At 67.2% G+C, this 56,973-nt stretch carries 52 protein-coding genes, 1 tRNA gene and 1 pseudogene; 29 read left to right on the top strand and 25 right to left on the bottom strand.

The features are described 5' to 3' along the window. Positions 1-276 precede the first annotated feature (276 nt). Positions 277-480: a hypothetical protein gene (locus JZ792_RS18170; RefSeq protein WP_216911646.1), complete on the top strand. Its 204-nt coding sequence runs from the start codon at positions 277-279 to the stop codon at positions 478-480. A gap of 145 nt (positions 481-625) precedes the next feature. On the opposite strand, the gene JZ792_RS18165 is transcribed toward JZ792_RS18170, so the two are convergent. Further along, positions 626-1,711 (bottom strand): glycoside hydrolase family 183 protein, encoded by a 1,086-nt coding sequence (locus tag JZ792_RS18165; protein WP_216911645.1) that lies wholly within the window; start codon positions 1,709-1,711, stop codon positions 626-628. A gap of 288 nt (positions 1,712-1,999) precedes the next feature. Here JZ792_RS18165 and JZ792_RS18160 point away from each other — a divergent pair, with 288 nt between their 5' ends. Next, positions 2,000-3,118 carry a GGDEF domain-containing protein gene (locus tag JZ792_RS18160; RefSeq protein WP_216911644.1) on the top strand — a complete coding sequence of 373 codons (1,119 nt, stop codon included), beginning with the start codon at positions 2,000-2,002 and terminating at the stop codon, positions 3,116-3,118. 128 nt (positions 3,119-3,246) lie between these two features. Here the strand turns inward: JZ792_RS18160 and JZ792_RS18155 are convergent, their stop codons facing one another. Then, positions 3,247-5,082, bottom strand: a complete 1,836-nt coding sequence (locus JZ792_RS18155) for an acyl-CoA dehydrogenase (protein ID WP_216911662.1) — start codon at positions 5,080-5,082, stop codon at positions 3,247-3,249. A gap of 296 nt (positions 5,083-5,378) precedes the next feature. On the opposite strand from JZ792_RS18155, the gene JZ792_RS18150 reads away from it, so the two are divergent. Beyond that, positions 5,379-5,972, top strand: coding sequence for an alpha/beta hydrolase family protein (locus JZ792_RS18150; protein ID WP_216911643.1), 594 nt, complete (start codon positions 5,379-5,381; stop codon positions 5,970-5,972). A 184-nt stretch (positions 5,973-6,156) separates the two neighbouring features. On the opposite strand, the gene JZ792_RS18145 is transcribed toward JZ792_RS18150, so the two are convergent. Beyond that, complete coding sequence (locus JZ792_RS18145; protein ID WP_216911642.1) at positions 6,157-6,837, bottom strand: class I SAM-dependent methyltransferase; 681 nt, start codon at positions 6,835-6,837, stop codon at positions 6,157-6,159. A 68-nt stretch (positions 6,838-6,905) separates the two neighbouring features. On the opposite strand from JZ792_RS18145, the gene JZ792_RS18140 reads away from it, so the two are divergent. Continuing rightward, positions 6,906-7,097, top strand: coding sequence for a hypothetical protein (locus JZ792_RS18140; RefSeq protein WP_216911641.1), 192 nt, complete (start codon positions 6,906-6,908; stop codon positions 7,095-7,097). Here the strand turns inward: JZ792_RS18140 and JZ792_RS18135 are convergent. The 3 genes from JZ792_RS18135 to JZ792_RS18125 all read right to left on the bottom strand — a co-directional run bounded on the left by JZ792_RS18135 (position 7,071) and on the right by JZ792_RS18125 (position 10,456). After that, positions 7,071-8,291: an erythromycin esterase family protein gene (locus tag JZ792_RS18135; protein WP_308165343.1), complete on the bottom strand. Its 1,221-nt coding sequence runs from the start codon at positions 8,289-8,291 to the stop codon at positions 7,071-7,073. The genes JZ792_RS18140 and JZ792_RS18135 overlap by 27 nt on opposite strands. A 135-nt stretch (positions 8,292-8,426) precedes the next feature. Then, positions 8,427-9,536 carry a glycoside hydrolase family 183 protein gene (locus tag JZ792_RS18130; RefSeq protein ID WP_216911660.1) on the bottom strand — a complete coding sequence of 370 codons (1,110 nt, stop codon included), beginning with the start codon at positions 9,534-9,536 and terminating at the stop codon, positions 8,427-8,429. Between the two features lie 167 nt (positions 9,537-9,703). After that, positions 9,704-10,456 (bottom strand): crotonase/enoyl-CoA hydratase family protein, encoded by a 753-nt coding sequence (locus JZ792_RS18125; protein WP_216911640.1) that lies wholly within the window; start codon positions 10,454-10,456, stop codon positions 9,704-9,706. A 124-nt stretch (positions 10,457-10,580) separates the two neighbouring features. Between JZ792_RS18125 and JZ792_RS18120 the strand changes: the two genes are divergently transcribed. Genes JZ792_RS18120 through JZ792_RS18110 form a run of 3 tightly spaced genes read left to right on the top strand, consistent with a single transcriptional unit; the run spans position 10,581 to position 13,507 of the window. Beyond that, positions 10,581-12,089: an acetyl-CoA acetyltransferase gene (locus tag JZ792_RS18120; RefSeq protein WP_216911639.1), complete on the top strand. Its 1,509-nt coding sequence runs from the start codon at positions 10,581-10,583 to the stop codon at positions 12,087-12,089. 13 nt (positions 12,090-12,102) lie between these two features. Continuing rightward, positions 12,103-12,867 carry a crotonase/enoyl-CoA hydratase family protein gene (locus tag JZ792_RS18115; RefSeq protein ID WP_216911638.1) on the top strand — a complete coding sequence of 255 codons (765 nt, stop codon included), beginning with the start codon at positions 12,103-12,105 and terminating at the stop codon, positions 12,865-12,867. Positions 12,868-12,871: 4 nt separating this feature from the next. Continuing rightward, complete coding sequence (locus JZ792_RS18110) at positions 12,872-13,507, top strand: TetR/AcrR family transcriptional regulator (RefSeq protein ID WP_216911637.1); 636 nt, start codon at positions 12,872-12,874, stop codon at positions 13,505-13,507. A gap of 50 nt (positions 13,508-13,557) precedes the next feature. On the opposite strand, the gene JZ792_RS18105 is transcribed toward JZ792_RS18110, so the two are convergent. Continuing rightward, the gene (locus JZ792_RS18105) at positions 13,558-14,343 is read right to left on the bottom strand and encodes an alpha/beta fold hydrolase (protein WP_216911636.1); all 786 of its coding nucleotides are present in this window, start codon (positions 14,341-14,343) and stop codon (positions 13,558-13,560) included. Positions 14,344-14,474: 131 nt separating this feature from the next. On the opposite strand from JZ792_RS18105, the gene JZ792_RS18100 reads away from it, so the two are divergent. The 4 genes from JZ792_RS18100 (at position 14,475) to JZ792_RS18085 (ending at position 17,731) form a co-directional block, all read left to right on the top strand. Next, positions 14,475-15,371, top strand: coding sequence for an oxygenase MpaB family protein (locus JZ792_RS18100; protein WP_216911635.1), 897 nt, complete (start codon positions 14,475-14,477; stop codon positions 15,369-15,371). Between the two features lie 41 nt (positions 15,372-15,412). Then, positions 15,413-16,036 (top strand): TetR/AcrR family transcriptional regulator, encoded by a 624-nt coding sequence (locus tag JZ792_RS18095; RefSeq protein ID WP_216911634.1) that lies wholly within the window; start codon positions 15,413-15,415, stop codon positions 16,034-16,036. Between the two features lie 76 nt (positions 16,037-16,112). Continuing rightward, a complete protein-coding gene (locus JZ792_RS18090) occupies positions 16,113-16,442 on the top strand; it encodes a hypothetical protein (protein ID WP_109523145.1) in 330 nt (109 codons plus the stop codon). A gap of 71 nt (positions 16,443-16,513) precedes the next feature. After that, positions 16,514-17,731, top strand: coding sequence for an acyl-CoA dehydrogenase family protein (locus JZ792_RS18085; RefSeq protein WP_216911633.1), 1,218 nt, complete (start codon positions 16,514-16,516; stop codon positions 17,729-17,731). 75 nt (positions 17,732-17,806) lie between these two features. On the opposite strand, the gene JZ792_RS18080 is transcribed toward JZ792_RS18085, so the two are convergent. Continuing rightward, the gene (locus JZ792_RS18080) at positions 17,807-18,289 is read right to left on the bottom strand and encodes a free L-methionine (R)-S-oxide reductase MsrC (RefSeq protein WP_216911632.1); all 483 of its coding nucleotides are present in this window, start codon (positions 18,287-18,289) and stop codon (positions 17,807-17,809) included. Positions 18,290-18,385: 96 nt separating this feature from the next. On the opposite strand from JZ792_RS18080, the gene JZ792_RS18075 reads away from it, so the two are divergent. The 6 genes from JZ792_RS18075 to JZ792_RS18050 all read left to right on the top strand — a co-directional run bounded on the left by JZ792_RS18075 (position 18,386) and on the right by JZ792_RS18050 (position 23,688). After that, positions 18,386-19,771, top strand: a complete 1,386-nt coding sequence (locus JZ792_RS18075; RefSeq protein ID WP_216911631.1) for a styrene monooxygenase/indole monooxygenase family protein — start codon at positions 18,386-18,388, stop codon at positions 19,769-19,771. A gap of 108 nt (positions 19,772-19,879) precedes the next feature. Next, entirely contained in the window at positions 19,880-20,995 is a 1,116-nt protein-coding gene (gene sfnG / locus JZ792_RS18070; RefSeq protein ID WP_216911630.1) for a dimethylsulfone monooxygenase SfnG, read from the top strand. Next, positions 20,995-22,164, top strand: a complete 1,170-nt coding sequence (locus JZ792_RS18065) for an SfnB family sulfur acquisition oxidoreductase (RefSeq protein ID WP_216911629.1) — start codon at positions 20,995-20,997, stop codon at positions 22,162-22,164. Before sfnG ends, JZ792_RS18065 begins: the two co-directional genes overlap by 1 nt. Positions 22,165-22,190: 26 nt before the next feature. Beyond that, entirely contained in the window at positions 22,191-22,724 is a 534-nt protein-coding gene (locus JZ792_RS18060; protein ID WP_216911628.1) for an NADPH-dependent FMN reductase, read from the top strand. After that, positions 22,717-23,214 (top strand): flavin reductase family protein, encoded by a 498-nt coding sequence (locus JZ792_RS18055; protein ID WP_109523151.1) that lies wholly within the window; start codon positions 22,717-22,719, stop codon positions 23,212-23,214. Before JZ792_RS18060 ends, JZ792_RS18055 begins: the two co-directional genes overlap by 8 nt. Before the next feature lie 216 nt (positions 23,215-23,430). After that, positions 23,431-23,688, top strand: coding sequence for a hypothetical protein (locus tag JZ792_RS18050; RefSeq protein WP_216911627.1), 258 nt, complete (start codon positions 23,431-23,433; stop codon positions 23,686-23,688). A 224-nt stretch (positions 23,689-23,912) separates the two neighbouring features. Here JZ792_RS18050 and JZ792_RS18045 read toward each other — a convergent pair. The 3 genes from JZ792_RS18045 to JZ792_RS43210 form a co-directional block, all read right to left on the bottom strand. After that, positions 23,913-23,983 (bottom strand) — tRNA-Gly (locus tag JZ792_RS18045). Between the two features lie 119 nt (positions 23,984-24,102). Then, positions 24,103-24,534 carry a hypothetical protein gene (locus JZ792_RS18040; protein ID WP_216911626.1) on the bottom strand — a complete coding sequence of 144 codons (432 nt, stop codon included), beginning with the start codon at positions 24,532-24,534 and terminating at the stop codon, positions 24,103-24,105. A 260-nt stretch (positions 24,535-24,794) separates the two neighbouring features. Continuing rightward, complete coding sequence (locus tag JZ792_RS43210) at positions 24,795-24,878, bottom strand: hypothetical protein (RefSeq protein ID WP_368858158.1); 84 nt, start codon at positions 24,876-24,878, stop codon at positions 24,795-24,797. A 1,096-nt stretch (positions 24,879-25,974) separates the two neighbouring features. Between JZ792_RS43210 and JZ792_RS18035 the strand changes: the two genes are divergently transcribed. The 3 genes from JZ792_RS18035 to JZ792_RS18025 all read left to right on the top strand — a co-directional run bounded on the left by JZ792_RS18035 (position 25,975) and on the right by JZ792_RS18025 (position 27,910). After that, complete coding sequence (locus tag JZ792_RS18035; protein ID WP_438804344.1) at positions 25,975-26,328, top strand: helix-turn-helix domain-containing protein; 354 nt, start codon at positions 25,975-25,977, stop codon at positions 26,326-26,328. Positions 26,329-27,085: 757 nt separating this feature from the next. Beyond that, positions 27,086-27,502, top strand: a complete 417-nt coding sequence (locus tag JZ792_RS18030; protein ID WP_308165342.1) for an alpha/beta hydrolase — start codon at positions 27,086-27,088, stop codon at positions 27,500-27,502. A gap of 252 nt (positions 27,503-27,754) precedes the next feature. Next, complete coding sequence (locus tag JZ792_RS18025; protein WP_157978255.1) at positions 27,755-27,910, top strand: hypothetical protein; 156 nt, start codon at positions 27,755-27,757, stop codon at positions 27,908-27,910. A 61-nt stretch (positions 27,911-27,971) separates the two neighbouring features. On the opposite strand, the gene JZ792_RS18020 is transcribed toward JZ792_RS18025, so the two are convergent. Next, positions 27,972-28,724, bottom strand: coding sequence for a phosphatase PAP2 family protein (locus JZ792_RS18020; protein ID WP_216911624.1), 753 nt, complete (start codon positions 28,722-28,724; stop codon positions 27,972-27,974). A gap of 96 nt (positions 28,725-28,820) precedes the next feature. Between JZ792_RS18020 and dcd the strand changes: the two genes are divergently transcribed. Further along, positions 28,821-29,420, top strand: coding sequence for a dCTP deaminase (gene dcd, locus JZ792_RS18015; protein WP_109523158.1), 600 nt, complete (start codon positions 28,821-28,823; stop codon positions 29,418-29,420). Positions 29,421-29,654: 234 nt separating this feature from the next. Here the strand turns inward: dcd and JZ792_RS18010 are convergent, their stop codons facing one another. Continuing rightward, entirely contained in the window at positions 29,655-30,086 is a 432-nt protein-coding gene (locus JZ792_RS18010; RefSeq protein WP_254189984.1) for a hypothetical protein, read from the bottom strand. A 296-nt stretch (positions 30,087-30,382) separates the two neighbouring features. On the opposite strand from JZ792_RS18010, the gene JZ792_RS18005 reads away from it, so the two are divergent. The 3 genes from JZ792_RS18005 to JZ792_RS17995 all read left to right on the top strand — a co-directional run bounded on the left by JZ792_RS18005 (position 30,383) and on the right by JZ792_RS17995 (position 34,713). Beyond that, positions 30,383-31,723 (top strand): helix-turn-helix domain-containing protein, encoded by a 1,341-nt coding sequence (locus tag JZ792_RS18005; RefSeq protein ID WP_216911623.1) that lies wholly within the window; start codon positions 30,383-30,385, stop codon positions 31,721-31,723. Positions 31,724-31,775: 52 nt separating this feature from the next. Further along, positions 31,776-33,029 carry a pyridoxal phosphate-dependent aminotransferase gene (locus JZ792_RS18000; protein WP_216911622.1) on the top strand — a complete coding sequence of 418 codons (1,254 nt, stop codon included), beginning with the start codon at positions 31,776-31,778 and terminating at the stop codon, positions 33,027-33,029. Positions 33,030-33,411: 382 nt separating this feature from the next. Beyond that, a complete protein-coding gene (locus tag JZ792_RS17995; RefSeq protein WP_216911621.1) occupies positions 33,412-34,713 on the top strand; it encodes a YibE/F family protein in 1,302 nt (433 codons plus the stop codon). 33 nt (positions 34,714-34,746) lie between these two features. Here JZ792_RS17995 and JZ792_RS17990 read toward each other — a convergent pair whose 3' ends face one another. Then, positions 34,747-36,177 carry a DUF7159 family protein gene (locus JZ792_RS17990; RefSeq protein ID WP_254189983.1) on the bottom strand — a complete coding sequence of 477 codons (1,431 nt, stop codon included), beginning with the start codon at positions 36,175-36,177 and terminating at the stop codon, positions 34,747-34,749. Between the two features lie 188 nt (positions 36,178-36,365). Next, complete coding sequence (locus tag JZ792_RS17985) at positions 36,366-37,688, bottom strand: UDP-glucose dehydrogenase family protein (protein WP_216911620.1); 1,323 nt, start codon at positions 37,686-37,688, stop codon at positions 36,366-36,368. Between the two features lie 138 nt (positions 37,689-37,826). On the opposite strand from JZ792_RS17985, the gene JZ792_RS17980 reads away from it, so the two are divergent. The 4 genes from JZ792_RS17980 (at position 37,827) to JZ792_RS17965 (ending at position 41,730) form a co-directional block, all read left to right on the top strand. After that, positions 37,827-38,360: a YdcF family protein gene (locus JZ792_RS17980; RefSeq protein ID WP_216911619.1), complete on the top strand. Its 534-nt coding sequence runs from the start codon at positions 37,827-37,829 to the stop codon at positions 38,358-38,360. A gap of 164 nt (positions 38,361-38,524) precedes the next feature. Beyond that, positions 38,525-39,196 (top strand): PASTA domain-containing protein, encoded by a 672-nt coding sequence (locus tag JZ792_RS42070; protein WP_254189982.1) that lies wholly within the window; start codon positions 38,525-38,527, stop codon positions 39,194-39,196. A gap of 156 nt (positions 39,197-39,352) precedes the next feature. Continuing rightward, complete coding sequence (locus tag JZ792_RS17970; RefSeq protein WP_216911618.1) at positions 39,353-40,582, top strand: acyl-CoA dehydrogenase family protein; 1,230 nt, start codon at positions 39,353-39,355, stop codon at positions 40,580-40,582. Next, the gene (locus tag JZ792_RS17965; protein WP_216911617.1) at positions 40,582-41,730 is read left to right on the top strand and encodes an acyl-CoA dehydrogenase family protein; all 1,149 of its coding nucleotides are present in this window, start codon (positions 40,582-40,584) and stop codon (positions 41,728-41,730) included. Before JZ792_RS17970 ends, JZ792_RS17965 begins: the two co-directional genes overlap by 1 nt. Before the next feature lie 313 nt (positions 41,731-42,043). On the opposite strand, the gene JZ792_RS17960 is transcribed toward JZ792_RS17965, so the two are convergent. The 4 genes from JZ792_RS17960 to JZ792_RS17945 form a co-directional block, all read right to left on the bottom strand. Then, a complete protein-coding gene (locus JZ792_RS17960; protein ID WP_216911616.1) occupies positions 42,044-42,244 on the bottom strand; it encodes a hypothetical protein in 201 nt (66 codons plus the stop codon). A 94-nt stretch (positions 42,245-42,338) separates the two neighbouring features. Beyond that, positions 42,339-43,193, bottom strand: a complete 855-nt coding sequence (locus JZ792_RS17955; protein ID WP_216911615.1) for a class I SAM-dependent methyltransferase — start codon at positions 43,191-43,193, stop codon at positions 42,339-42,341. 293 nt (positions 43,194-43,486) lie between these two features. Further along, positions 43,487-44,161, bottom strand: a complete 675-nt coding sequence (locus JZ792_RS17950; RefSeq protein ID WP_216911614.1) for an alpha/beta hydrolase — start codon at positions 44,159-44,161, stop codon at positions 43,487-43,489. Positions 44,162-44,487: 326 nt separating this feature from the next. Next, positions 44,488-47,706: a (Fe-S)-binding protein gene (locus JZ792_RS17945; protein ID WP_216911613.1), complete on the bottom strand. Its 3,219-nt coding sequence runs from the start codon at positions 47,704-47,706 to the stop codon at positions 44,488-44,490. A gap of 398 nt (positions 47,707-48,104) precedes the next feature. Between JZ792_RS17945 and JZ792_RS17940 the strand changes: the two genes are divergently transcribed. Next, the gene (locus tag JZ792_RS17940; protein ID WP_254189981.1) at positions 48,105-48,926 is read left to right on the top strand and encodes a DUF8020 domain-containing protein; all 822 of its coding nucleotides are present in this window, start codon (positions 48,105-48,107) and stop codon (positions 48,924-48,926) included. A 64-nt stretch (positions 48,927-48,990) separates the two neighbouring features. Here JZ792_RS17940 and JZ792_RS17935 read toward each other — a convergent pair whose 3' ends face one another. The 6 genes and pseudogenes from JZ792_RS17935 to JZ792_RS17910 all read right to left on the bottom strand — a co-directional run. Then, the gene (locus JZ792_RS17935) at positions 48,991-49,881 is read right to left on the bottom strand and encodes an NRDE family protein (RefSeq protein ID WP_216911612.1); all 891 of its coding nucleotides are present in this window, start codon (positions 49,879-49,881) and stop codon (positions 48,991-48,993) included. 142 nt (positions 49,882-50,023) lie between these two features. Continuing rightward, positions 50,024-51,355, bottom strand: coding sequence for a S1 family peptidase (locus JZ792_RS17930; RefSeq protein ID WP_216911611.1), 1,332 nt, complete (start codon positions 51,353-51,355; stop codon positions 50,024-50,026). Between the two features lie 108 nt (positions 51,356-51,463). Continuing rightward, positions 51,464-52,822, bottom strand: coding sequence for a S1 family peptidase (locus tag JZ792_RS17925; protein ID WP_216911610.1), 1,359 nt, complete (start codon positions 52,820-52,822; stop codon positions 51,464-51,466). A 176-nt stretch (positions 52,823-52,998) separates the two neighbouring features. Beyond that, positions 52,999-54,147 (bottom strand): hypothetical protein, encoded by a 1,149-nt coding sequence (locus JZ792_RS17920; RefSeq protein WP_216911609.1) that lies wholly within the window; start codon positions 54,145-54,147, stop codon positions 52,999-53,001. 40 nt (positions 54,148-54,187) lie between these two features. Beyond that, entirely contained in the window at positions 54,188-56,776 is a 2,589-nt protein-coding gene (locus tag JZ792_RS17915) for a LuxR C-terminal-related transcriptional regulator (RefSeq protein ID WP_216911608.1), read from the bottom strand. Next, positions 56,769-56,973 (bottom strand): annotated as a pseudogene (locus JZ792_RS17910) (hypothetical protein); the annotation flags it as partial. The pseudogene JZ792_RS17910 and the gene JZ792_RS17915, both read right to left, overlap by 8 nt.

Here is a 56,973-nt window from a genome sequence, read left to right as displayed (position 1 = left end):
ATGCACGACCCGTGTCGGATCGATCGAATTCCATAAAATACCTGGTAGTCCGGGTGTCTGTCGTCGTTACGTCGGAACCGTGGTGCGCGGTCGCGTTCGTGAATCCTCGGCCCCGCCGACTGCATATCGAAATATTCGTTAATCATCGGCAATGCGGGCCCGTGGGCGGCCGGTGGAGAAACTCTCTGAGGTCGCCGACATCGTGATAGGACTTGATCCGGCCATTAGCCGGTCCGCTGATGGCGTCAGAATTACTCGACAGGAATGAATCAAGCAATGAAGAAGCTTTCGATGTTCGTGCTCACCGGTGCCGCGGCTGCGGGAATCGTGCTGTCCGGCGCGGGTATGGCCGCCGCCGACGAGGGAACGACCCCGCCGCCCGCCGCGGGCACCGGCTCCTCGGAGCAGCTGGCCAAGGTTCTGCAGGGCCTCTCGTCGGGTTCGTCGAAGCCGGGTCAGACCCCCGCCCCGACCGAGTAACAACGGTGCACCCCACCGCGGCAGGCGCCGTCGCGGTGGGGTCATTCGACCGGCCCCGGATCCGCGACCCACGTGGCCGTTGCCGACATCGTGACGAAAATGGAAACGGCCCGGATCGCTCCGGGCCGTTTCGTCGTATCCGGTACTACCCCAACGGTGTTCGCATGAGGATGACGTTGTACTGGGTGTGCACGGTGAGCAGGAAGTACAGGTCGCGCCCGGTCTGATACGGGAAGATCATCGGGGCGTAGGCGGTGGGCAGTGACGGCGCGTCGATGAGAACGCGCGGCGGGCCCCACGGACCTTCGGGTGCTGGGGCGGTGCGCATGACCACCGAATTCGCGGGATCGGTTGTCAGCATGACGTATTGGCCGAGGTATTCGTTCCACATCACCGACAGTTCGGCGACATCACCGACGATGGGCGCGGCGACCTTGACGTCCGGTTTCCACTCCTTGCCGTCCCAATACTCGTAGGTGTCGAGATTGGCGATATCGGCTTCCTTCGTGCGGGAGACGAATCCGGGGTTCGCGCGCCCGGCGGGGGTGCCGTACCGGTAGATGTAGCCACCGGTCTTCAGGAACGCGCTCTGCTGGAAACTCTGCCAGCCGTCGACATTCGCGCGGCGGGTGTTGGGCAACTGCGCCCAGGTCTGACCGCCGTCGCCGGAGACGGCCAGGGTGGAGAAGTTGGTGATCCATTTGCCGTGATCACCCCAGCCCTGCACCGACATCATGCTCATGTACTGCACGCCGCCGACCGAGATGCCCGCGGTGGGAATGAAACTGATCTCGATGCCGGGAATCTTGGGGCTCGGCAGCGGATTCGTCACGGCGCTGTCGAAGTAGATGCCGTTCGACGGATCCTTGGTGCTGCTGCGGAACAGCACATTCGACGACCAGGCCCAGACACTGCCCGCAAGCAGATTCGGGACGCCGAGTCCGGCGCTGTCGCCGAAGGCGGTGATCATGGTGCCGCGGCCGTCGTCCCACATGATGCCGAGGTCGGTGCCGAGCATATTGACGTTCTGGGTCCGGTTCGGACTGTCCATCCCGGTGACCTGGAAGACCGCCTGGGTCGGCCCCGGCAGCTGCGGTAGTCCGCGCCAGCCGTTCAGGCCGGGAATCGGATTCACGTTGTTCGGGTCGGCTGCGGCGGGGCCCGCGACCCCGACCACGAGTACCACGCCGATGGCACAGGCCCTGGCGAGTGCCGACAGCGATCGTTTCATTCGGACGAATCCCTCCTGTGGCGCGGTTGCCCGCAATATTGTGCCCGTTGATCGTCGATCGGTGTGGTGTACGGCACTGTGGGGCGGGACACGTTCACCGGATCGAGTCCTTCGGGGAATCAGCAAGATCGTTCCTGGGTACTGCCTATAGTGGGCTGGAGCACATATGCGCGTGTCGGGCGCGGGTCCGCCGGTCCTGGACTGCTCCGATGACCAGGTGAGATCCGGCACCCGTGATCTCGTGCTCGGCGACGATCGGCGCGCACGGTCACGATCACGGGTGAGCGGATGGATGACGACAAGACACTACGTGCCTGGTGGCACGATCCGGTCGACTACTACTGGCTGATCCGCACCCTCGCGGCGCGGTCGGCGCTGCTTCCGCTGAAGTGGGCGATCGGTTTGCCGGGGATCAGCCTGGTCGTCTTGTCCGTGGTGATCGCCGGTACCCCTTTCGGCCCCACCGGCGATCCGAGTCCGGCGACCATCGTCGGCGTGGTCACCGGGGGGTTGTGGACCGTGCGATGGCTGTTGTTCCCCTGGCCGGGCAAAACCGAGTCGCTGCTGCTGATGGCGTTCGTCGATGTGCTGTTCACGGTCGAGTTCTTGCAGGTGACGGACCGTTTGTTCGGGGCGATGGGCGCGATTCTGTTCGTGGTTTCCGGCAGTTATCTGGCCTTCTTCCACAGCGCCAAGGTGTTGGCGGTGCACGCGGTGTGGGCGTTGTTCTCGGTGATCCTGCTGTCGACGCTGGTCGCGACCGACGGCGGCGATGTCCGATTGGCCGTGGCGACGGCTCTGCTCATGGTGGGCGCGGTCGCGGGCGCGCTACCCGCGCTCCAGTTCATGTACTGGATTCTGCGCACCGAATCGCTGTCGGATCCGCTGACCGAACTGCTCAACAGGCGCGGTCTGGAGAATCGGCTGCCGAGGTTGATCGACGGCCACAGTTCGGTCTGCGTCATGACCTTCGATCTCGACCGGTTCAAGAGCGTCAACGACAACTTCGGGCACCGGGTGGGCGATACCGTGCTGATCCGGACGGCCAAGCGGTTGTACGCCGCCGCGGAAGCGGGTTCGGTGGTGGCGCGCACCGGCGGCGAGGAATTCGTCGTCGCCGCGCCGATCGCGACGGCCGACGTCAGGGCGGAGGCGGAGCGACTACGTCGCGCCGTCGCCGCGACCGCCGAATCGGAGGTCGAGGTGACGGCGAGCGTCGGCGTCGCGGTATTCGACGCGGGCGCCTACGCGGACAGTCCACGGCCCGCGCCGGAGATGCTGCTGCACCGCGCGGACGCCGCGATGTACCGGGCCAAGGAATCCGGGGGGAATCTGGTCGTGATCGATGAATTGACGCCGCCGCTCGGCGACGAGTACCTGCCGCCGTTGTTCCCGGACGCGCGCTAGAAGTCGGTCGACCCCGCGCAGGCACAGCCCCGCGCACGCCGGTCACGCATTGCGGGCGGCCGCACCCGCAGGTGAAAAGACCCGGAGGCAGCTGCCTCCGGGCCGTTTCGTTCGAACTCAGCGTTTCATCAGAACGCGGCTTCGTCGAGCTCCATGATGTCGTTGTCCAGGTTCGACAGGATGGCGCGGGTCGCGGTCAGCTCCGGCAGGATATTGCGGGCGAAGAACTGCGCCACGCCGACCTTGCCGGTGTAGAACGCCACGTCCGAACCGGTCGCGCCGTTGTCGAGCGCCTTGATCGCGACGTCGGCCTGACGCAGCAGCTGCCAGCCGATGAACAGGTCACCGACCGCCATCAGGAAGCGCACCGAACCGAGTCCGACCTTGTACAGCTCGGACTGATCCTGCTGGGCGCCCATCAGGTGCCCGGTCAGGGTCGCGGTCATGGCCTGGACATCCTCGAGCGCGGTCGCGAGCAGTTTGCGCTCGGCCTTGAGGCGGCCGTTGCCCGCTTCGGACTCGATGAACTTCTGGATCTGCCCGGCCACGTGGGCCAGGGCGACACCGCGGTCGCGGCCGATCTTGCGGAAGAAGAAGTCCTGCGCCTGGATCGCGGTGGTGCCCTCGTAGAGGGAGTCGATCTTGGCGTCGCGGATGTACTGCTCGATCGGGTAGTCCTGGAGGAAGCCCGAGCCGCCGAAGGTCTGCAACGATTCGGTCAGGTACTGGTAGGCCCGCTCGGAACCGACACCCTTGACGATCGGCAGCAGCAGATCGTTGACACGGAAGGCGACATCCTCGTCGGCGCCGGATACCAGCTGCGCCACGTCGGCGTTCTGGTGGGCGGCGGTGTAGAGATAGATGGCGCGCAGGCCCTCGGCGTAGGCCTTCTGGGTGGCCAGCGAACGACGCACGTCCGGGTGGTGGGTGATGGTGACGCGCGGCGCGGTCTTGTCGGTCATCTGGGTGAGGTCGGCGCCCTGCACGCGGATCTTGGCGTACTCCAGCGCGTTCAGGTAACCGGTCGACAGGGTCGCGATGGCCTTGGTGCCGACCATCATGCGCGCGTTCTCGATGACGTCGAACATCTGCGCGATGCCGTTGTGCACCTCGCCGACCAACCAGCCCTTGGCTGGCACGCCGTGGCCGCCGAAGGTGACCTCACAGGTGGCCGAGACCTTGATGCCCATCTTGTGCTCGACATTGGTGACGAAGACGCCGTTGCGATCGCCCTTGGTGTTGGTGTCGAAGTCGTAGTGCCACTTCGGTACGTAGAACAGCGACAGGCCCTTGGTGCCCGGTCCCGCGCCCTCGGGGCGAGCCAGCACCAGGTGCATGATGTTCTCGAACAGGTCGTCGGAATCGCCCGAGGTGATGAAGCGCTTGACGCCCTCGATATGCCAGGAGCCGTCTTCCTGCTTGACCGCCTTGGTGCGGCCGGCACCGACGTCGGAGCCGGCGTCCGGCTCGGTCAGCACCATGGTGGCGCCCCAGTTGCGGTCGGCGATGACCTCGGCCCACTTCTTCTGCTCGTCGGTGCCGTTGTTGTAGAAGACCTGGGCGAAGCCCGCGCCCGCCGCGTACATCTGGGCGGGCGGGTTGGCGCCGAGGACCATCTCGCCGAGCGCCCAGCCGATGACGCTGGGGGCGCCGAGGCCGCCGAGCTCCTCGCGGACGGGAACCTTGGACCAGCCGCCGTCCTCGAGGGCGCGGTAGGACTTCTTGAAGGATTCCGGCAGAGTGACCGTGTGGGTCTCGGGGTCGAAGGTCGGCGGGTTGCGGTCGCCGTCGACGAACGAGTCGGCCAGCGGGCCCTCGGCCAGACGCCGGACCTCGCTGAGCATCTCCTTCACCGTTTCGGTGTCCAGGTCGCCGTAGGCGCCCGCGTCCAGCAGCGATCCCAGGCCCAGAACCTCGAAGAGGTTGAACTCGAGGTCGCGGACGTTGCTCTTGTAGTGACCCATTTCGGTACTCACTCTCCGTTGAGTTGGTGCGGTCGGTTGTCTGCCGTTCCCGCCCGTTCTTCGCTCCACCGGGTAGCCGGTTTTCCGCATGCTACTCGCGGGTAACTTACCGATCATATTACCGGCCGGTAATCGACTCGGCAAAGGCTGGAGCGGGGAATGTGACGTGGAAAACACCGCCACGCCGTTGCCGCGCCGAGTCTCACCTAGTAGGCCGAAGCCGTGTGAGCGCCCCGCGAGCCCCCGACACCGGGATTGTGGCCGGTCACAAGACCCCGTTGGCGATACGGTGACCTATGCAGATCGAGACGAGTGCCGGGCCCGCCGAGATCGAACTCGTCAAGCCCCGTGGCGCGCGCTTCCTGTTACTGCTGACCCACGGATCCGGCGGCGGGGTCGACGCCGCGGACCTGCTCGCGGTCCGCGATACCGCGCTGGAACTGGGCGGCGCCGTGGCGCTGATCATGCAGCCCTACCGGGTAGCCGGCCGTCGCGCGCCCGGTTCAGCGGTCGTGCAGGACGCGGCCTGGCTGGAGATCGTCGCGGCCCTGCGGAAGAAGGTGCGCAAACCGCTGATCCAGGGCGGTCGCAGCAACGGCGCGCGGGTCGCCTGCCGCACCGCCGTCGCCGCGAAGGCGCGCGGTGTGCTCGCCCTGTCGTTCCCGCTGCATCCGCCGGGTAAGCCGGAGAAGACCCGGCGCGAGGAATTGCTCGCGGTCGGCGGTATCGAAGTCGTCGTGGTGAACGGGGCCAACGATCCCTTCGGCGTACCCGATCCCGCTGATGCCGCCGAAGTTCGCGTCGTACCCGGTCAGCCGCATTCGTTCCGAAGCGGATTCGATGTCATCACCGCGACGGTGCGCCCGTGGTTGGAGCGCTGGTCGCAGTAGCCTGCGCTCGATCCCGGAGCGGTCGCCGACTCGAAAACCCGAGGTCGGCGACGGGCGTGCTCGTCTCCGCGTGAATGTCGGGCCGGTGCGATCGCCGCGGCGCGAGCATCGCCCGGTGGAACCGCCGCGCGGTGTTCCGGCCCGGCTGTGGTGCTCGGCCATCCCGCCTGGTGCGGGTCGCCGCCTATTCGATCGATGCGGCGGGCGTGTGGGGACGTGTGGCGATCACAAGGGCGTCGATCGCGTCGCGATGTTCGGTGGGTCGGTAGATCCGATCGGCGACCCGGATTTCGAGGTGGACGGGGGCGAGGTCGGCGGTGACGTCGTCGGGGGTGAAGTGGATCGCCGGATCCTGCGGGCCGCCATAGCCTTCGGTGAGGTTGAGGGTGTCGTGGCCGAGTACGAACAGGGTGCCACCGGGGGACAGTCGGTCGGCCGCCGCGCGCAGAACCGTGCCGCGCTGGTCGGCGGGCAGGTGCAGGAACACCATCAGGATCAGTTCGAAGGGACCGGTGATCTCGGCCGCGTCCAGGTCGGTGACGTCGGCGCACTGCCAGGTGATACGGCTGCGCACCGAACGGGACAGCCGGGTCGCCACGGTCCTGCCCTTGTCGACCCCGACCTGGGAGTAGTCGACCGCGTGTACCTGCCAGCCGTGGGTCGCCAGCCAGAGGGAGTTGCGCCCTTCGCCGCACGCGAGGTCCAAGGCGCGCGGCAACTCGGGGGGCGTACCGCTCGGGGTGTCGGGCAGCAGCGGGGTCGAGCGTTCCAGCCCGTACACGTGCTCGACCACGGTGGCGTTCGCGGGCGCACCCCACACCAAATCGCCCTGCGCGTACCTGGCGTCCCAATCAGCGGCCTCCATGCTCGGAAGTCTATTGAGCGCCGGGTACGAACCAAGCGCGCGGTGCGCCGCTGCGCGAACCTCGCGTGGTGCCGCTGCGCGAACCTCGCGTGGTGCCGCTGCGCGAACCTCGCGTGGTGCCGCTGCGCGAACCTCGCGTGGTGCCGCCGCGCGAACCCCGCGCGGTGCGCCGCCGCGCGGGCGCCTCGCACGCACCGAACCGGGCGGGCCGGTTCACCTCCGAGGAGACGAACTCATTCGGGCAACCACGCGACCGGTGAGGTCTCCCGTATGTGAACGAGCACGTCGAAGGCGTCGAGCAGCGCGTCCACGGTCATATTGGCCTCGGAATCCTTCGACTCGTCGTAGATCCCGCTGATGACACGCATGGTGGCCGGTTCACGCCATCGCCGCGCCACCGAGTCCGGCGCTTCTGCATGCGGGTCGACGAAATACGCGTCCAGGTCGACCTGTCCGAGTTCGGCGTCGAGCAGGTCGGGCGCGGGGTCGGGAGCGCGCCCGGTCCCCAGATCGCCGTGATGGAATCCCAGTGCGACCGCGACGTATTCGGCGCCGAGCCGAGTGCGCAGATGGCTGCCGGTGCTGACGAAGGCGTCCGGATCGGTGCGGCCGACGCCGACCGGGATCGCCGAGATATGCGCGATGCCGTCCCAGTAGACGATCCGGGACGCGGCGGCCCGCTCCAGAATCCTTCGTGCCGAACGGAGTTCGTCTCCGGCGAATCCGCCACGGCCCGCCACGCTGTTCTCGTGGAATTCCACGATCACCCGCGCGTGGTCGAGCGCCGCGTCCCGCGCTGGTGACGCGGTCAATCCGTCGACCAGCGCGTACATGTCACGGGCGTGTTCGGCGAACGGCCGTCCCGGATGGACGCCCCGGTGCCGCTGGACGTGTTCGTCCATCCGGTGGGCGGTGCGGATCGGCGTGAGATGGGCTTCGACGGCGGGTACGAGTTCGGGCGCCGCGACGCGCAGCTGGTCGAGAACCGCGTCGTAGTCGGCGGATTCCGCGTCCGGTGGTCGCACGCCGAAGATCGTGACCGGATCGTGCGGGTGCTCGATGTTGTAGGCGCGCAGCCATGCCATCGTCGCGATCGTCTCCGCGGTGCGCAGCGGACGCCAGGCCTGGGCGAGCACCTCCTCCGGCGTTCCGGTCCCGCCGCGCACGTAGGCGTCGAACCGGTCGCCCGAACGCGCGCTGTCCTGGATCGCGAGCGCGCGGAATCCGTGCCGGAGCACCAGTGCTCGCAGGATCCGCTCGCGCACCCCGTAGGTCTGACGGGAGAAACGGGTGGATTCGCCGAGGCCGACGACGGTGGCGGCGGCGAGTCGGTCGATCAGCGGGTCGAGATCGGGGCCGGTGTGATCAGCCTCGGTCGCGGTGATCGCGGATGCGTTGGCGCGCAACCAGTGACGAACGGCCGCGGTGGTCTCGGGGGCGGACAGGGCGGTCACGGATACCTCCGGGGGTCGACGAATGGGTCTGCGAACCCAGTCGAATACATCAACCAACCTCGAGGTCAAGCCGTGCCGGAAAACAAAAGGACCGGCGCTCGCCCATGGCGAACACCGGTCCGGTCTCTCGTCGTCTCAGAGCGTGCTGCGCATGAGCACCACGTTGTACTGGCTGTGCACGGTGGTCAGGAAGTACAGGTCGCGTCCGGTCTGGTACGGGAAGATCGACGGCGCGTACGCGGTCGGGAGCTCGCGGGTGTCGATGAGCACCTCGGGCGGGCCCCACGGGCCGACCGGGGAGGAAGCGCGGCGCATCACGACCGAATTGAACACGTCGGTGGTGAGCGAGATGAACTGTCCGAGATAGGCGTTGTACATCACCGAGAGTTCGCCGACGCCGCCCATGATCGGCGCCGCGGCATTCACGTCACCCTTGCGCGACCATTTCTCGCCGTCCCAGTACTCGTATTCGCCCAGGTTCTGGATATCGTTCTCCGCGACCCTCCCGACGAACGCCGCGTTGTTCCGGCCGGAAGGGGTTCCGTATTCGTAGACGTATCCGCCGTCCTTCAGGAAAGCGTTCATCTGGAAGTTGGCGTTGCCGCCTTCGTTCGGGCGTCGGGTGTTGCCGAGATCGGCCCAGGTCTCACCGTTGTCCGCCGACGCGGCGAGTCCGGAGAAGTTGGTGGTCCACTCGCCGACGTTGTCCCAGGTCTTCACCGACATCAGGCTCATGTACTGGACGCCGTTCACGGCGATGCCCGCGGTCGGGATCCGGCTGATCTCGATGAACGGGATCTTGGGGCTGGGGACGAGATCGCGTGCCTGACCGACGATGTCGCGGACGACGCTGTCGAAGTAGATGCCGCCGGAGGGGTCCTGGGTATGGCTGCGGACCAGGATATTGCTGCGCCACGCCCAGGTACTGCCCGCGAGCAGGTTCGGAACGCCGACGCCCGCGGTATCGCCGAAGGCGGTCAGCATCTCGCCCTGGCCGTTGTCCCACATGATGCCGAGATCGGTGCCGAGGACGTTGTAGGACTGGGTGTTGTTCGGGCTCGCCATGCCGGTCACCTGGAACACGGCCTTCGTCCGTCCGCCGAGGTTCGGCAGGCCGGTCGTGCCGTTCAGCACCGGGATGGGGTTGATCGCGTTGGGGTTTGCCGCGGCAGGGGTAGTCGCCGTGAGGAGCAAAACCGTGGCACCCGCCAGAGTCGATAGCAGGATGGATGCGGTCTTGTTCAAGGTGTGCGGCCCTCCGGGGGTCTCGCCGAAGTTGGCACGATCCACAACCCCCGTTATGTGTCTCGAGCCACATTTCAGCTGGCTGGCAAATCGAGCAAATGCTAGCAGTAGAACCGACGGAATTGGTGACATGTATCCCGAATCAAACCAAAATGGCGGCTAATTCATCATCGATCGTCGCGTCTACCGGCAAGCCTCACAATCAACGGCAGTTGCGTGGCGCGCTCTATCGCGAGTGTCCGGCGCGTCGATGCCTGCCAGGACCGCTCGAACAGTCGCTTGGCGCCCGCGACGGCGTGCGGTGAGCGGGTCGCGATGCGGTCGGCGAGTTCTTCCGCCGCCGCGATCGGATCGTCGCTCACCTCGGTGACGAGCCCGATGCGCGCGGCGTAGGCGGCGTCGACCGTATCGGCGGTCATCGTCAGCAGCAGCGCCTTGTCCATGCCGACGAGCCGGGAAAGCGTGGCGGCGCCGGTCATATCGGGCACGAGTCCGTGCCTGGCCTCCATCACCGAGAATTCGGCGTCGGGGGTGGCGAAACGGATATCGGCGGCCAGGGCGATCTGGAGACCGCCGCCGAAGCAGCGGCCGTGCACCGCCGCGATCACCGGTATCGGAAGTCTGCGCCAAGCCCAGCAGGCTTCCTGGAAGGTGTTGGTGCCGCGCCAGGGCAGCGGGATGAAATTCCGCGCCATCGCGAACGGATCGCCGGTGGCCTTCGCGACGTCGAGACCACTGCTGAAACTCGGCCCGTTGCCGGAGAGGATGACCGCGCGCACACCGTCGCGGCGTCCGACGGTCCGTGCCGCGTCGACGAGACCTTCGAGCATGCCGATCGTCAGGCCGTTGTGTTTATCCGGCCGATCGAGGGTGACGTAGGCGCGGTCGTCGTCGAATCGCACGGCGATATGGGAACCCATTCCCGGATATTACCCGTGGGTCAGTTTTATCGACCGTGGCTATTGCCTGTTCCCGACCCGCTCTGCTGTACTCGAACCCGAGTTACCGTCAATATTGACGGTAACTGAGCGAAGCGGAGGAATGATGCTGCCAGCCGGAATGGATCCGCGGACGCCGGTGATCGTCGGCGTCGGCCAGGTGGTGCACCGAAGCGGCGAACCCGGTCTGCCGGGACCGGTCGAACTCGCGGCCGAATCACTGCGCCGCGCGGGCGCGGACAGCGGCGCGGGTGCGCGCCTGCTGCGCGACGCGGATCTGATCGCCGCCGTCGCCCCGGTCAGCAGGCCCTACTCCGATCTGGGCGCGCTGGTCGCGGCCGAACTCGGCGCGACTCCGAAACGCACGCTGCAATCGGTGCGTTTCGGCGGTGACGCGCCCCAGCAGCTGCTGAACCTCGTCGCGCGATCCATCGCCGAAGGGCGATCGGAGATCGCGCTGATCACCGGCGCGGAGGCCGTCGCGTCCGGGAATGCGGCGAACCGGGGCGGTATCGCGGTCGATTGGCCGGAGCAGCCGGAGACGGTGCTGCCGACCGAGATCATCGGCTCGGACCGCGCCCCCAATTCGGAGATGGAGACCGCGGCCGGGCTGTGGGGGCCGGTGTACTTCTACGCGCTGATGGAAACCGCGCTGCGCGCTCGGCTCGGACTGAGCGAGGCCGAGCACCTGGACCGTATCGGCGGGTTGTGGTCGCGTCTGTCGAAGCTGGCGGTCGGCAATCCCTATGCCTGGATGCCGACGGAGCGCTCGGCCGCGGATCTGGTGACGCCGACGCCCGCCAACCGCGCGGTGTCGAGCCCCTACACCAAACTGCTCGTCGCCAATCTCACGGTGGATCAGGGCGCGGGGCTGATCGTGTGCGGCGCCGCCGCCGCCGACGCGGCCGGGGTGCCGAAGGACCGCTGGATCTTCCCGCACGGCGGGGCCACCGCCACCGACGAATGGTTCGTCACCGAACGGGCCGACATGGGCGCCTCGCCCGCCATCGCCGCCGCCGGAAGTGCCGCGCTCGCCGAAGCCGGTATCGGCATCGACGACGTCGCGCATCTCGATCTCTATTCCTGCTTCCCGATCGCGGTGCAGGTGGCGGCGGAGGCCTTCGGTCTGCCGATCGACGATCCCGGCAGGCCGCTGTCGGTCACGGGCGGACTCACCTTCGCCGGTGGACCGGGCAACAACTACGCCCTGCATTCGATCGCGACAATGGCGCGGCTGTTGCGCGCCGAACCCGAGACCTACGGTCTCACCACGGCTCTCGGCTGGTACATCACCAAACACGGTGTCGGGGTCTTCGGGGCCCGCCCGCCGCGCTCGCTGTTCCGCGCGGTCGAGGCCGAACCCGTCGCCGCTCGCCGCGAGATCGCCCCCGGTTACACCGGTCCGGCGACCGTCGAGGCGTACACCGTCCCCTACCGCAAGGCCCGCGACGGTGGCGACGAACCGGAAGCGGTGGTGATCAGCGCACTGAACGCCGACGGCGCCCGCATACTGGTCAGGGCCTCGGACGCCGACACGATCGCGGCGTTCACCGGCGGTGACCCACTCGGCGCGGCCGTCGAGATCGCCGCTGCCGATAAACTCACTCTGCTCTGAGGAGAGGACACCGATGACCGACCTGATTCTGGTCGAACGGCGCGATGCCATCACCGTGCTGACCGTGAACCGTCCCGAGGCGCGTAACGCCATCAATCTGGCGACCGCCCAGGCCATCGAGGCCGCGGTGGACGATTTCGAGGCCGACGATTCCGCGCGCGTGCTCGTACTCACCGGCGCAGGCGGAACCTTCAGCGCTGGAATGGATCTCGTCGCCGCGTCGAAGGGCGAAATGCCCATCACGCAGCGTCGCGGGCCGCTCGGCATCAGCGCGCGTCCGCCGGTCAAGCCGATGATCTCGGCGGTGGAGGGTTTCGCGCTGGCGGGCGGTTTCGAACTCGCGCTGTCCGGCGACCTGATCGTCGCGGCGGACAACGCGCAGTTCGGCATACCGGAGGCGAAACGCGGACTCGTCGCCGCGGGCGGTGGTGTGCTGCGACTGACCCAGCGACTGCCGCGTCCGATCGTCGCGGAATTGGCGTTGACCGGCGGACGTATCAGCGCCGCGCGACTCTACGATCTCGGTCTGGTCAACCGGGTCACCGAACCGGGTGGCGCGCTCGCCGTCGCGCTGGAACTCGCGGCGGAAATCGTCTCGGCGGCACCACTTTCGGTCGCGGCCAGTAAGCGGATCATCGACGAGTCCCCGGATTGGTCGGTGGAGGAGGGTTTCGCGAAACAGGGCGAGATCGCGCTGCCGGTGCTGTTCTCCAAGGACGCCACCGAGGGCGCGCTCGCCTTCGCTCAGAAACGTGAACCCCGTTGGCAGGGGCAGTGATTCGATGACCGAACGCGTCCGGGAGACGCAGGAGCTGCGCCGGGCGCGCATGCGGACGCGGCTCCTGGACGCGGCGGTGCGATCGCTGGTGGAGGATGGTTACGCGGGCACCACCACTTTGGCCGTGCAGAAGCGGGCCGGGGTGGCGCGCGGCACGCTGCAACATCATTTCCCGACCAGGGCCGCGCTGCTCGCCGGTGCGGTCGAATATGTCGCCGCGCAGCGATTCGACCAGCTCGGCAGGGAATTCGAGGCGATTCCCGACGGCACGGACCGCTTGGAATATGCCGTCGAGCTGACCATGCGGATGCTCGACGGTCCGTCGTTCCTGGCGGCGCTGGAGATGTGGGTGGGCGCGCGGACCGATCCCGAACTGCTCGCGGCCTTCGTGCCGCTGGAGCATCGGCTGTTCGACCTGATGCACACCAGCATTCGCGATCTCTTCCGCGCGGGGTTCCCGGATGATCCACGGGTGCCGACCATTACGGAATTCACCCTGGAGATCATGACCGGCCGTGCCCTGCGCGTGCTGCTGACCGGCGACACGGTCAGCAACCGGATCATCCAGCAGCGCTGGGGCAATGCCGTGCGCATCCTGCTCGGCGCCGCGGATCCGGCGACGCTGACCGATCGCGGCTGAATCGCCGTGTTCGCCTTTCCGGCCGGTCGACGCGTCCGCAGCGTGATCGCTCAGGCGGTGCCCGCGGTGTCGAGGAGAACCTTCGCGCACGCGTCCGGATCGTCGTAGAACGGCGTGTGCCCACTGCCGCGCAGGGTGACGTGCCCGGCATCGGGTAGCGCCGCCTTGGCACGCCGACTCTGGGTGGCGTAGGTGAGCAGGACGTCGCGGCTGCCCCAGGCGACAGTGACCGGAATGTCGGCCAGCGCGCCGATATCGCGCAGGCGCGCGGTGTCGAACGAGGCGAGGGCCTCGGTGAACCCGGGGGCGTCACCGGCTCCGTTGGCGGTGTCGACGGCGACCGCCGTATCCACCGACCACGGCTTGCCGAAGACGAGGTAGAGGAACGCCGTGCGGCCCACGGCCGTGCCGAGAAGTTTCGGCAGTACCGGCCGCAACGGCCGGACCAAACCCCTTGCCCCGCCCAGTGATCGCTGGCACCAGACGCGACCCGCCCGGTCCCAGAATCCGATCGGGGAGTAGGCGGTGACCGAACGGGTGAGTCCGCGCGCGCCGAGTTCGAGACAGATGAGCCCGCCCATCGAATTGCCCGCGAGGTGCGGGCGTTCGATGCCCTGGGCGGCGAGGAATTCCGCGAGTGCGTCGGTGAGGGTGGCGACGGTGGTGTGTTCCAGCGGCGCGGACCCGCCGAATCCCGGGAGGTCGACCGCGATCACGTCGAAATGCTCGGCGAGGGTGTCGATGATCGGTTCCCAGACCTGCCAGCGACTGCCGATGCCGTGTACCAGGACCAGCGGTTCACCGCTGCCCACCCGGTGATGGTTCAACGTCGTCATCTTCATCCGATCGTTCTTTCATTGGCGCTGCGCCAACAGTAGCAGCGCGCCCGACCTCGAAGGGCTGGACCATTGCATAGCGACAAAGAGTGATTTATTGTCGCTTTATTCACCGAGTGAACGAGAGTGCGATGACGACGATGTCGATCGACGATGACGCCGCTTATGAAGACATCGCGGCCGAGGATGTGACGACGCTCGGCCCGGATTCCCTGCTGTGGAAATACTTCGGCGACTGGCGGGTCATGCTGATGGCGCCCGCCGCGGGGATCATGCAACTCATGCTGCCCGCGCTCGGCGCGGGCGTCACCCAGCATTCGGATTTCTTCAACGAGCCGTGGGAGCGCATCTTCCGGTCGATTCCGCAGATCGCCGGAACCGTCTACGACGGACCGGAAGCCGTGGCCACAGCCGCGGCGGTCCGCGACTACCACCGCGGAATCAAGGGTTTCGACGCCGACGGACAGCGCTATCACGCGCTCGATCCGGAAACCTATTTCTGGGCGCACGCCACCTTCGTCTGGTCGGCGATCATGATGGCCGACATCTTCGATCACCGGCTCACCGACGCCGAGAAACAGCGCCTCTACCGCGAGAGCGCACAGTGGTACCGGCTCTACGGCATCAGTGAACGGCCGATGCCGCAGGACTGGTACGCCTTCCGCGCCTACTACGAGCGCATGTGCGCCGAGCGACTGGTCGTCACCGAATCGGCCGCCTGGGTGGTTCGCCAACTGGATCGCCCCGACGAGATGCGCCTGCCGTACGTGCCGGACGCGGTGTGGCGGCTGTTCGGCACCGCGTTCATGCATCAATACCGCCTGGTCGCGGCGGGCACCATGCCCGCGGTGCTGCGTGACCGTCTCGGACTGGCGTGGGGGCCGTGGCAGCGCAGGCAATTCCGGCTCCGCGTCGCGCTGATCCGCCGGATCTGGCCGCTGCTGCCCGAACAGTTGCGTTACCAGCCGCGAGCGCTCGCGGGTATCGCGCGCGAACGTGCAGCGCGCGAACATGTCACTGCCGCATGAAGTCCCGGCCCGGATCGGCCGCGGCATGGCAGCATGAACCCATGGCCGATGCCGAATTCCCTTCGCTCGCCACGTTGCTCGATATGCCCGGCGGCGAACCGGATCCGATCACCGAGCGAATCCTGGACGCGGCACTGGCCGAATTCACCGAATTCGGGTTGCGGCGCGCCTCCGTCGACGACATCCGGCGTCGGGCAGGCGTCAACCGAGCGACCGTATACCGCCGGTTCGCCACCAAGAACGACCTGGTAGCGGCCACTTTCCAGCGATGGATCCTCGGTCTGCTCGCCGAGACGGCCGCCGCGGTCTCCGATCGGGCGACCGTGCGCGAACGGCTGGTCGAGGGTTTCGTGCGCTCGGTGCTCATCGTGCGCACCGACGCCCTGGTCGCGCGATTGCTGACCAGCGAACCGGAGATGTTCGTGCCGTACCTGACCACCGACGGCGGTCCGGTCCTGCTGGCCTGCCGGGAATTCCTTGCCGCGCAATGCCGGGAGCTGCTCGCCGACGGTCAGACGATGACGGTCGACGCCGACGCGGCGGCGGAGATCGCGCTGCGCCTCGCCCAATCCGTGGTGCTCACCCCGGAAGGATATTTCGACCTGCACGACGAGACCGCCCTGCGCGCGTTCGCCGACCGGTTCGTCGGACCGCTGGCCGGATGATTCGACCGCACTCGCTCGCCCCCTGACTGCCCGGTGCGGCATTATCGGGGTCACCGAAGCGAGAAAGAGGACTCAGGTGCGGATCTTCCTGGTCACCGCGGCCGTCGTCGCGCTGCCGATCCTGTCGGCGTGCGGCTCGGACAGCGCGACCGAACCCCCGGCGTTGACAGCGGCCGACCTGTCACGGTCATTGCAGGACAAAGGCCTGCGCGACAAGGATCTCGCCGACTGCGCCGCCGCCCTCTACGTGTCCGAGGGCATTTCCCAGCAGGGGTTGCGCACCATGATCGGCGACGAATACGACAACAAGACGGCCGATCCGGCCACGCTCGGTATGAGCAAGGAGGACGGGGATCGTGCCCGCGCCGCCAACGCGAAGATCGCCACCGAATGCCTCGGTAAGTAGGGTCCGCCCGCATTCCGATCCCGCTGCGCGCAACCCGTGAACGCGCGCCGACGCGGGTCCATCGTGGGGTGATGACATCGATCGAGGCGACAACCACCGCGGACTCCGATCTGGATGAGATCTTCCGGCCGATCTTCGACCGGATCGCCGCAGGCGCGGTCGAGCGCGAGGTGGACAGACGGCTGGCCCACGAGGAAATCGGCTGGCTGCGCGCCGCCCGCTTCGGCGCCCTTCGGGTCCCCGTCGAATTCGGCGGATACGGCGCGACGGTCCGTCAACTGTTCCGCCTGCTCATCGACCTGGCCGCCGCCGAATCCAACCTGCCGCAGGCATTGCGCGTGCACTACTCCTTCGTGGAAGACCAGCTGCTCGCCGAGCCCGGCCCCGCACGCGAACACTGGCTGCGGGCGGTGAGCGAGGGCACGCTCGTCGGCAACGCCATCACCGAACCCGGCGTCGGCGCGGTCGACCGCTACCGCACCCGGCTGACCCGCGACGGCGCGACCTGGCTGCTGAACGGCACCAAGTACTACAGCACCGGATCGCTGTACGCCGACCACATCCTGGCCGCCGCCGACCTGGACGGCGAGCGGGTAGGCGTGCTGGTCGCCGCCGAGGCCGACGGGGTGCGTCAGCACGACGACTGGGACGGCTTCGGGCAGCGGATCACCGCGAGCGGCACCACCGAATTCAGCGACGTCGCCGTCACTTCGGAACAGATCCTCGGACCGGGATACGGCGTGCCAGGTCCCACCTACGCCACCGCTTACCTGCAACTGGTGCAACTCGCGGTGCTCGCCGGTATCGCCGCGCGCGCCGAACTCGACGCGAGGACCTGGGTCGGCGCGCGCACCCGCGGCTACACCCATTCCGCCGCCGACCTCCCGCGTGAGGATCCGCTGGTGCAGCAGGTGATCGGACGGCTGTCCGCCGCCGCGTTCACCGCCCGTGCCGCGGTGCTCGCCGTCGCGGATCTGCTCGACGAGGTACTCGCGAACGGCGCGAAGGACGAAAGCGCGCTGGTCGCGGTCGAACTCGCGGCGGCCCAGGCACAACTCGGGGTGATCGACACCGTGCTCCCCGCGACCAGCCTGCTGTTCGAAGTGGGCGGCGCGTCCATCGTCGCGGAGAAGTTGCGGTTGGACCGGCACTGGCGCAATGCCAGAACCATCTCGGTGCACAACCCGGCGATCCAGAAGGCCAGGGCCATCGGCGATCACCTGCTCAACGGCGCCGATCTGCCCTTCGGTTGGAGTGCGGGCGAAAGGGTGAGCGCGGCGCGATCGTGACGAAGCGACGATCGTCGCGATAGGCGGATCGACTCTCCCGCAACGGAATCGCCGGGGGAGTCGATCGACCGCGTTCTACAGCGTTTCGAGGAATACCCGCGCGACTGCCTCCAGCCCGAGCCGATCGGTGTCGTCGAATCGGCCGGGATCGGGGCTGTCGAGATCGAGCACGCCGATCAGTTCGTCCCCCAGTACCAGCGGCACCACGATTTCCGATCGGGAATCCGCGTCGCAGGCGATATGGCCCGGAAACGCGTGCACATCCGGGATGACCTGGGTCTGTCGCGTCCGCGCCGCGGTACCGCAGACACCGCGTCCGATGGCGATCCGCACACACGCCGGTTTGCCCTGGAAAGGCCCGACGACGAGTTCCTGCCCGTCGAAGAAATAGAAACCCGCCCAATTCAGCCGGGGCAGGGCGTGGAAGATCAGCGCGGACAGATTCGCGGCATTCGCGATACGGTCGGATTCCCCGGCGATCAGCGCCGTGGCCTGAGCATTCAACTCACGATACTGCTCGGTCCGATCCCCGGACAATGCGGCAACGGTGAACGACATGCGTGCATCGTAGGCCCGCGAGCCATTGCGGATGGCTATCTGTTCCCACTGATCGCAACCCTCCACGAGAAGTGCTCGCGGACGCACCATGCAAATATGACATCGCAGAATTCCGCTTCACGTTCCACGCGTTCGGCCGCGATCGTCGGCGCCGGACAGACCGGCGTCACCGCGGCCATCGGACTGCTCGACGCCGGGTTCACCGTCACCCTCTACAGCGATCGCGATCAACGCGCGTTACGCGACGAGGTGCCCGCCACCGGCACCGCGCTCGAATTCGGTGTGACCCAGCAGGCCGAACTCGCCCTCGGACTCGATACCTATACCGCGAGAGCGCCCAGGCATACCGGACTCAGTGTCCGCATCGCGGGCCCGGACAACGCCGAATTGATCGCCTTCGACGGTGATTTCGACGGATACGTCGGCGTCGCCGTCGATACCAGGCTCAAAGCCGACGAACGGCTGACCGCGTTCCAGGAACGCGGCGGACGGTTCGTCGTCGAACCGGTGAGCCTCGACCGGCTCGACACCATCGCCGCCGAGAACGACCTCACGCTGGTCGCGACCGGCCGCGGCGGGCTGTCGGAACTGTTCCCCGTCGACGACACCCGCACCGTCTACGACGCGCCCCAGCGGTCCCTGCTCACCGTCACGGTCACCGGACTCGGCCACGACCGCGACGTCTTCGCCCATCGCAGCCCCGCGGGCGGCGGGCACAGCGGATTCTCCATCCTCGCCGAACAGGGCGAGGCCTGGTGGGGTCCCTACCTGCACAAGGACGCCGGTCCGAGCTGGGCCTTCCTCGGTTGGGCGCGCCCCGGCAGCGAATGGGAGAAGCGTTTCGCCGCCGCCGATTCGGCGGAATCCGCGCACCGGATCGTCACCGAGTTGTACCGCGACTACATCGACTGGGATCTGCCCGAGGTGCTGGCAACGAAGGTGATCTCCGACGACCCGCATTCCTGGCTGAAGGGCGCGGTGCGTCCCGTCGTGCGCGCCGGGGTCGGCCGCACCGCGAGCGGTCACGTCGTCGGCTCGCTCGGCGACACCTCCGTCGCCTACGACCCGATCGCGGGGCAGGGCGCGCAGAGCGGATTGATCCAGGCCCAGCGCCTGGTCGTCGCGGCCGCCGTGCACGAGGGCGCGTTCGACGAACAGTGGTTGGCCGCCCGCTACGCCGAATTCCTCGCCGCCCGCAGCGACGCCGCCGCCAAGGTCACCCGGCTGTTCCTCAGCGATCCCGAACTGGGCGATATCGCCAACCAGTTCTTCGCCGCCGCCGCGGTCGAACCGCGATTCGCCGGCGCGCTGGTCGGATTGCTGCACCACCCCCAGCCCTTCCTCGGCATCGAAACCCCCGAGGACGCGAGCGCCTATATCGAGCAGGTCACCGGGCAGCCCGCCGCCGATATCCTCGCCCGATTCCAGCCCGCCGGGCGCTTCGCCCGATCCGAATACGCGGGCGGATTCGCTCGCACCTGATCGGGACACGCCGGTGATCGGATCGCGGGGATTCAAACCCTCCTGTCGATCCGGTCCCGGTGTTGAAGTGGACAGACCGGCAGATATTTCCGGACCTTTGGAGTAATTATGACCACCGAGCAGATCGCGGATCAGATCCGGTTCGCCTACTGGGTGCCCAATGTCAGCGGTGGACTGGTCACCAGCGAAATCGAACAGCGCACCGGCTGGGATTTCGAATACAACAAGAAACTCGCGCAGACCGCCGAGCGCAACGGCTTCGACTACGCGCTGTCGCAGGTGCGCTACACCGCCTCCTACGGCGCCGAATTCCAACACGAGTCGACCTCGTTCAGCCTCGCGCTGCTCGGCGCCACCGAGCGGATCAAAGTCATCGCCGCGGTACATCCCGGCCTGTGGCATCCGGCCGTGCTCGCCAAATTCGGCGCGACCGCCGATCACCTGTCCAACGGCCGTTTCGCCATCAACGTCGTCTCCGGATGGTTCGCGGGCGAATTCCAGGCGCTGGGCGAACCGTGGCTCGAACACGACGAGCGCTACCGGCGCAGCGCCGAGTTCCTCGAGGTGATCCGCAAGATCTGGACCGAGGACAATGTGAACTACGGCGGCGATTTCTATCGCATCCGCGATTTCACCCTCAAACCCAAACCGCTCAACACCCCCGAACGGCCGAATCCAGAACTGTTCCAGGGGGGCAACTCGACCGCCGCCCGGCGCAACGGGGGCCGCCACGCCGACTGGTACTTCTCCAACGGCAAGGATTTCGACGGCGTCACCGAACAGTTGGACGACCTGCGCGCCATCGCCCGCGCCAACGATCGCGAGGTGAAATTCGGTCTCAACGGCTTCATCATCGCCCGCGACACCGAGCGCGAGGCCCGCGATACGCTGCGCGAGATCATCGAGAAGGCGAATAAACCCGCCGTCGAAGGGTTCAGGGACGCGGTGCAGCAGGCCGGTGCTTCGACCGGCGATCGCAAGGGGATGTGGGCGGATTCGACCTTCGAGGATCTCGTCCAATACAACGACGGTTTCCGCACGCAGCTGATCGGCACCCCCGAACAGGTGGCCGAACGTATCGTCGCCTACAAGAAATTGGGCGTCGATCTGATTCTCGGCGGCTTCCTGCACTTCCAGGAGGAAATCGAGTACTTCGGCGAGAAGGTACTCCCGCTGGTGCGTGAACTGGAGGCTGCCGAGCAGCCCGTCGCGGCGGTCCGCTGATGACCGCGGTCATCGCCGACCGCATCGAATCGGCAGCTCGGGCGATCGATGTCGCGCGAAATCTCGCGGCGGAATTCGCGGTGGGAGCCGCCGCGCGGGACCGCGACAGGGAGCTGCCGTACGCGCAGGTGGACCGCTTGGCCGCGAGCGGTCTGCTGGCGATCACCGTCCCCGCCGCGTTCGGAGGGGCGGACCTCCCGCCCACCGTGGTCGCGGAGGTCGTCCGAATCATCGCGACCGCCGATCCGAATATCGCCCAGATTCCGCACAGCCATTTCGTGTACTTGAATCTGCTGCGACTGGCCGGTACCCCGGCCCAGCAGACCCGATATTTCGGCGCGGTTCTCGACGGTGCCCGCATCGCCAACGCGCAATCCGAGCGCGGCGGGGCGACAGTCGCCGACATCGCCACCACCGTGCGGCCCGAAGGTGAGCGTCTACGTATCGACGGCGCCAAATACTACTGCACCGGTTCGCTTTTCGCGGATCTGCTCGCCGTACTCACCCGGCTCGACGACCCGAATTCCGAAAGCGGTCTCGCGTCCGGCGAATACGTCGTCTACCTGCCCGCCGACACCCCCGGGGTGCGGATCGTCGACGACTGGAACGGCATCGGCCAACGCACCACCGGCAGCGGGACCATCGTGTTCGACGGCGTGCTCGTCGACCGGGATCAGCTGCTCGCCCGCGCCTCGGCGGTGCACGCGCCGACCGGATACGGCGCGTTCGCGCAACTCCTGCACGCCGCTATCGACGCGGGCATCGCCCGTGGCGCGCTCACCGCGGCAACGGATTTCGTTCGAGAGTTCAGTCGTCCGTGGTTCGAGGCCGGTGTGGAACGCGCGGTCGACGACCCATTGCTGATCCAGCGTTTCGGTGAGTTGGCCGTCGGTGTGACCGCTGTGACCGCCGATCGGAGCGACGCCGTCGCCCACGCGTCACTGGCGGTCGCCACCGCGAAGATCCTGGCCGACCGCGCCGCCAACGAGGTTTCGGCCGCACTGTTCGAGGTGGCCGGAACCCGCAGCGCGGCAGCGGATCTGAACCTGCACCATTTCTGGCGCAACGCCCGCACCCACACCCTGCACGACCCGGTCCGCTGGAAGTACCAGCACATCGGCCGCGCCCTGTTGCACGACACCCCGCCGCCGCAGCATGGTGTCTTCTGAGCCGTGAGCGAGAGAAGGATACGAATATGTCAGTGACGGTCGTCGTCGGAAACCCCAAACCCGCCTCGCGCACCCTGGCCGCGGCGACGCTGGTCGCGCAAGCGCTCCGCCCCGATTCAGCGCCCGCTGTCATCGATCTGGTCACGCTCGGCCCCGGCCTGCTGTCTTGGGGCGATCCGGCCGTGGGCGAGGCCGCTCGCACGGTCGCCGAATCCGAACTCGTCGTCTTCGCCAGCCCCACCTTCAAGGCCACCTACACCGGCCTGCTGAAACTGTTCCTCGAACAGTTCGACGGCGGTACCGGACTCGCCGGAGTCGTCGCCGTCCCGCTCATGCTCGGCGCGGGCCCCGCCCATGCCCTCGCACCGGATCTGCTGCTCAAGCCGGTCCTCGTCGAGATCGGCGCGACCGCCGCACTGCCCGGCCTCTACCTCACCGACCGCACCTTCCACGAGGACGGCGCGATCGCCGCCTACGCCGAGCGCTGGCGGCCGGTAGTCGACGCACTGACCACGAAATCCCTACAGTCGAACACCGAGAAGGCGACGAATCATGCATGACCTCTTCGAATTCCCCGCCGACGGCGACGGCCTGCGCCGTGCCTTCTCCAACTTCCCCAGCGGTGTCGTCGCCGTCTGCGCCGAAGTGGACGGCGTCCCCCACGGACTCGCCGTCAGCACCTTCGTCCCCGTCTCCCTCGACCCACCCCTCGTCTCGTTCTGCGTCCAGAACTCCTCCGCCACCTGGCCCCTCCTCGAACGCGCCGACCACCTCGGCCTGAGCCTGCTCGGCACCGACCAGCAGGCCGCAGCCAAAGCCCTCGGCGCCCGCAACGGCGACCGCTTCCGCGACTCCGAACTGCACCGTGGCACCGGCGACGCGGTCTTCATCGACGGCGCATCGGCCTGGATCGAAGGCGTCCCCGAAGCCCAGGTCCCCGCGGGCGACCACACCGTCGTCATCCTCCGCATCCACCGCCTGGCCACCCGCTCGGATATCGAACCCCTGGTCTTCCACGGCAGCAAGTTCCGCCGCCTGCTCGCCAGCTGAGGGGATCGTCTCGGCTGCCCTATCGAGCACGCAATGCGCGCCGAACCCGATCCGGTTCAGGTGGCTGCGCAGCCACCTGAACCGGTGACACGGGATCATGTTCTGCTCGAGGCGGTTTCGGTCTGGAACCATTCGCGAAACGTCGCTCGGTGCACGCGAACGGCACATTGGTCCCCGCATCGTCCGGCGGCGGACAGGTTCCCCGTAAGGATCATGATGCGTCTCGCAATTCGCAGCCCTGTCGCGGCTGCCGCGCTGAGCGCCACTCTTACTACCGTCACACCGGCATTCGCGGAGGTATTCGCCCCACTCCCCGTCGCCCAGCACACCGACGTCACCGATGCCCGGCCCGTCGCGGAAGGCGGCACCGGCAGCGGTCAGTTCGACATCGTCTCCACGCTGATCGGCCTGCTCGTGGCAGGAACACCGGGGTACTGCCCGATCGTGGCCGGGTCATCGTTCTGCCCCCGCTGATCGGCGTGGGCGGGAAACGTGAACGGTAGCTATGGGGCTATGGCAGGTGCTGTGCGATCTGCGCTCGGACCCGAGCGTCGGCCAGAAGGTTGACATGCCTGCCCCGGCTGTCGACGCTGGTGATGTTCGCTGTGTTCGTGGATCGGCGACACTTCCGGCACTATCAACAAGAAGTCCGGAGCTTCAGTTGCAGACGAAAAGCCCTGAAGAAGAGGAAGTTCGAGAGCCGATGACGGGAATCGAACCCGCGCTGTCTGCTTGGGAAGCAGAAGTTCTACCATTGAACTACATCGGCATGCGTCGTGACGCGATCGACAGCCTAGCAGACCAGGCACTATACGGGTCAACTGTGCTGGTCCGAGTAGAGACCTGAGCCACAGACTGGCCCAAGTCCCAACTTACTCCCAACTTTCATCAGATCTCGGCGAAGTCCTCCAGATACTCAACGTGCGTCGGGGCCTTCGTGGGCGGGTTCGATGCAGTGCCGACGGGTCGTGGCGCTGCTGGCGTTGCCCAGTTGTGCTGCGGGCCTTCTCGATGTCCTTGCGGCCGATCTTGGTGCCGACTGTCCTGCGGTAGGTGTGCGGGTTCGGCGTAGACAGGTCTTCCGTCGCCCCACGCGGCGGTGGCTTCGATCAGCAGGGTGGCGGTGTGATGCTCGGTAATATCAATGCGCCACAGCCGATTCCATGATTTCGCGGTGACGTCCCGGGCTGCCAGATCGTCATGAAACGGCGGACCGACCTTGCCGTTCTTCGCGCGTCGAGGTTTATCGAACGCACTCCACCACCGATTCGCGCGGCAGATCCGCCACGCGGTTCGTTCCGCCATCGATTCACCCGCCACAGCGGCCTCATCGGTGAGGAATCGGTACCCGAACTCGGGGTCGTCGCGGTGGGCGTCGAACAACGCGTGCAGCAGTCCCGTCCACCACCTGACGGTATGGGGACACCGCCGTTAATTGTTGCGAGTCACACCGATTCGGGTGACCTGGCGATACGTCGGAGATCTGCCGTCCGAACGCTGGTGTCGGAGAATCGAACGATTCTTTGACACCGCGAGGCTCCGTGTCCGAAGTCCGGCCGGTGCGGGTCGTGTCTGGCGGCTCAGTCGCCGTAGGACAGGTCGTCGGCGTCTTGGATCAGCTTGCCCGCGATGTGCAGGTCCCTGTTGGAGTCGAGGATGGCGATGATCTTCTGCTACGACGGCGAGGTCGTTCGGCGGCAACAGTGTCGGTGATGCCGATGCAGGAAGTCGGCGAGCCGCACTCTACGAGCAGTACCTGGTGTGCGCACAGGGCGTCGACCAAGCAGGAACGCATCCTCGGGCACGGAGCGAGGATGCTTCCCCGCCTATTCCGTCCTCAATGCCTCCGGGCCTCGGCGCACTGTGCGCCGAGGCCCGGAAAAAAGGGGGAATTCGATTTCAGTTCTGTTCGCCGACCGCTGAGGTCGGCATCGAGCGCGGTGCCCGATACTTCCCGGGCACCGAAGAGTTCAGTGACTGGTGCAGTGGCCACCTCCCGGTCGGACGAATCTCGTGTCTGCGGTATTTCTCGTCGCCCGCGGCGGTCCGGCCTGGAGCACCGGATCTTCTTCTCCGCTGCGGGCAACGGTCGAGCTTTTCTGCTTCCGGGCAGTTCACCTGCCCGGCCACTCGGCCTTCTCACTAGCAACGGAAGCGACTTTAACTCCCGATCGACACAATGTCTACCCCCATCCCTACAGATTTTCTTCGCCCATCAACTCGGTTTACCTGCGGGCGCCGAGGGCCGGGCCGGGCAGGCGGCGGCGACACGGGTCGACCCGGACGAACCAAGGCCGTGCGCGCGGGCCGGTCGGAGCAGACCCGCGCGTCCACAGGTGCGGCTACTCCAAGAGTCCGGAAAATCTGTAGCGGCTGTTGTAGACATCTGCTTTCAAGTGTTGTACCTTCACCTGCATCACCGAGTAAGAAAGTCCAGAGGCCGGGTAGAGAACGAACTTCCCGGAGCAGAGCAAGCAGTACAGAACATTCCCTTCCGGCAGCAGTTCCATCGCCGGAGAGGTGCAAGAAGTAGGAAGCGGTGCCCGACATCTGTCCTGGTTCAGGGCGGGGGCGCCGCATCGTTCGGAAAGAATTCACAGGAGGTGATCGACAGTCACGCATACGCAGTCCTCGCGCCTTTTCTTCCTGAGGCGTGAAAGCACGAAGTCGGTCATCAGGTACGACTTGTGAAGTGAATCCCCTCGGGCCCCCGGCGCACCACGCGCCGGGGGCCGCGCCCCGTTTACCGGACAGGTGTACATGGAACAAGCCGCGCCCGAACCCACCGACAAGCCCCCGGGCAACCTCGATGACGAGGACTACCCCGCCTACAGCATGGGCGCCGCCGCCGCGGCGCTCGGTGTCACCCAAGCCTTCCTGCGTGCCCTCGACGCCGCGAAGCTGTTGACCCCGCAACGCTCCGAGGGCGGGCACCGCCGCTACACCCGCTACCAACTCCGCATCGCCACCCGCGTCCGCGAGCTCGTCGACGCCGGAAACCCGCTCGACTCGGCGTGCCGCATCGTCATCCTCGAAGACCAACTCGCCGAAGCCCAGCGCATCAACACCGCACTGCAACAACAACTCCCCAACCCCGACAACGGCCCGCACTGATCCTCCCCTTGCCTGCCTCGCATTCCGCAGCGGGCCGCTGCGTTCGGAACCTGCGGCCGGGGCAGGCACGTCGGTAGGCGTAGGCGGTTTCACGGACTCATCGGTCGATGAAATCGCCTGTGAGGTGCCGGCGGCCGAGCCGTGTCAGCGGTTGACCTACAGCCGGGTGTATACCCGAACGGAGTACCCGGTGCGGTGGACCGGGGACTGGACAATCCGACCGTAGGGCTGCGGCACACGACTTCTGCCGACGCAAACCGGTTTCGATATCGGCAACCGTCGACAAGAAATGGTCCGCAATGCTGTGGAACGAAGCTGGAAGCGCCGCGTTCTGCCACGGCTCGGCGAGGTGTTCCACCACTGACCCGCGACGCTTGACGGATCGCCTCTGAACGCGGGACTTCGATGTGCACATCGCGAGGCGATCTCGTGAGACGGCTCTCGGGCGATGGGTCGCTGGGGGATGTGATGCCGTACGGGCAGGTCTATATTTACTCTATATTTTCAGCTGAATCTGCCCGAATATGCCGCCGTACAGCACTATTCGATAGTCAATAGCTTGGAGCTATTCATGCTGATAGAAGCATCGATGTGGCGCGGCGCGCGACGGTGATGAGAGATATCGCGCGCCAGTGCGGCACGTCAGCGACGGCGTCGATGCTGCCGTATGTCACCACGGCGAACACCGCGCGCGACATGGACCGGATCCGGACGGCGCTGGGGGAGGAGACGGTGTCCTCTGTCGAGTCAGTTGCACGTGATCTGCAACGATTCCGCGTGGCCGAGATCGGAAGCGGTCTATCAGGGCAACGTGGTGGTCGATCGGATCCGCTTTCCGATGTTCGGCGCGGCCGGAGCCGATATCTGGCCGTGTGCGTTCTGGCCTTCCGAACCGATCGAGCCCGCGGTGCGGATCGATGGCGGGGGTCCGTCGAACGTGCTGATAGCGCAGAATCTCCGCGATCCGGCGACACCCCTGTCCGGCGCCCGACAACTGCGGCAGGCGTTCGGTGACCGCGCTCGCATGGTGACGGCGGATCAGGGCGGGCACCTGGCCTATCTGTTCAAGGCGAACACCTGCCTGAACGGCACGGTCTCCGCGTTCCCGACGACGGGGCAGCGGCCCGAAAACGACGTGGCCTGTGCCGCGGAGCCCACCCCGTCCGGGCAGTGATCATCGGTCCCGGGCGTCTTCCGGCGGGTACGCGGGAGTATCCGAGAGCCGGTCGTGACGGAAAGAGTATTCACGCTGGGGCTCTAGCTGGGAGAATGGGGTGTATGGTTCGCCCTGGGGGCAGAGTGATCCACACTCGTGTCACTCGGTGGACGTACCATGCGAAGGAAGCATCGGCCTTGGGCATATCCCGGCCGGTCAGGTGCGGACGCCACGTTCGGCTATTCGCCGCAGATCAAAGGAGGCTCGAGTATGAGTCAAGAAGATGGGCATGTGCCCGGACTGTTCAGTCACGAGAACGTCGCCGAAGAGGTGTACACCCCGGCGGACACCGTTATGCACTACCCCGTGTTCAGCGGGGCCGAGGATGGGTCTTTCCGGGCGCAGGCCGCTGACGGCGACGCCTAGGCAATCTCGAGCTCGACGGCATTGGCGGTGGGACACCGTGGTCGCTGTCTGAGATCGGGTATCAGGAGGATTCGGCATCGCGCGCACCCGGTTCGCGCGGTCCCGCATTGGTGAGCGCCCTATCGCGAGGCGCTGGAGTATTCATCGAACGGGTTTTCCATCGGTGATTCGGGTACGTGTACGCGCCGAGGCAGATGATCACCCAGAGCGCGCCGATCGCCCATCCCGCGAGGACGTCGGTCGGCCAGTGCACGCCGAGGTACACCCGGGAACTCCCCACCGCGACAACGAGAATCACGGCGGCGACGATCGCCGCCAGGCGTGTCAGGGTGCGGTGTAACCGAGGGACGAGCGCCACGGCGATGATCCCGATCACGGCCATCGAGCCGAGGCTGTGCCCGGACGGGTAGGACAGACTCGATTCGAAGGCGAGCCGGTCGGCGGTCGGTGGACGTGATCTGCCGACCAGTCGTTTGCCCGCGAAGGTGAGCACCGCCGCGCCGATTCCGGTCGCGGCGACCAGCGTGGCGTCGCGACGATGCCCGCGCCGGATCAGGGCCGCGCACACCAGCACGGTGATGATGGTCAGGGTGAGGGTGTCGCCGAGCGTGGTCACCACGCGGGCAACGGCGGTCAGGGTGTCGGTGCGATGCCCGACGACCCAGCCCGAGATCTCGGGATCGATGGCGGTCAGGCCGTCCTCGCGCAGGATGTTGCCGGTCAGCACGGTGATGAACGCTGTCAGCAGTACCGCGACGGCCGCGAGCGCCGGGAACGCGCGCCCGTACCTGTCATTGTTCGGAGTCGACGACATCGATTCCAGCGTCCCTCCCGATGCTGAGAAATTGCTGTGGAGTCGGTGGGCGGGTGTGGCCGAACGACCGAGCCGCGCGACCGCTAGTCTCGTCGCGTGCTGCTTTCCGATCGTGACATCCGTGCGGAGATCGCCGCTGGGCGTCTCGGCGTCGAACCGCTGCTGGAGAATCTGATCCAGCCGTCGAGTATCGATGTGCGCCTCGATCGGCTTTTCCGGGTCTTCGACAATTCCCGATACACCCATATCGACCCGGCGCAGCGCCAGGACGAGCTGACCAGTCTGGTCGAACCCTCCGAGGGTGAGCCGTTCGTGCTGCATCCGGGCGAGTTCGTGCTCGGCTCGACGTTGGAGATCTGTTCGCTGCCCGACGATCTGGCCGGACGACTGGAGGGCAAGTCGAGTCTGGGCAGGCTGGGTCTGCTGACGCATTCGACCGCGGGGTTCATCGATCCCGGGTTCAGCGGTCACATCACGCTGGAACTGTCGAATGTGGCGAATCTGCCGATCACGCTGTGGCCGGGCATGAAGATCGGGCAGCTGTGCCTGATCCGGTTGACCAGCCCGGCCGAGCATCCCTACGGCAGCGCGGCAGCGGGCTCGAAGTACCAGGGACAGCGTGGGCCGACGCCGTCGCGTTCCTATATGAACTTTCCGCTGTCCGACGAGGTCGTGCAGACGGTCGAATCCCGCTGAGGGTCGCTCGCGTCACTTCTCGTGTAATCGAGAGTTCGGCGCAACGGCATGCGCTGCGGTCCGAGGTGATCGAGGTGTGAGGGCATCGGATCGTGCGGTGATCGGTCTGCGGTGATCGACCGCGCGCACGAGTCGACTTGCCGCGCAGGATCACCCGACCGATCGCGCCCCGTCGACCCGGAGAGGCGCAATCGGCCGCGTGACGTGCCGGACATTGCGGGGACCGATGACGCGTCAGTCCCCGCTGCCCGCTCCCACCGCCATCGCCGCCGTGAGGACGGCGGAGAGCGGCGGGAGCGTGCCGCCGCGGCCGGGCGGACTGACCCAGGAGCACCCTTCCCGGGTCAGCCGGCCGAGGCCGGTCGGCAACATCACGGCACTGCCTATGGCGGGTATCCCGATATCCAGCCGGTCCAGTACCTCCAATACCTGCGCACCCGGACGCGAATCCGGGTGCGCCAGGAAGCTCCATCGGATCTGCCTGGCCAGCACAGGGCCCCTCGTCCCCTGCTGTTCCAGTGCCGCCCTGACCTTTTCGGCTCGTGCGGTCGGCAGATGAACGGCGCAGACTCGGCCGCTGACGGGTAGCATCACGAAACCTCCACGTTCGGTCACCGGTAGCCCGAATTCGTCTCGGTAGAAGGCCACCCAATCATCGACTGTCATGAGTCTGTCCATGTTCACGGCCAACTCCTTGCCTCCTGCCTCACAAGGGTCGCGCGTGAGAGCGTGACACGGTGTCGCCCGCACGCCCGCTTTCTGCTGCCATTCCACTGCCTCTCGCGCGAGCGGGTACGACCCAGCGCGCACTGCACAGGCCAGTGCATATAGCAACACCGAATTATCTGTGGCCGTAACCACAATCGGCTCGTACCCTGGAATGAGGAGATCGTCGGAAGGGGTGACACGTGGTCCGGCAATGGTCAGGAAGAGAGACCCGTGCCCTTCGCGATGCCAAGCGGATGAGTATCAGGGAGTTCGCGGCGCACCTGGGGGTCCACGAACGTCTGGTGTCGAAATGGGAGGCGGGTGGCGTCCGGGTACACCCGCGCCCGATCAACCAGGCCGCGTTGGACACCTCCCTGGCCAGGTCCGACGATGTTGTGCGTGCACGTTTCGCGGCGCTGATCGAACAGCAGTCGACCGATCGGACGGCCGCCCCCGGAGCCGATACGCGTCCCGCTTCCGGGACGCACGCCAATTATTCGAGCGAAGCGGATCTCTTGGCTCTCATCGACGCCGGTGCGATGAGAGGCGATGCGTTAGCCGCGATTTCGGAGAGGGATCTGATCATGGCCGCTGCCCACGAGGCAAGCGATCACGCCGGGCGGGCCGAGAGCACCAACGTGGGTGCCACCACATTGGACCAACTCGACGCCGACGTCATGCGCATCGCGAACGATTACGTGAGCATTCCCCCCGTTCCGATGATGGTGGAGATGCTGCGGGTGCGCCGCCGGGTGTACCGGCTGCTGGAGGGGCATCAGCGGCCCGCCGACACCGGTCATCTGTATCTGCTCGCGGGCACGTTGTCCGGGTTGCTCGCCAACGCGAGTACCGACCTCGGCTATTACGACGCCGCGGGGGAGCAGGCGCGCGCCGCCTGGGCGTATGCCGAACTCTGCGGTCACAACGGGTTGCGGGCGTGGACCAGGGGTATGCACGCGCTCATCGAGTACTGGTCCGAGCGGCCGCGGCGGGCGGTGCTGCTCGCGCAGAGCGGGCAGGAGTTCGCCGAATCGGCGACGGCGAAGGTCCGGCTGCACAATATCGAGGCCAGGATCTGGTCCAAGATCGGCAGCGCGAGCGATACCGAGCGCTGTGTCAGGGCCGCCGACGACGCGCGCGAGATCGGCGAGATCGACGACCTGCACGACGCGATCGGCGGGGTCTTCGGTTTCAACGACGCGAAGGCCCAGTACTACGCGGGGGCGACCTATATCCATCTCGGCCTGGCCGAACCCGCGCTGGCCGCGACCGGTCGCGCGATCGATCTCTACGCCAACGGGCCGTCCGAGCAGCGCTCCTACGGCGCGGAATCGCTGGCCCGGGTCGACTGCGCCGCCGCCCACCTGATCAACGGCAGTCTCGACGGAGCTTCGGCGGCGTTGCATCCGGTGCTCGGTCTCGACGAGGACAAACGCATCGCCCAACTGGAGGAACGGCTCATCGGCGTGCGCCGCCGGATCGCCGCCCCCGCTTTCCGCGATGCGAGCGAGGCGCGTTTCCTCGACGAGCGCATCGAGGAATTCTGCGGGTCGACCGCCGCCAAGGGCATTCCACCGGGTAATTCCCCGGCGTGAACCCGCCACACCCCCGTGTGCGTGCGAAAACACAGTTGCGGGGGATGGCACCATGGGACGGGTGAGCCCGAGTCATCAACCGCAGCGTCCGCGTGTTCTGGAGCAGTCCACGAAGCTCCAGAACGTCGTCTACGAGATCCGTGGACCGGTACACGCACACGCGGCACGGCTCGAGGCCGAGGGACATCGCATCCTGAAGCTGAATATCGGCAACCCCGCCCCGTTCGGTTTCGACGCCCCCGACGTGATCATGCGCGACATCATCGCCGCGCTCCCGGTCGCCCAGGGGTATTCCGAATCCAAGGGCATCCTGTCGGCGCGGCGCGCGATCGTGACCCGCTACGAACTGGTGCCCGGCTTCCCCGTTCTCGACGTGGACAGCGTCTACCTGGGCAACGGTGTGTCCGAGTTGATCACCATCACCATGCAGGCCCTGCTCGACAACGGTGACGAGGTCCTCATCCCGGCGCCGGACTATCCGCTGTGGACGGCGATGACCAGTCTGGCCGGTGGCACGGCGGTGCACTACCTGTGTGACGAGTCCAGTGGCTGGCAGCCCGATATCGCCGATATCGAATCGAAGATCACCGACAAGACCAAGGCCCTGCTGGTCATCAATCCGAACAATCCCACGGGCGCGGTCTACTCCGCCGAGATCTTGCAGCAGCTCGCCGACGTGGCGCGCAAACATCAGCTGTTGCTGCTCGCCGACGAGATCTACGACAAGATCCTCTACGACGACGCGAAACATATCTCGCTGGCGACCATGGCCCCGGATCTGCTGTGCCTGACCTTCAACGGCCTGTCCAAGGCCTACCGGGTGGCGGGGTACCGGTCGGGATGGCTGGCGATCACCGGTCCGAAGGAGCACGCGGCCGGATTCCTGGAGGGCATCGACCTGCTCGCCTCTTCCCGCTTGTGTCCGAATGTGCCCGCGCAGCACGCGATTCAGGTCGCGCTCGGTGGACATCAGAGCATCGAGGATCTGATCCTGCCCGGTGGCCGTCTGCTCGAGCAGCGCGATGTGGCGTGGGAGCGGCTGAACATGATCCCGGGGGTCTCGTGTGTGAAGCCCAAGGGCGCGCTCTACACGTTCCCCAGGCTGGATCCGAATGTGTATGAGATCTACGACGATTCGAAGCTGATCCTGGATCTGCTGTTGCAGGAGAAGATCCTGATGGTGCAGGGCACCGGGTTCAACTGGCCCGATCACGATCATCTGCGCATCGTCACGTTGCCGTGGGCGCGGGATCTCGCGGTCGCCATCGAGCGTTTCGGCAACTTCCTCGCCAGCTACCGGCAGTAGTCGATAACGCCCTCCAGACAGGTAAATCGCCCTGCTTCCAGGGCTGAAACAGACCTAATGTTGGGATAGTGGCGAGTTTTGAAGATGGACTAGCGCAAAACTTCAGCTTTTGTGTACAGTAGCTCTTGGCACTTAGGTGCCCGGCCAAGTTGTCTACCCCCCCTGGACAACCTGGCCTCGGGTTCGGCCGCCTACCCCCCTGGGCCGCCGGCCTGCGGGCGGCGGAGACATCCCCCTGCTCTCCGCCGCCCCCTCCCGAATCTCCGGTCACCGCACCGATTCGTGCGCTCTCCTCGTCGTAGCGCGATCTTGAAAATGAAATCCTTTAAGCTCGGCACCGGGCGGATGCGCCCAGGGCATACGACGGACAGCTAGGAGCCCGGTGACCGACCATCATCACCACCACCATCACGACAATTCCGAACCGCTCGCGATCGGCGCCACCGCCGCGCGGGTGGTGATCGGTCTGCTGACCGTGATCGGGATCGCCGTCGTCCTCGGCGCGATCGCGTTGTGGCCGAGCGCCCAGCACGTCGACATCCCGCTGCCGATGCAGAGCGCGGGCGGCGGAGCGGTGGAGACCGAAGCGGGCACGGTCGTGGTGCAGGATGTCGGCGCGTGCGGCAGCTCCTCGATCGGCAAGGTGTTCGCCGACAAGCCCGAGCCGCCGCGCAACAACGCCTACACCTGCCAGCGCAGCCTGATCACCATCGACTCCGGTCCGCACGCGGGTAACAAGACGCTGTTCGAAATCGCCCCCGGCCCAGGACAACCCGATCTGCGGGCGGGCGATCACATCCGGCTGGTGCGCCAGACCGATCCCGCAGGAACCCCGCTGTACTCCTTCGAGGACTATTCGCGCGGATTGCCGCTGACCCTGATCGTGGTCGCGTTCATCGTGGTGGTCATCGCGGTGGCCCGCTGGCGCGGTCTGCGCGCGCTGCTCGGACTGGTCTTCGCCTTCGCGGTGCTCGTGGTCTTCCTGCTGCCAGCGCTGTTGGATGGGAAACCGGCGATACCGGTGGCGCTGGTCTCGGGTGCGGTGATTCTCTACGTGGTGCTGTATCTGGCGCACGGGGTGAATCTGCGGACGAGTTCGGCACTGCTCGGGACGCTCACCTCGATGCTGCTCGCGGCTGTACTGTCCTGGCTGGCAATCGAAGTCACGCACCTGACCGGTTTGTCCGAGGAACAGAACACCAACGTCGCGACCTATATCCAGCACGTCAGCATTACCGGCTTGCTGCTGGCGGGGTTCATCATCGGCACCCTCGGCGTCCTCAACGACGTCACCATCACGCAGGCGTCGGCCGCGTTCGAACTGGCCGCCGTCGACAAATCGACCTCGCGGCGTGAGGTTTTCACCGCGGCCATGCGCGTCGGACGCGACCATATCGCCAGTACGGTCTACACCCTCGTGCTCGCCTATGCCGGTGGCGCGCTGCCGTTGCTGCTGCTGTTCAGCGTCGCGGGACGGTCCATCCGCGACGTGCTCACCGGTGACGCCGTCGCCATCGAGATCACCCGATCCGCGGTCGGCGGTATCGCGCTCGCGCTCTCGGTGCCGTTGACCACGGCGATCGCGGTCATGCTCGCGCGACCGTTCGGCGCCAAGCCCGTGCGCAAGGCCCCGCCGCCGCGTCGGCAGCCGCCGTCGCGGCATGCCAAGCACGCCAGGAACTGAGTCGAGTCCCCGGTCCGGCCGGTGCCGGTCGGATCAGGGGACCTTCGGGAACATTTCGGGGGGGATGGTCGGGACCACGATCGGCGGAAGGCCGGGAACCACAAAGGTATTCGGTCCCTGCGTCGGCGGCTCGGGGGCGGCCGAGGTCTGTGCGCGCGTCGGCGCGGCGACGGTCGCCTCGGTCTCGGTGGTCGTGGCGGGCGCGACCGCGATCTGCGGTTCGAGGGTGGTGGTGCGCGGTACGCCCGATGTCGATACCGAGGTGGAACCCTCGCTGCCCTGCGAACCCCGTTCGAGTACCTGGGGGCCGTAGCCGAGGCCGAGTCCGATCGCCGCGACCACCGCGAGCGCGCTGACCGTCAACACCGCGCCGCTGACTTCGCGCTTGCCGCGCATGGGACGCACCGCCGACCAGCCGGAGGGCAGATCGGCGCGGCCGCGCTGGGCTCGCGGCCAGTCCTGCGACTGATTCGCGTTGCCCCAGTCGTCCGCGGCGAGGTCGTCCTCGACGACGTTCTTGCTCTTCTTGCCCTTCTTCGGCGGCGCGGAAAGCCAGGCGGGAGAAAGCGCGTCGGCGTTCATCGCCGTCGTGACTGGCGCTGCCACGTCGACCGGCCGCGCCAACAGGGCCGCGCCGCGCGCGGTGACCGTCTCCGGACTCGCCGGGACGATCACCGGAACACCCATCCAGCGCTCCAGCACCTTGGCGATCAACGGAATCCTGGCGCAACCGCCGATGGCGAGCACGCCGTGGACGGGGCGATCCGAGCGCACGATCACATCGCGCGCCATCCGCGCCGACGATTCGATCGCGAGCATGATCAGCGCTTCGAAGTTCTCCTGCGCCAGCAGAACCAGGCCCTGCTCACTCGGCAGCGCCACGGCGGTATTGCTGGACAGCTGCTCCTTGGCCTCGCGGCACAGCGCGTCGAGCGCGGCGAGACCGGCCTGATCCGGCGGATGCGCGATACGGCCGGAGGCGATCTGCTGTTCGCGGATCAGCGAATCGAGGTAGTCGCCGCTGATATCGCTGGTGCGCTCGGTGTGACGCACCTCACGTGTCTGGGTGTCGACGACGCTCACCGAGAGACCCGAGCTGCCGAGGTCGTAGACGACCAGCGAGGAGATGCCGCGGATATCGCCGGTGGACTGGGCGAATTCGAGCGCGGCGAAGATCTCGGGGATGAGTTCGTAATTGGTGATCTGCTGGTTCGCCATGGCGGCGCGGACCGCTCTGGCCTGCTGCTCGCTACGGTAGGCGACCGCCGTCGCGGTGATGTCGCGCGAGGATTCCAGCGTGACGCCGACGGCTTCGGCAACCAGTTCCTCGGCCCGGTTGTCGACCACCGGCACGGTCTGGAGATCGAAGGCGTGCGGCTCGACGTGCCCATGGGGCAACCCGGTGTGCGGTCGCGCCATACGGATGGCGCCGGCCCCCACCGAAATCCCCAGTACCGAACTCATCAGTTGCCCATCCCGTTTCACGCTTCACGACAAGCGAACCGCCGCCATTCAGGGCGGATGGCCCATATCGGACAATACCCGGTCCGCCGCGCCACCCCCGCCTCGCTGTGCCCGTTCACAATGTATCCGGGGCCCGACTGGGTGGACGTAGACGGTCTCGGAAATGGTCGCTCTCGTCGCCCGCAACTCTACGGCGTACCGAGTCCCGCGTACACCCATCCGGCATCTCGCCAGGTGGCACGATCGAGACAGTTGCGGCCGTCGATGATGGACCGCGCGCGGACAACTCGTCCGAGGTCCTCGGGCCGCAACGCCGTGAACTCGTCCCATTCGGTGAGCACGAGCACCACGTCGGCCCGCTCGCACGCCTCGGCGACCGATGTCGCGTAGTTCAGTGTCGGGAAGACGCGGCGCGAATTCTCCAGTGCCTTGGGGTCGTACACCGTGACGACCGCGCCGTGCAGCTGGATCATGCCCGCCACATTCAGCGCGGGGGAATCGCGGACGTCGTCGGATTCCGGTTTGAAGGCCGCGCCGAGTACCGCGACATTCGCGCCGAGCAGCGATCCACCGCACGCCCTTGTCGCCATGTCGACCACCTTGGTGCGCCGCCGCATATTGATGTTGTCGACCTCGCGCAGGAACGCGACGGCATGGTTCGCGCCGAGTTCGCCGGAGCGGGCCATGAACGCGCGGATGTCCTTGGGCAGGCAGCCACCGCCGAAACCGAGGCCGGCGTTGAGGAAGCGGCGACCGATGCGGGCGTCGTAGCCGAGTGCGTCGGCGAGCATGGTGACATCGGCGCCGGTCGCTTCGCAGACCTCCGACACCGCGTTGATGAAGGAGATCTTGGTCGCCAGAAAGGCATTCGCCGACACCTTGACCAGTTCCGCGGTCGCCAGATCGGTCAGCAGGAACGGCACCTCGGCGGCGATCAGTTCCGCGTAGATCTCGCGCACCAGTTCCTCGACGCGATCCGCGCCCGCGCGCGTCCTGTCCACCCCGAGCACCAGGCGATCCGGGTGCAGCGTGTCCTTGACCGCGAAACCCTCGCGCAGGAATTCCGGATTCCACGCGACTTCGACATCGGTCGACGTCAGCGCGCGCGCCCTGGCACCGAGGGCGGTGGCCGTGCCGACCGGCACGGTGGATTTGCCGACGATCACCGACGGGCGCTCCAGCAGCGGAGCGAGTGTATCCACCACGGCGTGCACGTATTTGAGATCGGCGGCGTATTCGCCCTTCTTCTGCGGGGTGCCGACGCCGAGGAAATGCACATCGGCGTGCGCGGCGGCCTCGGCGTAGGAGGTGGTGAAGCGCAGGCGGCCCGCGTCCAGGTTGCGCCGCAGCACACTCTCCAGGCCCGGTTCGTAGAACGGCACCACGCCGTCGGACAGTTTCGCCACTTTGCCGGGGTCGATATCCACCCCGATGACATCGTGTCCGAGTTCGGCCATGCACGCAGCGTGCGTGGCCCCGAGGTACCCGGTCCCGAAGACTGTGCATCGCATGATTGATTGGTAGGCCCCGTCGATGGCCGCGCCGCGTCAGCGAGGCAAGTGTCAACGCAACAGCAGGTGTACAGGCGGCGACGTGCCCACCGGAATCGCTGTGACCTGCGGTGATGTGTCGTCGCTAGCATCGAGGGCATGCGTGGGCGCAAATACGCGGTGACACTGCTCGGTGGCGTGGCCGCCGTGGTCGTCGCCGCCGGGCTGTGGCCGGTGTACGTCCGTCCCCTCGTCGACCGGCCCGCACCGGCCGACGCCATCCTGGTTCTCGGCGGCGCCCACGACGGCCGCGAACAACTCGGCCTGCGCCTGGCCCGCGACGGCTACGCGCCGCGCGTGCTGTTCTCCGACCCCTACGAATACAGCGCGCGGATGAACCGGATCTGCCACGGCGGCTACAGCTTCGAGGTGATCTGCTTCGATCCGTCACCACGAACCACTCGCGGCGAGGGGCGGGAGCTGGCTCGGCGTGCCGAGGTGGGGAAATGGCGACGCGTCATCGTGGTCACCTTCACCCCGCATATCTCGCGCGCCCGCTACATCCTCGGAAAGTGCTGGTCGGGGGAGATTCTGTTCGTGGACGCCGCACCCGGGTTGTCGGTCGCGCGCTGGGCCTACGACTACGTGTACCAGTCCGCGGGTTACGCGAAGGCATTCGTCGAGGACTGTTAGTCGCTATGTGATTGCCAGCTAACGGAATCAGGCGAGAGCAATTCGTGAAAAAGTCTGGCTTTTCGGCTGATCTCCAGGCAGCATGTCGTTTCGACGCCACTTTTCATCGGGGAACGAGTGCGCGCCAATCATTAGCTCAGTCATAACATGTGGGGAGTTAGTGCATGAGACATCAACAGCGTCCGCGACAGTCGAACTACTACCGTCCGCCGCGCGGTGGGGTGCAGCGCAGTGGGGTGCCTCGGGGCGGTGTGCCTCGGGGTGGTGCGTCCAGGGGCGGCGTGCCGACCCCGCACCGGAAGCAGACGACGACACCCTCGTGGGCGTGGTTCGCCGCGGCGCTGGGCGCGCTGCTCCTCGCGGTCTTCGTGGGGTCGGTGGTGGGTGGTGGAGATGACGCGGAGTCGTCCGCCGCGGCCGTCGACACTCTCGCGCCGGTGAGTTCCTTCGGCGGTGCGCCGATGGAGGTGGTCGAAGCCGGGAATCCGGTGACCCCGGCGACGACGGAGCTACCGGAGCCGCCGGTGACCTCGAGAGCTCCGGCCACGTCGGTGGCCGCCCATCCCGGGACGCGGATGTCGGCGGCCGAGGAGGTGACCGAAGACGTCGCGGTGCCGAATGTCGTGTGCATGAATCTGCGCGACGCGCAGTACGAGATCCAGGCGGTGGGGGCGCGGTACTCGGGCTCGGTCGACGCGACCGGTCAGGGGCGGATGCAGGTTCTCGAACGCAATTGGATCGTGGTTTCCCAGACGCCCGCGCCCGGCGCGATCGCCGGTGAGGAGGATGTGGTCCTGTCCGTGGTTCAGCTCGGCGAACTCAGCGTGTGCGGCTGAGCGGCCCCGGTGTGGCGGTCGACTCCCGGACCGTCGATCACTGAACTGCGGGCATGCGGCTTCAGTTTGATTTCGGTGCGCGCCGGACATAGATTGTGTCATGTTGGCGGGTAGTCAACAATGGTGCGACGCGGCATATCCCCTCCGGGAGGGCAGATGGATTACGACTGGTCAGCGGCTGATCTTGCCTTTCGGGACGAGGTTCGGGCGTTTCTCGACGAGAAGCTGACACCGGAACTGCGCCGCGCCGGTCGGCTGGCGACGAGCGTCTACCCGGATCATGGCGCGAGCATGGAATGGCAGCGACTGCTGCACGAGCGTGGCTGGTCCGCGCCCGCGTGGCCGGTCGAGCACGGCGGCTGCGACTGGAGCCTGACCCAGCACTACATCTTCGGCAGGGAAACAACCCTCGCCGGCGCGCCGACACTGTCGCCCATGGGCATCAAAATGGTGGCCCCGGCCATCATCGCCTTCGGCACGCCGGAACAGAAGAATTACTACCTGCCCCGAATCCTGACCGGCGAGATCTTCTTCTGCCAGGGATATTCCGAGCCCGAGGCCGGTTCCGACCTGGCCGCGCTCACCATGTCCGCGGTCGACGACGGCGACGATCTCGTCTGCACCGGCAGCAAGATCTGGACCACCCACGCCACCGAGGCGAATTGGATCTTCTGCCTGGTACGCACCTCGCGCACGGGTAAGAAACAGCAGGGCATCACCTTCGTGCTCATCGATATGACTTCGCCCGGTATCGAGGTCAGGCCGCTGGTGATGACCTCCGGCGAAGAAGTGCAGAACCAGGTCTTCTTCGACAATGTGCGGGTGCCCAAGAGCAATGTGCTCGGAGAGATCGACCAGGGCTGGACGGTCGCGAAATACCTGCTCGTCCACGAGCGCGGCGGCGCGGTCGCGCCCATGCTCCAGGTGATGGCCCAGGCCCTGGCCACCGCGGCGTCCGAGCAGACCGGCCCCGACGGCAACCCGCTGATCGACGATCCCGCGTTCGCGGCGCGATTGGCCGAGGCCAGGATTCGCACCGAAGTTCTCGAAATCCTCGAATACCGCACCGTTTCCGCGATGGCGGCGGGTAGGGATCCCGGGCCCGCGTCCTCGATGCTGAAGATCATCTCGACCGAATTGAGTCAGCAACTCACCGAACTCGCCCTGATCGCGGCCGGACCGCGCGGACGGGTCTACCAGCCGCACGCCACCGCGCCGGGCGGCCCCGTCACCGAATTCACCCCGCCCGCCGACGGATATCGCAGTGGCCGCGAATGGGAAGCGGTCGCGCCACTGCGTTACTTCAACGATCGCGCGGGTTCGATCTACGCGGGCAGCAACGAAATTCAGCGAAATATCCTCGCCAAGGCAGCATTGGGGCTCTGATGGACTTCACACTCACCAAGGAGCAGGAACTCCTGCGCGACGCGCTCGCGGGATTCCTCGGTGCGCGCTACGACCTGGAAAAAAGCCGCACCGCCGCGAAATCCGGCGAGGGCTGGCAGCCCGCTATCTGGCGTGGTTTCGCCGACGAACTGGGAATTCTCGGCGCGACTTTGCCGGAGCGGGTCGACGGAATGGGCGGCGGCCCCGTCGAATTGATGGTCATCGCCGAGGAACTCGGCCGGGCGCTGGTCGTCGAGCCGTTCGTCGACACCGTCGTCGTCGGCGCGGGACTGCTCGACCGTTCCGGTGGCGAACGCGCCGAAGCAGTGCTGCGCGGGATCGTCGCCGGTGACGCGCGGACCGCCTTCGCCGTCCTCGAACCGACCTCGGGCCAGAGCCTGCACGACATCTCCACCACCGCGCGCCGCGACGGTGATTCGTGGGTGATCGACGGTGCGAAGGTCGTCGTGACCAGCGCGCCGCTGGCCACCCACCTGATCATCGCCGCCCGCACCGGCGGGCAGCGCCGCGACCTCGACGGAATCTCGCTGTTCCTCACCGAATTCGACGCGACGAACCCGCCCGCCGGCATCGAGGCGCACTCCTACCGCACCATCGACGACCGCGTCGGCTCCGACCTCACGTTCACCGACCTGCGCCTGCCCGCCGACGCGCTGCTCGGCGGCGAAGGCGCGGCGTGGGAGGTCATCGACGCGACCGCCGACGAGGCCATCGCCGCGATCGCCGCGGAATCTGTCGGGTGCATGCGCAAGGTACTCGCCGACACCATCGACTACGCCAAACAGCGTCAGCAGTTCGGTGTGCCGATCGGCAGTTTCCAGGTGCTCCAGCACCGGATGGTCGATATGTACATGGAACTCGAACAGTCCATCGCCGCCGTCTATCTCGCGATCCATTCGCTCGGCTCGGCGCAGGCCGAAAGGGCGAAGTCGATCTCGGCCGCGAAGGTCACCGTCGCGCGCGCGGCGCGATTCATCGGCCAGAACGCGGTGCAATTGCACGGCGCGATGGGGATGACCGAGGAATTGGCGATCGGCCACTACTTCAAGCGGCTTACCGCCATCGAGAACGAATTCGGCTCCACCGATTACCATCTCGCCCGGTACGCGGCGTTGACCCGACCCTGATTCGGTCGGTCACCTCGGCGACGAGTCGGTGGTCTTCGTCGGCTCTGCGGCCGCTGCGATCAGCGGGGCGGGTGCGGGCGTGCCGCTGATGCACGCCGCGCCTACACGCACTCGGCGAGGTCTCCGCGAGTGCCGATGCCGGGGAGCGGAATCGGTGGTATGCGCAACACCTCGACCTACTCGCCCGTCCCGGGTCGGACACGGATATCAGGGGTCGCCGCCCGGGATGCTCCAAGCGCAGCCGCGACCACAGAGCCTGCGACCGCCGATTCGCGGCCCGGCATCGGCTGACCCTGCCATGTCGGGACGGGGGCTACTGGACTTTGACGAGTTTGATGGTCGGGGCTCCGTCCGGGCCCGCGATGTAATCGATGTAAACGCGGTCGCCCGCTTTCAGCGGAATATCGCTCTCCACCACGGCATCTCGCGCGATGATCTCTTCGCAGTCCTCGGTGATGAGGACGCCGAAACCCTCGTACTCACCGGCGTACCACTTGTCGACGACCGCCCACATATCCGCTCCCACCCTCTGCCTGCGCGATACGCCCGAACTCTAGACGTCGGTCGGCCGGTCGCGCCGTCATGGACGGTCAGCGTGTCCTGTGCGATCAGGATTCCGGATGGTCGCCTGTAGAGGTGCGGCGGGCGGTGACCAGCCAGGCGCGCGAGTCGAATCGGACACCGTCGTCGGCCAGATGCTCGGAGAGTTCCCTGCGCAGGCGCTGCATCGCGCGCGCGGCGGCGTCGGGGTCCAGCCGCCGCGATATCTCGCTGGTGCAGGTGAATCCGCGGACCCAGTCGAGGGCGGCGTCCACGTCGGGGCCGTAGTGGACCGGTTCGTCGACGTCGGTGAAGGTGATGTCGACGAATCCCGCCGCGTCCAGGATGGGCCGCACGGTCGAGGGATCCGCCAGCGAGAACGGGTCGGGTCCGGTGGACGTGGTGATTATCCGGTCGGGTCCGGCGAGGGACCGGCGGATGGCGACATCCCACTCGTTGCGTTCACCGGACTGCCAGACCAGCATCACCAGGCGTCCGGCCGGGCGCAGTGCCCGGCCGATATTGGCGAACGCGGCGAACGGGTCGTCGAAGAACATCGTGCCGAATCTGCTGATCGCCAGATCGAAGTACCCCTGGCGGAAGCGGTGGACCTGGGCGTCGGCGTGATCGAAGGCGAGGTTTTCCAGGCGCGCGATGCGGGCGAGGTCGCGGGCACGGGCGATGGCGGATGCCGAGATATCGACGCCGAGCGCGCTGCCGGTCCGGGCCGCGCGTGCGGCCTCGCGGGTGGTCTGTCCGGCTCCGCAACCGATGTCGACGACGTGATCGTCGGGCTGGATATCGCAGGCCCGCAGTAGTACTCGGGTGTGGTCGCGCAGTTCGGCGTCGTAGCCGGTGGGCGCGAGTAGGTGTTCGCTCGTGGTTTCGGTGTGACGGATGGAGTCGGGGTCATCTGTGCACATGGCGGTGGCTCCTAGCTACCGGGCTACTTGGTGTCGATCGGCGTATCGGCCGCGAAAGGAATCCGGCGTGGGCGGCGCGCGGAGCACCGAGTGCGGCAACGCTTCGGGCGATACCGGGCATTGTTCTCGCCAGGTGAAGCGGGCCGCGGCTCGTGCAGCGCCAGGTGGATGGGGGCCGACCGATCGAAGAGCTCGGCTGGGCCCGACGCGATCCGTCCGGCGATGCGGGCGCGGTACGTCGGATGACCCGGGTACGTGCACCTTCGGTGATTCCGGGCGCACCACGCCGGTGATCAGCGCTCACCGAGTAGTCCCTGCTCGGAGGCATATGCCTCGAGACGGTCCACGAGTTCGCGCGGACGGCTCAGCGCCGGGGTATGCCCGCCGTCGATTTCGTCGGGGGTGATGCCGAGGCGCTCCACGGCGACGCGGCGAAGGTACCGGCGGGGGAACAGGCGGTCGTCGCGACAGATCAAAATTCTCGTCGGGGTATCGGGCCAGGCCCGCAGCGGTGACGGTTCGCCGAGTCTGGCCTCGGACTGGTCGCGGCCGCGTTTCAGTGCTTCGGCGGCCAGTTTCGGCGGGACGTCCTGGTAGAAGAGGTCGATGGGACGGTCGTAGCTGCCCTTCTCCTCTTCGGCGTAGCGCGTGTGGGCCCAGTAGTCGGCCGGTGCTTCCGAGGGAGCCGGGATCATCGGCGCGACGAGGACGAGCAGTCTCGCGCTCACACGCTCGCAGACGAGCGGGGCGGTGAAGCCGCCGAGCGATTGGGCGACGACGATCGGATCGGTCCGGTCGCCGATCGCCTCGACGACGGTGTCCGCGTATTCGGGCAGGCCCGCCGAATCGTCCTCGCACGGAAGGTCCGGGGCGACGGTGTCGTGACCGCGCGCCCGCAGTTCGGCGACGACCGGATGCCAGTACCAGCCGACATCGCCCGCCCCGTGGATCAACGCGAATGTGGCCACGCGACCTCTCTCCCGTTGTTCGGATCCGATCCGGACCGCCACCGGAACCGGTACGGACATGCCGTGGTTCGCGTTTCGGCGTGGCGTCGATCGACGATATCGACATTCTCGGCGGCGTCGCCCGGTGCGTCCAGGGTGCCGGGCTGTGGTCGTCATCGGTGGGGTTCTCGTGCTGGTCCTGGTATTACGCCCGCCCATCTCCGTTCCGGTCGGTCCGGGGCTCGATGACAAAGGGAGGCACAAGGAATCGGGCCTGCGGGTGGAAACGCCGATCGGCTCGAATTCGCGGTGCGAACCCGAGCCGATCGGCGTGACTACTTACTTACTCAGTTCTTACGGCCCGGCGCCTTGGCTCCGGACTTGAAGCCGAGTCCGCCCGGTTTGGCGGTCGGCGGAGCGACGGGCGGGGTGCCGTTGCTCGAGGTGGGCGTCTCCTCGCCGGGTTCCGTCGCTGCCTCGGCGGTCGCCGGTTCGGCGGGGGCCGCCGGTGCCGTCGCGGATTCGGCCGGAGCCGCTGCCGCCGCGCCCGGCGCCTTGGGACCGGGCCGCTTGAACCCGGACTTCATGGCGAGACCCTTGGCGGCGACCGTCGGCTTGATTTCCTCGGCCTCCGAGACCGACCGGTTCGCGGTCGATTCCGTAGCGGTCGATTCGGGGGCCGGTTCCGGTGCCGTGGTTTCGGCAGGGGCGGCCGGAGCCTTCGCGCCGGGTGCCTTGGCCGCACCCTTCATGCCCAGGCCGCCACCCGGTGCCTTGGCGCCGCCCTTCATGCCCAGGCCCTTGACCGGCGGAGCCGCGGGAGCCTCGGCCGCGGGTGCGGCTTCGGCGGGCGCGGATTCGGCCGCGGGAGCCTTGGCTCCCGGCGCCTTCGCCGCACCCTTCATGCCAAGCCCGCCACCGGGTGCTTTGGCCGCGCCCTTCATGCCGAGTCCCTTGACCGGCGTCGCTGCCGGTGCTTCGGCGGCGGCCTCCGGTGCGGCTTTCGCCCCGGGCGCTTTGGCCGCGCCTTTCATGCCGAGTCCGCCACCCGGCGCCTTCGCGGCGCCCTTCATACCAAGGCCCTTGGCCGGTGTCGGTGCTTCTGCGGGTGCTTCCTCGGCTTTCGCGCCCGGCGCTTTCGCCGCGCCCTTCATGCCGAGTCCGCCGGGCGCCTTGCCGCCACCCTTCATGCCGAGCCCGCCGCCGGGCGCCTTGCCGCCCTTCATCGCGAGACCGTTGGTCGCGGGCGCCGCCTTGGTCGCGACGGGCGCTTCGGTCTGCTCGGCGACGGGTTCGGGCTCCGCCTCCGGTTCGGGCTCGGGTTCGGCCTTGGGCTCCTGGATGACGACCAGGTTCTCGCTGAGCACCGACGCTTCGACGCGATCGATCGAGTCGAGCATCAGCTGCGCGACGTCGACGACCTCGACGCCTTCGCCTTCGCCCTGCTCCTGACGCGCGGTCACGCCGTCGGTGAGCATCACGCGGCAGAACGGGCAGCCGGTGGCGATCTTCTTGGGCGAGGTGGACAGCGCCTCGTCGACGCGATCGATATTGATGCGCTTGCCGAGTTGCTCCTCCATCCACATGCGAGCGCCACCGGCGCCACAGCACATGGAACGTTCGCCGTGGCGCGGCATCTCGATGAGGGTGGAACCGGACGCCGCCATCAGCTCGCGGGGCGCGTTGTAGACCTTGTTGTGACGGCCCAGGTAGCAGGGATCGTGGTAGGTCACGTTCTGCGAGACCGTGGCGACCGGGATCAGCTTCTTCTGCCGCACCAGACGGTTGAGCAACTGGGTGTGGTGCACCACCTCGTAATTGCCGCCGACCTGCGGATATTCGTTGTTGAGCGCGTTGAAGCAGTGCGCGCAGGTGACGACGATCTTCTTCTTGCTCTGTTCGACGCCGTCGAAGACCGAATTCAGCACCTCGATGTTCTGCGCGGCGAGCTGCTGGAACAGGAATTCGTTGCCTGCGCGGCGCGCGGAGTCACCGGTGCAGGTCTCCTCCGCACCGAGCACCATGAATTTGGTGCCCGCGGTGGCGAGGAGTTCGGCGACGGCCTTGGTGGTCTTCTTGGCGCGGTCCTCGTAGGCGCCCGCGCAGCCGACCCAGAACAGATATTCGTATCCGTCGAAGGAATCCGCATCCTTGCCGAAGACCGGGATCTGGAAATCCATCTCGTTGATCCAGTTGAGCCGGTCCTTGGAGTTCTGGCCCCAGGGATTGCCCTTGTTCTCGAGATTCTTGAACAGGCCCGCCAGCTCGGACGGGAATTCCGATTCGATCAGCACTTGGTAGCGGCGCATATCGATGATGTGGTCGACATGTTCGATATCGACCGGGCACTGCTCGACGCACGCGCCACAGGTGGTGCACGACCACAGGACCTCGGGGTCGATGATGCCGCCGATATCCTCGCCGCCGACCAGGGGGCGCTCGGCCTCGGCGCGCGCCGCCTCGGAGATCTCGGCCAGTTTCGCCTCGTCGGGTTTGCCTTCGGCGTCGACCAGGCCGATCTCGTCGCCGCCCGTATCCTTGCACCCGCCTGCCAGCAGGTACGGGGCCTTCGCGTAGCCGTGGTCGCGCAGCGACATGATCAGCAGTTTCGGCGAGAGCGGCTTACCGGTGTTCCACGCGGGGCACTGCGACTGGCAGCGACCGCATTCGGTGCAGGTGGTGAAGTCGAGAACGCCCTTCCAGGAGAAATCCTCGAACTTTCCGGCGCCGAGGGTATCGGTGTCGGCGTCGACGTTCTCCATGTCGAGGGCCTTGCCGTTCGACATCATCGGCTTGACCGCGCCGAGCGCGACACCGCCGTCGGCCTCGCGCTTGAAGTAGATGTTCGGGAACGCGGCGAACCGGTGCCAGGCCACACCCCACGTGAGGTTGCGGCCGACCAGCAGCAGGAACAGGCTGCCCGACATCAGTTTGACGAATGCGAAGACCGAGATCAGTACCGCGCTCTCGGGCAGGATCTTGGCGACCTGCATCGTGAAGAAGTCGGTGGCCGCGTTGGAGTGGTGATAGGTGGCGATCTTGCCCGCCTTCACCAGAATCATGCCGAGGCCCTCGACCAGGACGATCGATTCGATCACATACGCCGGGCCGAATTTGGAACCGCTGAAGCGCGAGAGCCGGTCGGGCACACGCGGGTGGTTCAACTGGCGGATGACGATCAGCGTCACGATGCCGACCACGGTGCCGATGCCGAGGATCTCGTCCAGCAGGTGGTAGGCCGCCCAGTCGCCGAAGATCGGCCAGTGGAATTCGGGATCGAAAGTCTGGCCGTATGCCTCGAAGAAGAGGATGAAGCCCGCGAGGAAGCCGATCATCACGAGCCAGTGCGCCCAGCCGACGGTCCGGAATTTGTTCATCCGGGTGTGGGCGAGGAATTCGATCAGCATCTGCTTGATGCGCGGGAAGAACGGCCGCCAGCGATCGGGAGCGGACTGGCCGACCATGATGGTCCGCGTGATTCCGCGGACGCCGCCGAAGAACGACGCCCAACACAGGAGGCTGAGCGCCGCCCCAATCGTGCCCAGCGTCAGTGTCAGGGCATTCATGTCGCGACCTTTCTCTAGAGGCAACACGAGTGGTCGAGGTCGGCTGTGCCGCCGACTCGGTTGGCTCGTATCGTAACCGCCGGTAAGTTACTCACCAGTAACTATATGCCCCATCGTACGATCGGGATTTGGTTGTTATCCCCGTACGCTGGGGCTTGACCCGGAATTTACCTGTGTGGAACATCACAGGAAGTCATTCGGAAGCCGTGAGTGCGCGGAGGTTTCTCACCGTAAAGTGCGAGGACATGTGTCCAATCGGTAAGGACACGCTTACTCTCATTGGCGGGTAATGGATCTCGCATCTCGGGACCGATTCGACTAGGCTCAGCTCGTTCTGTTTGCTGTGCTCGTATTCACACCGCTCGGGGAGAATCCGGAAGGGCCGACCACCTCTCGGATTGAATGAGCTCTCGCGTGAGAAAACGAGCTGCCACAACTCTGATGATGGATTGGAAAACCGAATGAACCTCCGCAGGACCACCGCGGCGGCCACGCTGGTCATCGGCGCGATGACCGTGGGCATCGGCACCTCGCACGCCGATCCCGCACCGGCGCCCGCCGCTGAAGAAGGCATCAACTACTCCGTCAAGCTGGTGGACAAGGTCGTCGTCGCGACGCTTCGTGGGGGAACCTTCGCGCTGACGCAGAAGGACGGCGCGACGCCGGACGCTCCGAAGGTGAATGTCGTCGACGTCAAGGACGACAAGGGCAACGTCGTCATCAGCCTGCCGATGGAATTCGATGCCGCCGGCACCGAAATCCCGGTGAAGCCCGAGGTCAAGAAGGACGGCACCGTCCTCGAGGTCACCCCGCAGAAGCCCGCGAATCTGCGCCTGGACGCGCCGGTCGCGCCCAAGGCGGTTTCCGCGCAGCCGATCGCCTCGGCCAACGAGAACCAGCGGGCCCAGAACGACTTCGCCAGCAAGTTCGGCATCGGCACCGCCATCGGCGGCTTCGTCGGTACCGCTGTCGGCGCGATCATCGGCTGTGTCGTCACCCTGGTCGCCGGCTGCGTGCCGGGCCTGGTGACCGGCGCGGGCGTCGGCGGCATCCTGGGCACCATCGCCATCGGTGGACCGACCCTGGTCGCCGCGGGCGTCGAGCTCATCAACGTGATGCAGGCCGAGGCCGACACCACCCAGTGGTCGGACAAGAAGCCGGCCGATGCCCCCAAGGTCGCCTCGGGCGAGGCCCCCAAGGTGGCCGACGCCCCGAAGTAGTCTTTCGGACGCAATTCATCGCACCGATCGGCCCGTTCCCGCTGGGAACGGGCCGATCGGCGTTCTAGGACGTCGCCCGCGCCCCGCCTATCGGCACGGTGCCGCGGAAGGCCGCCTCGCCCTGCGGGTTGCCGAGTCTGCCGAACGAGCGCTCGGCCATATCGAACGTCCCGTCCTCGTGTACGAGCAGGACCGTGCTCGCCCGCGTCCCGTGCACCGGGTGGGCGATGAATCCGGCCGAGAGCGCGCGTTCGTCGTCCAGCGGAACCCCGGTGTGCGGCAGCGCTTCGTCGGGCGCTTGAACCGGATCGGCCAGCACCTCGAAATAGTCGTCGAGGGAACCGGGTTCGGATTCGACGACCTTGCGCAGTCCGGCGAGGCCGTTGCGCACCTTCGGCCAGATCGGGCGCGCCGCTTCCGGTTCGGCCGACGGGCCGAGCGCCGCGGAGGTGACGAAGGTGCCGTTGGACAGGCCGTGGAATCCGGGAGTCAGCTCGCGGGGCGGTGCGGCGCTGCGGTTGGAATGCCACCACAGCCGCTCGAGATCGGAAACCACCACGTTGTACCCGTTGTAGTCGTCCGGTGCCGCAGCGACGCCTTCGAGGTACTGCCGTGGGCCGGGGAATGCACCGTGCGCGCCGCGATCGGAGAGTCCGCGCAGGAAATCCATCAGTAGCGCGCCACGGGAGCGGGCGTCGGCGCGCTGGTCGTCCGGATTGCGGACATTGGTGACCGCGGTGAATCGGGCGTGCCGCTCGTTCAGGCCGAGCCAGGTGCCGGGCGGATCCGTGTCGGAGACGCCCTGTGCGCCGATGTCACGGCCTGCGAGTACCCCCGGCACCTCGGTCCAGCGCCGCATCGACTCGGTCGGCCGGGTGTAGTACTCGTCCCGATTGGCCGCGACGATCAGCCGATAGTCCGGGTGCGCGCGCCAACCGATCAACACCAAACACATACGGTCCAGAATGCCGCACCGGGCCGGTCGACGGCACCGGATCGCAGCGCGTTCAGGCTGCGTAAGGGCAGTGGAAACCTGCCGTGGAACAGCGAAAAGGCCGGTAGCGACGCGCGCTACCGGCCTCGATCGTCCGTACCGATTACTCGGTCCGGACCCGCAGTCCCGGATTGTCCGAGAGGACGACGCTGACCGGCTGCGCGAACAGTTGCGGCACATCGCCGGTAAGGGCGCCGATCAGGTTGGGGATCGCGCAGATCGGATAGTCGGCCACCGACGAGGCACTGGAGATGCCGAGCGCCAGCCGACCGGTCACGACCGCGCCGCCGCTGTCACCGGGCAGGGCGCAGATGTTGGCGGAGAAACTCTGGGTGAGTTCCCGGTCGCCGACCAGGACCGTCTGGTCGACGGCGTTGATGACACCGCAGCTGAATCCGGTGCGCGTGCCCGACTTGCAGACCGGCGCGCCGACGACGGGGGTGCCGACGCCCTCGATCAGGATCGGAGCGGCACCGGGAACCCGGACACCGTTATTGGTGAAACGGTCCTTGACCTGGTCGTTGATGCGCACGATCGAGTAGTCCTGCGACCCGAGCACCGACTTCTGGAACACGCCGAGCTGCGCGCCGATCCGCTCGCCGTTCACCAGTTCGTGCACGGCCGCGGCACGGTCGGTTCCCGCGGACGGCAGATCCGGGTTGCAATGGCCCGCGGTGATATTGACGACGTTGCCCGAGCGGTCGGTGCCGTTGAAGCCGAAGGAGCAGCGCAGCGAGCTGCGACCGGCCACCGAGGCGAAGCCGTCGCCGCCGATGAGCGAACCGCGGTCGGCCGCGCTCGCGATCTCGTCCGCGGCGGGAAGCGCCTCACCCGCGATCGGCGGGGCCATCACGATGATCCGGGCGGGATCGATGAAACCGGGCAGCGGCAGTCCGGCCTGATCGACCCTGACCGCGATGCTGTTGTTGACGGTGTCGATCACGGCGCCGCGTACCAGGTTCGAGATCGCCTCGGGCTGGCCGTCGAGCCAACGCTCGAACGCGGTCTTCTCACCGCGCAGAGTGGCCTCGCTCTTGGCGACATTGCGGACCTCGAAACCGGCCGTCTGCGCCGACTTGCGCGCCTCGTCGGCCCCCGGGCCCTGGGCGACGGCGACGACCGCCTTACCCGAGTCGTCCAGCCACGATCCCGCGAAGACCTGGGGGTATTGCCGCTGCGCCGTGGTCGCGAAGGCCGCGATCTGCTGCGCCAGGTCGGCGCGACGCAGGTATTCGTCGGGGGAGATCTTCAGATCGCGGGTGACCGCGGCGACCAATTCGGCGGGCAGCCCCGGCCCCTCGGCGGGTTCCGCGTTCGCCACGGCGGCGGTCGGTCCGAACAGCAGAATCGCGACCGAGGCCGCGATCACTGTCTTCTTGACTCTGGTCCGTCGCACAGCTGATCGGAACTGACCTCTACGTGGCAGCAAGAGCATGCCCAGACTATATGGGTTCGCGACCGGTATCACTACTCATCCCAAGGTGCGGTAATGCCGGACTCGGACTCGATCGGCCCGGGTCCGGCGATGGTCATAGGTTCGGTGTCACTGGTTGGCGGGCTGGGTGCGGACCGAGATGCCGCTCCCGACGCCGCCGCCGGAATTGGCGTCGATATCGGCCAGGATGGCGCGGATCGGAATGCCGAGCGAGGCGGTGCCGCCGTAGGGGGCGAGCTGGGTGTTCGCCTCGGTGCAGTTGGGGGCGTCGGCGGCGTTGGAGCCGCTGGTGATGCCGAGCGCGAGCGTTCCGGTGACGATCGAGCCGCCGCTGTCGCCGCCGAGGGTGCACGCCGAGCTGGCGAATCCGCGCACCGTCTTGCTCTCGCCGTCGGCCGTGTACAGCTGGGTCTCGACCCGGTCCGCCACCACGAAACCGCAGGTGAAGGTGGACGACTGCCCGGATTTGCAGACGGGAGCTCCGGTGACGGGTTCCGCGGTGCCGGTGATGTTGAGCGTCGTGCCGTTGGCGCCGCGCACCGACGGCTGATCCATGCCCGCTTCGACGGCGCGCGAGTTCAGGCGGATCACCGAGTAGTCGAGTCCGGACTGTCCGCCCAGCTCCGCGGTGACGAAGGTGCCCACCTCGGGACTGTTGGTGATGTCCCTGATGTTGGGCAGGTAGACGCTGGCCTGCTGGTTGGCCTTGCTCAGGTTCGGATCGCAGTGCCCCGCACTGATGTTCAGCGCGTTACCGGACGCGTCGACGCTGTTGAAGCCGAAGGAGCAGACATCGACGCCCCGCAGCGAGGTGTCGTGCAGGGAGGTCGGCGCGCTGATGTAGGTGTCGCCGCCCATCGGCCGCCGCTCGACCGGTCCGCCGCCACCGGGCGACAGGATGACCTTCACGTTGGCGATCAGGGTCGGCAGATTCAGCACGTGGCCCGCCGGGGTGTTGGCGATGCTGAGCACGAGCTGGCTGTTGAGGATGTCGATGGCCACCGAGTTGATGGCCTCGGACAGATCGCGTGGCAGTGTCGCGATCCACTGATTCACCTGGGTCAGCGAATGTTCCAGGTTGTTCGCCGACACCGCGGAGATCCGGGTCTGGTAGCCGTCCGCGCTGGCGATCCGCGCGGCGTCGGCCGAGGTGACCGCGACGACCGGTTTGCCGTCGGTGCCGATCCACGCCCCCGCGAAGGTGTCCGGGCGCTGGGAACGGAAATCGCGCGCGTAGCGCCCGAGCTCCTGGGCCTGGGCGGCCCGGTCGAGATATTCCGACGGGGTGAGGTTCAGGTCGCGCGAGATGGCCTGCACGAGTTCGGCGGGCAGGTTTTCGGCGGACAGTTGTTCGGGAGCTTCCGCCGAGGCGGACCCGATGCCGAGCAAGGGTGCGAGGAGAACGGTCGTGGCCACTCCGATCGAGGCAGCCTTGACCGCGGCGCGACGCGCCACCAACTTGCGCATGAAGTCCCTTCGTCGGCACTGATGTGCCAGCTAAATCCATGGGCCAGGGCAGAATCCGTTGGCGCACAGTCATCGTCCAGCATCGCACCGGCGTCCGCGAACATTGCGTCGAACGTTGCGACAACACCGGTCAGCGCACCACTTTAGGGCACAAACCGTTGTCCGGCGTCACTAAATCATCGGATCGGTGGGACTTCCACGGTGAACGTGGGTGGCGTCCAATCGGAGTCCGTCGGCATCCACCCGGGCGGCGTCGGAAACCACGGGCGTGTCGTCGACCGACGGGCGGTCGTCCGACTGGTGGTACTCGGCGCCGTCGTCGTCGGTTCGGCAGTTGTCGTCGCCGGTTCTGGAGGCGGTGGTTCCGGCGCGGTGGTCGTCGATTCGGGTTCGGTGGTGCCGGTGATGACGATCGTCGGCTCGGCGGTCGGCAGCTGCGCGATCGACAGCGGCGGGGGCGGTGCGGCGGGTGTCGACTGGTCTGATTGCGCGTCGCGCACCGGCGGCGGTTCGGGCGCGCTCTCCCCGCGCAACACGACAGCGACTCCGAGACCGCCCAGTGCCAGTCCGAAGAGCGCGGCCACCGCGATGAGCAGGGGGGTGCGTCGTTGATTCGCCGCGGCGGCGGGGGCGACGACCGCGGTGGGGGGCACGGTATCGACCCGCGCGGTATCGCTGAGCACCTCGGTGGGCAGCGGCGCGGCGGCGGGCATGGCCTGGGAGTAGGCCTGCGGAAGTGCCATGGCCGCGGCGACCGCGGGGATCACGTCCGTCTTGACCGTCGCGTTCTCGCTGTTGGCCGGATCGGGCGGCGTCGCGCCCGCGGGGGTGGCCAGCACGGCGGCCAGTGCCGCGCGGGCCGCGTCGTAGGCGAAGGACCTTCCGGGCTGGGCGGTATCGATCGCGGGGAGGTCGGCTTCGCTGACCAGGACCACCGAGCGCAGGCCGAGATAGTCCAGCGCCTCGCGTGAGGACTGCACGAGGGCGGGCGACCATTCACCGGGGTGCGTCGCGTAGAACTCGGCGGGCCCGCTCAGGAATTCGGTGGTCTGGTTGATCAGACAGAACAGCGCGGTGGCGAACAGATCCTCGGCCCGATACGCCTCGCCGTCGTCGACGGACAGCCCGGCCGGATCGCCCACCGCGCCGACGAAACCGGTGATCGAATGCGAACCGGGCGGCGCGTCACCGCCGAGGACGGTGTCACCGTCCTCGGCCATGTGCAGGATCGAGTCGCGGACGAGGAAATCCAGCTGACCGGCGTCGGTGACGATCGCCGCCGTGCACTCGTCCTCGGCGATCCGCAGGCCCACCCCAGTGGCCATCCCAATTCCTCGCTTCGACATCGTCGGGCCCGTGCCGTGATCACACCAGCAGCGAGCCGTGTCCCATGGCGCGAAGCATCGACAATAGCTCCGAACGTGACCCGGCACCGATTCGGCGCCGTATGCGGGCGACGTGATGCTCCACCGTCTTCGCGGAAATGTACAGGCGAGCGCCGATTTCCCGATAGGTCAAACCGAGCAGGACCAGTTCGGCGACCTCCCGCTCCCGCTCGCTGAGGATGGGATTGCCGTCGGTGCTCCGCACGGCGGGATCGGGCGTCGCGCCGCGTCCGCGAGTGGGCTGCGCCGTCGCTGTCGGTGGCGGCGAGAATTCCTGCGGGCGGGATTCGGACCGGATCGCGCGGGCCAGTTTCAGCAGCGCGGTCGCCGTGGCCGAATCGTCGGCGGCCAGCGCGGCCTCGCTGGCGAGACGGGCGGCGTCCCAGGTCAGCCCGGTACCGCGCAGACCGGTGACGGCCTGCTCCACGTGCGCGGCCGAGACTTCGCCGCGCAGGACGAAAACCCAGGTGCGTCCGGCGTTGGCGAGCACGGCGGCGTGCCGATCGCCCGATTCGGCGGCGGATTTGAGCAGGTGGGCGTGCGGCAGCAGGTCGTCGGGGCTCTTGTGCGCGATGGCGGCCTGGACGCCGTACCAGTGGAACGCGTTGGCCCAGGTCGGTGGCTGGTTCAAGGATCGGAGCAGCGACAGCGACGCCTCGACCAGGGGCGTGATCCGGCGTTCGTCGCGCAAGCGGATACCCGCCAGCCAGAGTTCGCCGACCGGCAGCAGCGTCAGCAGGTCCGCGTCGACGTCGTCGAAGAGCGGGTAGGCCGCCTGCCACGCCTTGGTGAGTGCCACGTGGTCGCCGCCGCGCCGGGCCAGACCCACCGCGACGCCGTGGGCGAGCAGGCGGTCACGGATGTCGAGCGCGTCCCAATCCAGTGCGGCGACGGTGGCCGCCGCGCCCTGTTCGTCACCGCCGAGCATCGCCACCCAGGCGGCCAGCACCCGCAGTTGCCCGCTGCGCGCGCCGTTATCCGTCGCGCGCAGCAGCGATTCGCCCGCCCGGCGGGGTTCGCCGGTGCTCAGGCACAGCAGTGTCGCGATCGACACCGGCGTGCACGGCAGGAATCGATCCGAATTCACGTCGATATGCGCGGCCTGGAGCAATGTCGACACCGCGACGGCGGACTCGCCACGGGTCAGGGATGCACCGAGTGCCGTCGCGATCAGCCGGGCCTGGGTGTTCGCCTCGGTCGGCGGCCACTGCGCCGCCGCGCCGGAGAGTTCCGCGGCGTCGCGCACATTGCCCGCCAGCGACAGCACGGTCGCGCCGACGGCCCAGTCGGGACCGATGCGGTGCGCGCCGAGCCAGGTGTAGAGCTGCGCGGCGCGGCCGACGAGACCGCGCCGGGTCAGCACTCCGGCGCAGATCCGCACGGCGTCGGCGAGTTCGGCGCCGGTCACCTCCGAGCGGGCGAGTACCGGTTCGGCCAAGCGCATCGCGGTCTCACCGTCACCGGTGCGGGCCGCCGCCTCGGCCCAGCGCAGTGCGATCCGGTCCTGATCGGCGCCCGCGGCCGCGGCGGCGCTGTAGAAGCGGACGGCGGCGGGCCCCGCGTGTTCGGCGGCGGCGCAGAGGAAGTCGGCGAGTCGGTCGTCACGGACGCCGGATTCGGCCAGTGCCAGCGCCGTCTGGTCGCGCAGCAGTCCCGCGTCCAGTCTGGCGGCGAGAAGTCTGCGCTGGACGGCGAGATAGCGACGATCGCCGAGGATGGTGCGCAGCGCGGGAACAGCGGGGGCGAGCAGCAGATCGGCGTCGGTGACCAGGGCGGTCGCCCGTGCCCGATCGATGAGACGTTGGGCCGCCGGCGGATCGACGCCGAGTACTTCGGTGAGTTCGGTCGAATCGAGTCCGGTGCCGGTGGTGGCGACGGCGAGCGTCTCGAGCAGATCCGGTTCCAGATTGTCCAGAAGTGAACGCGCCCAGTGCGAGACGGCCTCGTCGACCGCGCGCACTCCCGCGTCCAGGCGGGCGGAACAGGCCGCCGTGAGCGCCGCGACGACGCCACCGCGGATACCGCCGGTCTGCTGGTGGATGTGCTGAGCCACGGCGCGCGGCACCGCCATCCCCAACTCCCTGGCGAACGGGGTGATATCCGAAACCCCGAGCGGGCGCAGGTCCACGACGCGGCCACGGCGCGCGACCGCGTCGGCCAGTGCGCGCAGGCGAGTGTCGTGCGGGCGCGGCTGGGTCGCGACGACGACCGTGTACTTGCCGGATTCGATACTCGCGCAGAGCGATTCGAGATCGGTCGGACTCAGGGTGTGGGCGTCGTCGATGATCAGCGCCGGGCGCGGGCCCGATCCGCTGTGCCGACGCGCTCCGCTGCCGTCGGCGTCGATCGCGATGTTCTCGGGCATCGGCGCGTAGAGGTTCTCGCGGATGGTCTCGCGCAGCGGCACGCCCCTGGCTCGCAAACGGGTGCGGACCGCGGCGAGCAGGGTCGATTTACCGGTGCCGGAACGGCCTCGGATCAGCACCGTGGAGGTTTCGGGGTCCGTCGAATCCAGTTCGCGGAAGATCTCTCTGACATAGGGCATGGTGTCGAACGCGATGTCAGCCACCGTTGCCTCCGAGGATCTCGCCCGGTGCGTCCAGGATGGTGCCTACCGCGCCGCCCACCCCTTCGCCGACGCCGTCGATGGTGTTCTCCAGCACGCCCGTCGGCAGGCTCGGCACCTGCGGTTTGGGCACCGTGGGGGCGGGCAGGGGAATCTGCGTGGGTTGAGGCTGCGGCTGGGGCGCGGGCTGCGGCTGGGGT

This window comes from Nocardia noduli (genome assembly GCF_019038455.1).
GTDB lineage: Bacteria > Actinomycetota > Actinomycetes > Mycobacteriales > Mycobacteriaceae > Nocardia > Nocardia noduli.
This window is presented reverse-complemented; position numbering and strand designations above follow the sequence as displayed.

Excerpts from the sequence above, each read along its gene's own strand:
- JZ792_RS18170 (WP_216911646.1), top strand. The coding sequence starts at position 277 with ATGAAGAAGCTTTCGATGTTCGTGCTCACCGGTGCCGCGGCTGCGGGA.
- JZ792_RS18165 (WP_216911645.1), bottom strand. The coding sequence starts at position 1,711 with ATGAAACGATCGCTGTCGGCACTCGCCAGGGCCTGTGCCATCGGCGTG.
- JZ792_RS18160 (WP_216911644.1), top strand. The coding sequence starts at position 2,000 with ATGGATGACGACAAGACACTACGTGCCTGGTGGCACGATCCGGTCGAC.
- JZ792_RS18155 (WP_216911662.1), bottom strand. The coding sequence starts at position 5,082 with ATGGGTCACTACAAGAGCAACGTCCGCGACCTCGAGTTCAACCTCTTC.
- JZ792_RS18150 (WP_216911643.1), top strand. The coding sequence starts at position 5,379 with ATGCAGATCGAGACGAGTGCCGGGCCCGCCGAGATCGAACTCGTCAAG.
- JZ792_RS18145 (WP_216911642.1), bottom strand. The coding sequence starts at position 6,837 with ATGGAGGCCGCTGATTGGGACGCCAGGTACGCGCAGGGCGATTTGGTG.
- JZ792_RS18125 (WP_216911640.1), bottom strand. The coding sequence starts at position 10,456 with ATGGGTTCCCATATCGCCGTGCGATTCGACGACGACCGCGCCTACGTC.
- JZ792_RS18120 (WP_216911639.1), top strand. The coding sequence starts at position 10,581 with ATGCTGCCAGCCGGAATGGATCCGCGGACGCCGGTGATCGTCGGCGTC.
- JZ792_RS18115 (WP_216911638.1), top strand. The coding sequence starts at position 12,103 with ATGACCGACCTGATTCTGGTCGAACGGCGCGATGCCATCACCGTGCTG.
- JZ792_RS18110 (WP_216911637.1), top strand. The coding sequence starts at position 12,872 with ATGACCGAACGCGTCCGGGAGACGCAGGAGCTGCGCCGGGCGCGCATG.
- JZ792_RS18105 (WP_216911636.1), bottom strand. The coding sequence starts at position 14,343 with ATGACGACGTTGAACCATCACCGGGTGGGCAGCGGTGAACCGCTGGTC.
- JZ792_RS18100 (WP_216911635.1), top strand. The coding sequence starts at position 14,475 with ATGACGACGATGTCGATCGACGATGACGCCGCTTATGAAGACATCGCG.
- JZ792_RS18095 (WP_216911634.1), top strand. The coding sequence starts at position 15,413 with ATGGCCGATGCCGAATTCCCTTCGCTCGCCACGTTGCTCGATATGCCC.
- JZ792_RS18085 (WP_216911633.1), top strand. The coding sequence starts at position 16,514 with ATGACATCGATCGAGGCGACAACCACCGCGGACTCCGATCTGGATGAG.
- JZ792_RS18080 (WP_216911632.1), bottom strand. The coding sequence starts at position 18,289 with ATGTCGTTCACCGTTGCCGCATTGTCCGGGGATCGGACCGAGCAGTAT.
- JZ792_RS18075 (WP_216911631.1), top strand. The coding sequence starts at position 18,386 with ATGACATCGCAGAATTCCGCTTCACGTTCCACGCGTTCGGCCGCGATC.
- sfnG (WP_216911630.1), top strand. The coding sequence starts at position 19,880 with ATGACCACCGAGCAGATCGCGGATCAGATCCGGTTCGCCTACTGGGTG.
- JZ792_RS18065 (WP_216911629.1), top strand. The coding sequence starts at position 20,995 with ATGACCGCGGTCATCGCCGACCGCATCGAATCGGCAGCTCGGGCGATC.
- JZ792_RS18060 (WP_216911628.1), top strand. The coding sequence starts at position 22,191 with ATGTCAGTGACGGTCGTCGTCGGAAACCCCAAACCCGCCTCGCGCACC.
- JZ792_RS18055 (WP_109523151.1), top strand. The coding sequence starts at position 22,717 with ATGCATGACCTCTTCGAATTCCCCGCCGACGGCGACGGCCTGCGCCGT.
- JZ792_RS18050 (WP_216911627.1), top strand. The coding sequence starts at position 23,431 with ATGCGTCTCGCAATTCGCAGCCCTGTCGCGGCTGCCGCGCTGAGCGCC.
- JZ792_RS18035 (WP_438804344.1), top strand. The coding sequence starts at position 25,975 with ATGGAACAAGCCGCGCCCGAACCCACCGACAAGCCCCCGGGCAACCTC.
- JZ792_RS18025 (WP_157978255.1), top strand. The coding sequence starts at position 27,755 with ATGAGTCAAGAAGATGGGCATGTGCCCGGACTGTTCAGTCACGAGAAC.
- JZ792_RS18020 (WP_216911624.1), bottom strand. The coding sequence starts at position 28,724 with ATGTCGTCGACTCCGAACAATGACAGGTACGGGCGCGCGTTCCCGGCG.
- JZ792_RS18010 (WP_254189984.1), bottom strand. The coding sequence starts at position 30,086 with ATGACAGTCGATGATTGGGTGGCCTTCTACCGAGACGAATTCGGGCTA.
- JZ792_RS18005 (WP_216911623.1), top strand. The coding sequence starts at position 30,383 with ATGAGTATCAGGGAGTTCGCGGCGCACCTGGGGGTCCACGAACGTCTG.
- JZ792_RS18000 (WP_216911622.1), top strand. The coding sequence starts at position 31,776 with ATGGGACGGGTGAGCCCGAGTCATCAACCGCAGCGTCCGCGTGTTCTG.
- JZ792_RS17990 (WP_254189983.1), bottom strand. The coding sequence starts at position 36,177 with ATGAGTTCGGTACTGGGGATTTCGGTGGGGGCCGGCGCCATCCGTATG.
- JZ792_RS17985 (WP_216911620.1), bottom strand. The coding sequence starts at position 37,688 with ATGCGATGCACAGTCTTCGGGACCGGGTACCTCGGGGCCACGCACGCT.
- JZ792_RS17980 (WP_216911619.1), top strand. The coding sequence starts at position 37,827 with ATGCGTGGGCGCAAATACGCGGTGACACTGCTCGGTGGCGTGGCCGCC.
- JZ792_RS42070 (WP_254189982.1), top strand. The coding sequence starts at position 38,525 with ATGAGACATCAACAGCGTCCGCGACAGTCGAACTACTACCGTCCGCCG.
- JZ792_RS17970 (WP_216911618.1), top strand. The coding sequence starts at position 39,353 with ATGGATTACGACTGGTCAGCGGCTGATCTTGCCTTTCGGGACGAGGTT.
- JZ792_RS17965 (WP_216911617.1), top strand. The coding sequence starts at position 40,582 with ATGGACTTCACACTCACCAAGGAGCAGGAACTCCTGCGCGACGCGCTC.
- JZ792_RS17960 (WP_216911616.1), bottom strand. The coding sequence starts at position 42,244 with ATGTGGGCGGTCGTCGACAAGTGGTACGCCGGTGAGTACGAGGGTTTC.
- JZ792_RS17955 (WP_216911615.1), bottom strand. The coding sequence starts at position 43,193 with ATGTGCACAGATGACCCCGACTCCATCCGTCACACCGAAACCACGAGC.
- JZ792_RS17945 (WP_216911613.1), bottom strand. The coding sequence starts at position 47,706 with ATGAATGCCCTGACACTGACGCTGGGCACGATTGGGGCGGCGCTCAGC.
- JZ792_RS17935 (WP_216911612.1), bottom strand. The coding sequence starts at position 49,881 with ATGTGTTTGGTGTTGATCGGTTGGCGCGCGCACCCGGACTATCGGCTG.
- JZ792_RS17930 (WP_216911611.1), bottom strand. The coding sequence starts at position 51,355 with ATGCTCTTGCTGCCACGTAGAGGTCAGTTCCGATCAGCTGTGCGACGG.
- JZ792_RS17925 (WP_216911610.1), bottom strand. The coding sequence starts at position 52,822 with ATGCGCAAGTTGGTGGCGCGTCGCGCCGCGGTCAAGGCTGCCTCGATC.
- JZ792_RS17920 (WP_216911609.1), bottom strand. The coding sequence starts at position 54,147 with ATGGCCACTGGGGTGGGCCTGCGGATCGCCGAGGACGAGTGCACGGCG.